The sequence below is a fragment of the Spirosoma pomorum genome, from assembly GCF_054776615.1.
On record NZ_BAAHBP010000001.1, the window covers coordinates 1,095,165 to 1,152,835 of the forward strand.

Below are 57,671 nucleotides of genomic sequence, written 5' to 3' on the forward strand. Positions count from 1 at the left end.
AAAAAGCCAACCAACAGAGCGATTGTTACCGAATAAGTTTTTACTTCGATTTTATGGTATCAACTGCGCGTATATCTAGCTATTTTGATTGGCTATAATCAAATCAACAGCAGAGATTGGACACATAGCTATGCATCTCAAAAGTCTGTCAAACTCAATCCAATGCTTTAGACTGGTGTCTTATTGTAAGCGAATACGCACCTGCTGCCACTGAGGAGATAATTGCTTTATTTATGAAGCGGCACCAAAATCAAACCCCGTACTACCACAAATAATAAAGCCTGACTACACATTACTGTGACCAGGCTTTACGGCGTACGATTACGCCAACTACGTACAAAAATTATTGAGCTACTCTAACGACGACTCTTAAATACTGCTCGAATGGCTAGAATTACAGCAATAAAACAAGCCACGTAACCTAGAAGCTTTCCAACGACAACCAACCAATACAGAACGTAATTCATCCCTATAAGAGTTAGGCCAATTAGTACTTAACTTATCGCAGAAGCTCGGCCTCAGGTTACGTACACTTGCTCCAATTTCAACCTACGTAAGCTCGGTCCAAACGCACTAGATAATCAGTAATGAATACGTTATTTAACTCGTTTCCACACTTCGTTGTAAGGTCCCTCCAAGGTCATTGTGTCTCCGTCAACTTTGACTTTGTAGTCAAACGTTTGCCCCAGGTAACCTCCTGTGCTTGAATTAGCATATTCTATGGTTTCCGCGTAGTTGTTCCCGTTTAGCGAATAACTGCCACCATGATGAAAGATAACGAGCTTACTGGCGGGATCCGTCTGGGAAAACATCCAGTGTTTATTCGAAATAATCTTGATTTTCTGATCCGACGAGATAGGGCTCCCCGTATTACGCACGAACGACCAGACACCGGTAATATCATTGGAGTTTTGTGCTGTCGAACTGGTAGAAGTCGTCTTACTTATGCTTGGTTCATTTGTATTCGAAGAAACTTTGGAACTTGAGCAAGCAGATAGGGCCAACAAGGCACATCCGAGGAGTGTAGGTAGTTTTTTCATGGAAATGATGTGACTTTGACCGCTTTTTGGCTCATTCAAGCCGGCGTAGGCTCAAAAGCGATTTCTTGACATACCTTACTGATGTCCCTTTCTTAAAAAATTCGGTTACTTTTCTTCTTATTCGGTGTAGGTGCTTATACCACCGAAAATAGTCATCTGTAAGGATGAGGCTTAATCAGCTTTGACCGCGAAAGCGGGGTAATCTTCTGTCCTTTTTGCCACCCAACCGACTTTTCTGTAATTATTTAACAAATAATTATAACTTATTTATATTTAGCCGATAACCTTTCTGATGAGGTATTATGCTGCTCAAAAAAATTGGATCGAGTGTACTTGGGGGACTCATACTGCTGTCAACGTCTTGGTCTACCAACGCACAATGTCGTATCGAAAAAGACAGCTACGGGCAAACCGTAACCACGTGCGAAGTATACACTCCGCAAATGGCTAATTCAGAGCCAGTCTCTTCACACAACGTAGCCCGCTACCTAGGGAGCGAGTTTTTCTCCTATCCTATCTGGCAGGAAGGTACTATCCAGCTTGATCGCTCGGGACAAGAAATTCAATGCAAGCTGGCTTATAATGTATTGAACCAGAGCGTACTTTGCCAACTAGACAATGATGCTACTGTCACCGAAGTAAAACCCTTCACATTCACCCTAAATGGAATTAAGTTTGGTCAGCAACTCGCAAAGAAAACTTCTATAGGTAGCCAGCCATACACCACAATACTTCATGATGGATCAATCAGGTTATTAAAAAGCGTAACCCATAAATTGGTAACCAAGTATATTGCGAATAGCTACGAGAAAAACCAGCCGTTTATAGGGTACTACAAAGTAGATGAACGCTTCTACATTCAGAAGGGAGATGCTTATCCTGAGCAGACGAACCTGTCTCGCCAATCCCTACTGACCATCCTCTATGAGCAAACAAGCCAGTTAGCGCCCCAACTAAGCAAGAAACAGCTTACTGTTGATGAAGTCAGTAAGTTACTAGCCCGGTATGACTCGCTAACCGTTCTTGCTAATGGCAACAAACCTTTGCTCAGTCAGGATGTCTTATTCAGTACGTTTCTGCACCATCATATCAAATACCCAAACCAGGCCTGGAATAACAGAGTATACAGCCGGGTCTACGCAGGCTTCGAGGTCAGCGAAACAGGGGAGCTCATTAACATTAGTCCACTCAGTCCAGCTAATACCAGCTTTGGATTCGATCAAAGCGTCCAGCAGGCGCTGCGCAAGCTTACCCAGGTGAAACCAGCGTACAAGGGCAAATACGTATTACCAGTGAGTTTCACCTATACAAACAGACTGGAAACTTCAGGAACCCACGTGCCAATCAATACTCTTGCTAGTAAAGCTTTTGAGGGGCGTACATTGCTTGATGAGTTAGTTGTACCAGTGACCGTCACCAAGCCAGTCGACATGGTCCGAGAAGTGTGGGGCAATAATTAATTGGTTTTCTTTTTATTGATAGGCGGATAACTGCGGTAAGAATCTCTTATCAGGATCTAATGTTACTCAAGCGAGTTGCCTCTTTATCCGTACTCATGCTCTTTTCTTTTGAAACTTCTGAGCTACTGTGAGCTTTATTTCAGGACTAAATTTGCGTTTACTCTTACCTCTCATAAACGAAATAATCAAACACGTTACGTCTAAAAACACTAGCGATTGGTAATTATACCGTTTGCGCAAATCCATCTGCAGACATACCTGTACCTACCCATACAAAACACCAAGCCCCGTCACTGGCATGGCCAGGACGGGGCTTGGTGTTTTGTATGCTAGCAGACTTGAGTTAGTGAGCTTTGAGCACCTTAACGGTTTGGCGCTGCGTGGGCGTACTTACCCGCAGCAGATACATCCCGCTGGCACCACTCACCCGCAGCACCACCCGTTCCAGGGACTGAGCCACAGACACGTCAACGGAGTTGGCCGCCGGATAACCCCGCTCGTCAACCACGTCCAGACTCAGACGCTGACCAGCCGCACCGCTGACTTCCACCGCTAACTCATCCCCCTCGATGGGATTACCCAGCACTTTTACTTGTAACGTCGACTCAGTCAGCACACCAATCCGGCCCTGACTCGCCCCGCAGGCCGAGAGCCAGTTATAGTTGAACGTGCTGCTCATCCCGCCCTGCTGGGCTACCAGGCTGATGACTGGGTTGTCGCTGTACAAACGCAGCGTGTAAGGACCTGCCGCCGTGGTCGGGGACAGTTCGTTGGCCACCGAGAAGGTAACAGGCTGGCCGGTCAGACCCGTGTACTGGGGTAAAAAGGTCACCTGCCGCTGGCCACCCACCACCACGCATGAAACCGTCGTCACTCCGCTGATGGCAAACCCCGCCGGTGGAGTCACCGTACTACCCGTGACCGTCAGTTGGAAGCTGGTGCTGGCTGATAAGCCACCTGGATCGGTAGCCGTTACCTGCACCGTGCTTACACCCGTCACCGTGGCTACCCCACTGATGGTGGCTGGCGCGGTAAAGATCAAGCCCGCGGGCAAACCAGCCACACTTAACACCAACTGAGTCGGCGTCTGGGCATCAGAGAAAGTGCCCGCTGGAATGACATAGCTGAAAGGTTGACCCACCGTGGCCGCCTGAGCAGGGATTACTGCCACCACCGTTGGGGAGGTGTTGCGTGGTGGCTCTACCGAACCCGAGCAAGCTGAGAGCCAGTTATAGTTGAACGTGCTGCTCATCCCGCCCTGCTGGGCCACCAGGATAATCGTTGGGTTGTCGCTGTACAAACGTAAGGTGTAGGGACCTGCCGCCGTAGTCGGGGCCAGCTCGTTGGCCACCGAGAAGGTGACAGGCTGGCCAGTCAGATCCGTGTACTGGGGCACAAACGTCACCTGCCGCTGGCCACCCACCACCACGCATGAAACCGTCGTCACTCCGCTGATGGCAAACCCCGCCGGTGGAGTTACTGTGCCGCCCGTGACCGTCAGTTGGAAGCTGGTACTGGCCGACAGACCGCCTGGATCACTCGCGATCACCTGCACCGTACTGATTCCGCTTACCGAAGGTGTACCACTGATGGTGGCCGGTGCCGTAAAGCTCAAGCCCGCGGGCAGACCCGCCACATTCAGCACTAGCTGGGTGGGCGTCTGGGCATCAGAGAAGGTACCTGCCGGAATGACATAGCTAAAAGGTTGACCTACCGTGGCCGTCTGAGCCGGGATCACGCCCACCACCGTAGGCGGAGTATTAGCAGGTGGTTCCACCGAACCTCCACAGGCCGCCAGCCAGTTATAGCTGAATCTATTACTCACACCGCCCTGCTGGGCTATCAGCGTGATCACCGGATTGTCGCTGTATAGACGTAAGGTATAGGGGCCTACCGCCGTGGTTGGAGCCAGTTCATTGGCCACCGAGAAGATGACGGGCTGACCAGTGAGTCCCGTGTACTGGGGCACAAACGTGATCTGCCGTTGACCCTGGGCCGCATCTACTACTACACAAGACACCGTCGTCACCCCGCTGATGGCGAAGTTGCAGGCAGCAGCCGTGACAGTGGTACTGGCCACGGCGAAGCAGCCATTGGGGGCCGTAGCGGTCACTGAGTAAACACCGGCCGTGCTGACGGTAGCGGTGTTACCACTATTAACTTGGTTCGCTCCTGCACTGAAACGGTAGCTAGCGCCTGGTGTGTTACTAGTTGCAGTGAGCGTGGCGGTGCCTGCGTTGCAGGCCAGCGGGCCACTGCTAGCCAGGTTAACCGTGGGCAGACTCTGATCACCCACCACTGTGGTACTAGCCACGCTGGTGCAGCCATTGCTACCCACCACCGTTACCGAATACACCCCTGCCGTAGTTACGCTGGCGGTAGTACCGCCATTGATAGAGGTAGCGCCAGCGCTGAAACGATATGTCCCAGCCCCCGAGGCCGTAAGTGTTACGCTGGTCTTGGTGCAGGATAGGGGGCCATCGTTGGTCAAGCCTGCCACTGGCACACTCTGATCACCTACCACCGTAGTCGAAGCGATCGAGGAACAACCGTTGCTACCCGTCACAGTTACACTATATACGCCAGCGGTGGCAACCGTTGCGGTTGGCCCAGCACCCACTTGGGTAGCCCCCGCACTGAATTGATACGTGCCACTACCAGACGCCGTCAACAGAACGCTGGTCTTGGTGCAGGACAGAGGGCCGTCGTTGGTCAAGCCTGCCACCGGCAAGCTCTGATCACCCACCACTGTGGTACTGGCCACGCTGGTGCAGCCGTTAGCGCCCACCACTGTTACTGAGTACACACCTGTGCTGGTTACTGTCGCGGTTGGCCCAGCCCCCACTTGGATAGCACCTGCGCTGAACTGATACGTTCCCGAGCCCGAGGCCGTCAAGGTCACACTGGTCTTGGTGCAGGACAAGGGGCCATCGTTGATCAGGCCCGCTACTGGCGCGCTCTGATTACCAGCCACCTGGGTACTGGCGGTCGCTAAACAGCCGTTAGCACCGATTACCGTTACCGAGTATATCCCGGCGGTGATAACACTAGCTGTTGAACTACCACCGATCTGGGTGGCTCCCGTACTAAACCGGTATGTACCACCTCCCGAGGCTGTTAATAGAACGCTAGTCTTAGTGCAGGAGAGCGGGCCATCATTGGTCAAGTCAGCTACTGGCGCAGCCTGATCACTAATTACCGTCGTACTCGCTACGCTGCTGCAACCATTATTGTCCGTTACCGTCACACTATACACGCCTGCTGTCTGCACCGTAGCCAATGACCTTGTGCTTAGCTGCGTTGCCCCTGCACTGAACCGGAAGGTAACCCCTCCCCTGTCCTCACCAGCAGCCAAAGCAACCGTTGCGTTGGTACAGCTCAGTGGTCCGCTATTGACAAGCGTAGCCACCGGCAGCGGGTCAACACTTACCGAGCTGGTAGCCGTAGCTGTGCAACCACCCGCACCAACGTACTGATAGACGACGTTGTGAGAGCCAGCCGACAAAGCGCCCGGAACTAGTTGAGTAGCCGGATTACCGTCAATAGTGAACGTACCTCCAGCTGGACTACCGACCAAAGTAATTGGGGTGGCACATTGCCCGACCCGGCCGGGTAAGCCCACAATCGACACAGTGACAGCCGGGCGTATCGTAACGGCAATCGTTGCTCTTGGACCTTCGCAGCCATTAATTGACTGGCTAACGAAATAGTAGCGGGTCGGCGGCTCGCTTTCCGCGGTTGAGGGCGTCGGAGCAACTGAGGAAGCTACACCACCAATCGCCTGAGTATACCAATTAAGCGTCCCGTTCGGAACCGTCGCCGTTGCCGTCAGCGGGCTGGCTGTCGCGCCCTGGCAGTAAATCACGGGTGTTGAACTGACCAGCGGGGCAGCTGGTGTCGGACTAACCGTCACGGTCAGTATGGCACGTTCACTTTCACAGCCTTCGGCACTCGTTTGACTAACATAATAAGTAAACGTACCGGGTGCCGACGTTGACACTGTTGGGGGGGTTGGACTGCCTGTGCCCCCTGTTGGATTCGTGTACCAACGTAGTGTGTTTGTCGAAACGGCCGTGGCGGTAAGGGAGCTGGCAACAACATTTTGACAGTACGTAATCGGCGAGATAACCGCCGGTGCCGCGGGGCGAGGGCCGACCGTAACCGTTACGCTTTCACGACTGCTTTCACAGCCGTCGGCATTGGTCTGGCTCACGTAGTACGTTACGTTACCGGCCGTCGTAGTGGACGGCGTTAGTGTCGTCGTAGGCGTACCGCCCGTAGCACTGGTGTACCATCTCAGGTTCTGGCCCGTCGCTGTCAGTGGCGTCGCAGTAGCCCCTTGGCAGTAGAATACGGTACGAACTGTGGGTACCGGAGCCGCTGGCAGCGGATTAACCGTAAACGTAATTGCTGATCGGTCACTTTCGCAGCCGCTCCCGTTTGTCTGACTAACGTAATACGTAGTTGATCCGATTGTCGAAGTCGGGGGGACTGGGGCAACCGTTGAGCCGGTACCACCGGTTGCAGCCGTGTACCATTTGAGTGTACCGCTAGCCGTTACCGACTGGGCCAGTGAAACTGGCGCACTGTTGAGACAGGCGGTGGCTGGGGTTACGGTCGGTGCATTGGGTTTGGGGCTGACAACAACACTAATAGCGGCCCGCTCACTCTCGCAACCGATGGGATCTTCCTGACTAACGTAGTAGGTGAAGGTACCGCCCGCCGTCGTCGGCGGGGTTGGGGCAACCGTCGATGCCGTTCCACCTGTCTGGTTGGTACCGTACCAATTGAGTGTGTTGTTTGTGGTCGGAGTAGCGCTTAGGGGAGTAGCAACAGTAAACTGGCAATACGTAACCGGCGTAGTAACGGCCGGTCTGGCCGGTAGTGCGTTAATAACTACATTGATGACGGACCGCTGTTGACTTTCACAGCCATTAAGCGTCTGGCTAACGTAATAGCTGTTACTGGCAGTAGTCGAGGGAGTCAGCGATTGATAAGGCGTGCCACCCGAGGCAACGGTGTAATAAGTCAGGGTTGCCCCTGCTGCGGGAGTAGCCGTCAGGGGTACGGCTGTCGAATTCTGACAGTAGACTACCGGGCTCGCACTCACCGCAGGAGCCGCCGGCCTGGCATTCACGGTATAGGTAACAGCCGCCCGGCTACTCTCGCAGCCATTAGCGTTGGTCTGGCTCACATAAAACACCTGCGAACCGGTCGTATTGGTCGCGACCTGCGGGGCTGCGGCCAGGCTTGCCGACGTTGGTGAGGTGTACCACTTCAGTGTACCGGTGGCCGTTACGCTGTTGACCAGCGATATTGTAGCTCCCCCCTGACAGGCGTTTGCCGGACTGGTGACAGGCGCTGGAGGAGTCGCGTTAATAGTCACCGTAATCTGTATGCGGGGGCTTTCGCATCCATTAACGGTTTGACTTACCTGGTAAAACGTCGTACCCGGATTGGTCGTCGATGGCGTTGGGGCCGTACTGCCCAGCGCATTGTTGGAAGGGCTAAACCAGTTCAGAGTGCCACCCGAGACGGGCGTTGCCGATAATGGGGTAGCCGTTATTCCTTGGCAGTAGGTAACGGGTGTGATGACAGTAGGCGCCGATGGGCTGGCTCTAATAGTGACGGTAACAACCGCCCGGTCACTCTCGCAGCCATTGGTATTGATCTGGCTAACGTAATAGGACGTTGAGCCAATGCTGGTGGTGGCGGGCGAGGGTGCCACCGTCGAGCCCGTTCCGCCGGTAGCCGAGGTGTACCAACGCAGGTTACTGCCCGAGGTGACAGCTGCGGCCAGCGAGGAAGCCGTTGCATTCTGACAATACGAGATTGAGGAAATCACCGTTGGTATAGCCGGCAGCGGGTTAACCGTTACCGTCAGCGTAGCCCGGGGCCCTTCGCAACCGTTGATTGTCTGACTAACGTAATAGGTTGTCTGGCCCACGGTACTGGTGGAGGGCGTTATCGCTGTAAAAGCCGTGCCGCCAGTAGAACCCGTATACCACTTCAGGTTTTGTCCCGTCGCCGTCAAGGGGGGCACACCCGTCGTGCCCTGGCAGTAGGCCACATTAGTTACCCCCGGTGCAGCCGGTACTGCATTGACCGTAAATCCAGCACTTCGAGGACTATTATATGTTGAATTAGTGGCAGATACTCTTGTAATACCGACCGTATAAGTCCCTGTAGGCAGACCGGCAGGAATGCTTAAATTATCGGAATAGGACCCTGGCACCCAATTGAGGGTTGTCGGCCCCTTTGCCGATACCGGCGAACCAGTAGCGTTATATAAGTATAACGTGTAGGTCCCTGTTCCAGTGAACGTATGTACGTAAGAAACTGTAACTGCCGCACCAGCACAGACAGGATTGGGATTAACGGCAGTGATAGTAATCGTTTGAGATTGTGCAATACCGCCGTACAGCAATAGTAGCGTGGTAATCAACCGTATAGTGTGTTTCATAAGCCTAGTATGTAATTTATTTATATAGCATAAGTACAATTAATTATCACATATACTATACATATGTTGTGAACAGTATACTTATAGTTGTCAGTAACGAAAATTAGGCTGTAAACAAACTGAATACCTTGCCCGATCGGTAGACGAATCCAGTCTTTACCGCTAAGTATTGCTCTGGAAAAGACGAGGTTGATAACGAAATCAGCTCATAGGTATAACAGGCAATCTTTTTTCTACTCGGTCAGGATTCAATCAACTTATAGGTGAGTAGGCAGAGGCAAAATAAAGATGACTGGCCAGGTATGAATGTCTATACCTCTGTTGGTCAGAACAGTACCAGTGCGTATAAGCTGGCCGGAAGGATACTCCTATGACAAGCGATTAGGCGAATTGGTACGGATAATTAATCGCTGGATAAAACATCAGCTTGAAATCCAAACCGTCCACCATTAAAAACAAAACCCACTAACCGATTAAAAGTCAGTGGGTAAAATTCTGAAAAGGTGGTCTCGACGGGAATCGAACCCATATCAAACGTTTAGGAAACGTCTATTCTATCCGTTGAACTACGAGACCAAAAAACGAGCGGCCTCGTCAGCCGCTCGCTACCAAGTGCAAAATACTGGAAAATCGATTAACCTGCCAAACCATCGCCGAATTCGGCAGTTTCGGCTAGCGGCACGTTCACCCAGTTGGGGTAAATGTAATAGTGCTTCTCCTTGACCAGGTCATAAAGAAGCTCACGCAGTTCGACGATGTTCTCACCGGTCTGCGCCGATATGAATACAACGTGGTCAGCTTTCTGCGCCAGATACGTCTTTTTCAGATGCTCCAGCGCTGTTTTACGCTGTACATCGGCCGGAATAGCGACAACTTCGTGGTTGTCGTCGCCAAAATAATCAGCTCCCGCTCCATCCGATTGCTCCTGCCATTCTTTGCGCGGGTTGAACTGATCCATTTTGTTAAAGACCAGCACCATTGGCTTATCGGCCGCTTTGATGTCGGCCAGCGTAGCGTTAACTACCTCGATCTGCTCTTCGAATAGCGGATGCGATACGTCCACAACGTGCACCAGAATGTCGGCTTCGCGTACCTCGTCCAGCGTCGACTTAAAGGCTTCGATCAGCGTGGTAGGCAGCTTCCGGATAAATCCAACGGTATCCGTGAGCAGGAACGGAATGTTACCCAGCGTTACTTTACGTACGGTTGAGTCGACCGTAGCGAACAGTTTATTTTCGGCGAATACGTCGGCTTTTGCCATCGTCCGCATCAGCGTCGATTTACCAACGTTCGTGTAACCTACCAGGGCAACCCGCACTAACCGATCACGTTCTTTCCGGCGCGTAACGCTTTGCTTGTCAATCTTCGCTAGCTTTTCTTTCAGGAACGCAATTCGGTCTTTTACAATACGACGGTCCGTTTCCAGCTCTTTCTCCCCAGGCCCACGCATCCCGGCACCACCCTTTTGGCGGCTTAAGTGCGTCCACATTCGGGTTAGTCGAGGATAGAGGTACTGGTATTGCGCCAGTTCGACCTGCACCCTCGCCTGGGCTGTCTGGGCTCGCATGGAAAAAATATTCAGGATCAACAGACTCCGGTCGAGCACCTTGATCTCCTTAAACTCGGCTTCCAGGTTACGTACCTGCGCCGGAGTCAGGTCGTCATCAAAAATGATCGTATCAACGGGATTGTCGAGAATGAACGTTTGAATTTCTTCCAGTTTCCCTTTCCCGACGAACGTGCGGGTATCGGGACGGTCCATTTTCTGCGTAAACGATTTAACGGTTTTCACCCCGGATGTCTCGGCCAGAAAGGCGAGCTCATCGAGGTATTCTTTGGTCTGGTCGGCGGTTTGCTTCTGCGTAATCAACGCCACCAGCACGGCAGTTTCGGGCTGTTTGTGAGTATCAATCATATAAAAAAGGCTGGATGAAATAAAAAAAGCGCTCCCAAGAGAATTTGTTCAATAAGGAGCAAAAACCTGGTAGCGACGAGTGAGCACTCGTAAGAACACAGCCAGATTAAGTGGTGGGGCGGTAACTACTTCATAATCAAAAAAACGAGTCTATTTAAGGAAAAGTTTCGGACCGAAATGGCTCATTTTACGTTGCCTGGCTATACCTGGATTGTTTTCCACCGGCCCCGGCGAAATACCCAGATAGCAATAGCGGCCAACAACGTCTCACTAATGGCCACTGACCAGAACACACCCGGCGGTCCCCAGTTCAGCAACTCCGCCAATACGTAGGCCAGTGGTATCTCGACCAGCCAGAAGCAAACCAGATTAATCAACGTTGGCGTCCGGGTATCCCCCGCACCGTTTATCGCCTGCGTGAGTACCATACCATAGGCCATAAATACGTAGCCCAGACAAAATACTCGCAGACAGTCCACAGCTACACCGACAATACGGGGTTCCTGATTAAATAGCTGGACAACTTCCGTCGCCCCAACGTAAAAACCAATACCAACGCTAACCAGGAATAGCATATTACAGAAGGCCGCCCGCCAGGCCGATGTCTCTGCCCGTTCTGGCTGATGAGCGCCCATATTCTGTCCAACCAGCGTAGCAGCGGCATTCGCCAGCCCCCACGACGGTAAGATCGTGAAGACAATGATCCGGATAGCTATGGTATAACCAGCCACAATATCACTACCAAAGGTCGATAGCAGACGCGTCAGGAACACCCAGCTCGCTGACCCGATCAGGAATTGTCCCGTTCCACCCGCAGCCAGTTTGAGCAGGTTTCGTATGATCGACGTATTGGGTCGTACATCCTGCCAGCTAAACCGAACCGGATTATCCTGCCGACTTAGGGCATAAAGCTGATAGAGCACTCCCATACTCCGACCGGCCGTGGTCGCCACCGCCGAGCCCAGTATCCCAAGCGCCGGAAATGGACCCAGCCCAAAAATCAATACTGGACAGAGTATAATGTTTACGCCGTTAGCCAGCCATAGTGATCGCATTGCCGTCGACGCTTCGCCCGAGCCACGCAAACAGGCACTCAACGTATAGAGTAGAATGATAGCTGGCGCACTGGCGAAAATCATCCGAACAAAGCCAATCCCATTATTGACCAAGCTACTATCGGCTCCCATCAATCGCAGAATCGTATCTGCAAACAGGAAGCCGGGAAGGCCCAAAAGAATAGACAGGCATACCGAAACGAACACAACCTGCCCAATGGCTGCGCTAGCATCCCGGTGGTTGTTTTCACCAACCCGACGCGCGACTAATGCCGTAGCCGCCGTGCTCAAACCAACCGCCATGGCATAAACGAGGGTCAATACTGATTCTGTCAACCCGACCGTAGCGATTGCTTCGGTACCAATTTTAGCCACGAAAAAAATATCGACCACTGCAAACAGCGACTCCATGATCATTTCCAGGATCATGGGTACGGATAACAGAAAGATAGCTCGGTTGATGCTGCCTGATGTGAAATTGGTTTCTGTACCGCGCAGTGCGGCCAGGAACAACCGAAAGAATTTGGTCATTGATGACAAAGCAAAACGCCCCGCAGCCCATACGAACCGTGACGCACATGAATACTACGTAAAGGAAGAGATGGGCCACCGGGCTGATGCAGCCTACTGGAAGAAACTATGACCCGAAAAAGAAAACCGACGTATCGGTTTTAAGCGAGGAAAATCATTGGCGTTGTTGAGCTGCCCGTGCAAGCTCGTCTGCGGCTGCAAACCTACGAAAAATAGTACGAACTTACTACAATCAGTTGAGTAAACGGTCCTTAAGGCAAAACCTGACTTTCTTTCGTATAAAGCTACAGCCTCATCAGTAACGTTGGGCTGACGACCGAATACGTAATTGGTTTTGTCAGCGTAGGGAAACTGATCACCGCTGAAGGCTATCATGGTTTTGTACGTCTCATTACCCATCAACGTAGTATCCACCGACTCATAAAGGGCAGCGTAGCCGTAATCAAGCTGGTTAGGGTTGGGAACGGCCTTCCGCCAATCGAAACGACCATCCGATCGGGCCATGAATCCATCTATTGACGTAGCGATATACAGGATCAAACTATGCATTGCAAACTAAAGACAGGTCTCACGGTTAGACAACTATGAGCTCTAAACCTGTTTTCCTCAACGATATCGCTCACTTTTTACACCAGGAATTTGGGGTGGATCGTTATCCTGCCAATGAATTAGGTGGTGTGTTTCGCCCTACGGAGCAGCCAATCAAACGAGTAGGTCTTGCGCTGGAACCGTGGCCCGGCCTGGAGAGCTGGGTGACAACCAACAAGCTGGATGCGATCTGGCTGCATCGCCCCTGGCAGCTCGACCCTCAGTTGCTCCCCAACCTTGGTATTTTAACCAATCATCTGCCCTTCGATGAAACGCTAACCATGGGGTATAACCCGGCTTTAGCTCAGGTAATAGGTGCAACCAGTCAACTGGAACCCTTAGGTTTCAAACAGGCTGTCACCGATTCGGGTGATACACTCCCCGAACGGGCAATTGGGATGCTATTTGACACTGACGCGTATGAGTTCGACGTGTGGCTGAAACAGATCAGTCACCAGTTTCGTGGCTACGATCGGACCGAAGCGGGCCGGCAAACCATGATTAACCGTATAGCTGTCGTTGGCGCGATGACAGATAAACTAATTCTGGAGGCCGCCGACCGGGGAGCGCAACTCTACGTAACGGGTCAGTATCGAAAGCCAGCTCAGGAGGCTGTTAACCAAACAGGCCTGGCCGTCATCGCCGTTGGGCATCGACGCAGCGAAGAATGGGGCCTGCACGCTCTGGTCAATCGTTTACAGGAGCAATGGCCTGCCTTAAGTCTGGAAATCAGCCCGTTTAGTTAAGTCACTGTACATACCACTTAATACTTTTTTAATTTTATTTTAATTCACTGAAAACCAAACACCCACTTAGCTCGTAAGGCATACAGAGTTGATTCAATCTATTTACCAAATAGTCCAAACTAATTCATGCGTATGCTTTACGGTAAAGGAGTTCGTTTCGCGGCCGGCGTTTTTTCCCTGGCGGCCTTATTGTCACTCGAAGCCTGTCGGGACGTTCAGGCTCCGCTAGCCCCAGAAACTGGCACAGCAGCCAACGCCCGGCTGTCAGCTAATTTCATGTTCTACGTGTTGACCGACAATAATCAGATTCTGAAGTTGAACACGCAGAATCCGTCGGTACCGATGGAAACCATAACCCTGACCGGCATTCCAAATGGCGAACGACTAGCGGGCATCGACTTCCGTCCAGCAACGGGGCAACTCTACGGCGTCAGCAAAGCTAGCCGCATTTACATGATCAACCTGACGAACGGCGTAGCTACTCCGCTGGGAACGGGTCCATTCACGCCTGCTGTGAGCGGAGATATGATTGGTTTCGACTTCAATCCTACCGTTGACCGGATCAGATTGATCACGAGCGGGGGGCAGAACCTTCGCCTGAATCCAGAAACGGGTGGAACGGCCGCTGTTGACGGCGCTATTAACGGTGTGCCGATGACCGCTCTCTCTGGAGCAGCCTATACGAATAACCGCTCGGGTGCAACTACCACTACGCTGTATGACATTGATCCAATCACCGACAAATTGTACCGGCAGGATCCGCCTAACAACGGTACGCTGGTGGAAGTTGGCTCGTTGGGCGTCAACATTGCTGGCACCGGTAGCTTTGATATCGGCCCAGACGGTACTGCCATCGCGACCCTGATTGCTGGGGTAACGCAGGGACTTTATCAGATCAACCTAAGCACAGGACAAGCCGAGCGAATCGGTGATCTGCCCGTGAATAGCATCGTTGGTCTGGCTATCCCGACAGAAGCAGTGGCTTACACAGCTGATGGATCAAACGTACTGCACATTTTCAACCCACAAACGGGTACCATTACAGCATCTAAGCAAATCACCGGTTTACAGTCAGGTGAAACGCTTTACGGTCTTGACTTCCGCCCTGCCAACGGACAATTGTACGCAATTGGCAGCACCAGCCGGATCTACACGATCAACACATCGAACGGTGCTGCGGCAGCAGTTGGCTCAGGTCCATTCAGCCCATTGCTGGAAGGTACAGACGTCGGTTTTGACTTCAACCCCACCGTCGACCGTATTCGGGTTGTAACGAATACTGGACAGAACTTGCGTTTGAATCCGGACAACGGCGTTGTGGCTGCTGTTGATGGTCGTCTGAACCCAGGTTCTCCAAGCGTAACGTCAGTAGCCTACACGAACAACTTCGCTGGCGCAACGACAACCACGCTGTTTGACATTGACACCCGTTCGACGAGCCCGGTTCTGTTCCGTCAGAATCCGCCTAACAACGGCGGCCTTGAACTGGTCGGCAACATCGGTATGCCACTGGAAGGTGGTAACGGCTTCGACATTGGTGGTGCAACTGGTATGGGCTACGGCTTATTCCGCTGGGCTGGCGCAACCAAAGTTTACTCGGTTAATCTGACAACCGGAGCAGCTTCGGGTGGTGTTACGCTCACTGGCAACCCATCAATCCGCGGCATTGCAGTTGGTTTAGGTTTCTAAAATTGGAACTAATACAAACAAAATGGCCCCCTTGCTAAGCAAGGGGGCCATTTTGTTTGTATTAGTTCCAAAAGGAAAAACTTTCCTTATGGTATGTTCCGAATAGTCAATAAACACCAATTGATCTCTACCAACAAGTATTTTGAACGAATCTTTTTGAAAAAAGAAGTACAAATGTCCCAAATACGAACGTAGCTGTCCTAAACAGAAACGTCTCTTTTGTCTAGTACAGCTACATTTGACCTCTCCACAGATGACTACTTATCAATATGACATAGTTCCCCTTCCCAACTCTACTTTCCCAATACTTGATGAAGCACACCTACTTTTTTCTTCTCGTTCTTATGCTACTTCAACTCGGTTGCAGTAAAAAAGCAATCGTTCGTTTTACGCAGAAACCACCCGAGTTATCTTCAGCTGATAGGCTGACCGAGATCATGCTGGTTAATAAATCACCCCGCATTGTCCTCCGCGTACCCAATACCCGTAAAGGCGTGACGAATACGCAGGGAACGACGAATGGTCAGTCAGATGCTGTAAATCCAGTTAAGGTCAGCCGGACACGTAATATTTTTTCACTCGCAAATACAGAGTATGTCGAATCCATGTACGATGAAACAGCGCTGTATAATGCTATTGAAAAGCAGCTTTTCAAAGAAGGCTTTGCCGTTCGGGATCGAGGATTATTCAATCAGGTACTGGATGCCAACCAAAGCGTCGCCTACTCGAAGATCAGTTCGCTCACTGATACGGATCTGATTCTGGAGCTTGTCCGGCTGGATAATATTGTCGGTTACAACACCAATGTCTGTTACACAGAACCAGACAACCAGGAGCGCCTGATTAATGAATACCGTAATACAGGAGGTGCTTCGGTTGAGTTTAAGCTGGTACATGTCAAGAGCAACGAGATTGTTGGCTCTTACAAAGTGCATTATACGCCCTGCCTGGATGGCTGCCGGGGTATGTATAAAAAGGCTGGTTCAAAAGGCGTATTCACCAGTACCTACTGGCTCAAACCCGGCGAACAAAAGCAACGTAATCGCGCCTATCAGAAACTCGACCAGGATGCGCTCGAAGCGTTCATCACTGATGCTACCCACCAGCTTGTCAAATCCATGCGCTAGGCGCTAACCAAATTACTATGAAGCAACAACTACTCGCTTTTTTTTTCCTGATTGGCTTATCACCGGTACTGTATGGACAGGACGCCATCTATACGGCGAACGGCAATAAGCTCGAAAATGCACGGCTTACAGATGTTGCCGACGATCGCATTACGTTCACCGTACAGCAAAGCGATAAACTCAGCACGTACAGTTTCCAGCGGCAGAATATATTGGTCGCGTTCCGAAAAGGTAATTTCCTGGTTATCAGTAACCTAAGTACCGATCCGGTACAGGCAAAAAAAGAACTGGAAACCTTCCTGACTACGACTGTCTGGCAGGACAAGGATTACTTACTCCGAGCTGTTCCCTTTGAAGTCATTCCAGCTAAAATCTCGTACGAAAACGATGCCGTCGTTAATTACCTGACGAACGATGGTAAATCTGCCTCTATTTCCAAAGGCGAACTTCTCGCTATCCTTTACAGTGATGGACGACATAATCTAATCCGGGAAGCTACTGAAGTAGCTCCAATACTGGCCACGGTTAAAAAGCCTGTAGGAGTTAACTTCCAAGCAAATTCGTCAACGGTGTCGTCTAATTCTGTAACGTCATCCGCAGAAAAAAGCCAGACACTACCCCATCCAGATCAAAGACCAAAACAAGAAAATTCAACTGACAATCAATCTACACTTTCTAGACAGGAAGCTTCTATTCCTCAAACCAATAAATTGGTTCTCAGTCAAGCTGACTATCAACTCTATCGTAAGAAGGCCCTGGAAAAGGTAGATGAGTTTGCCTCTTACTTAAAAGTCATCGCCAACAAATCCCGTTCTGATTACGATCGGAATCAGGCTATTGATCAGGCTGTAAAATTATTCATGCCTGGTTCAACGATGGAGGTTACTTCTAAAAATCAGCCTGGTTCTCGCCGGTATCCAATACGTACTTATTTGACTAATTTAAAACGGCTTAACTACAAAGCTGTTGATATTCAATGGTCTGAAATACAATTCCTCAAAGAGTTGTCTCAGGCTATAGACGGTAACTACTACGGCGTCATAACCGGTCAGCAAACCTTCATAGGATATGGAGCTAATACCATCTATACGGATGTAACTCAAAAAAATGTACGGGTTAAGTTGGATCGCTATGTCGAAACAGTAGATGGGGAGACTAATGTAAAGTGGGCTCTACTTCTGGGATCTATCGGCGTATCGGCTACGGACTAATGAGTCACAAAAAATTGGCTAAGCTTTTACTTCTATGGCTGTGTGCTATTCCGCTGCTGGTGCGGGGACAGCAGATGGATTCCTTGTGCCTTCGCTTACAGGGAACGCTGCTTGACTATGCCACTCACCAGCGATTGAACGCAGCTCGTTTACTGGCAAAAACCGCCACCGGACGGCAGCGAGTAGGCATGAGTAGCGACTCAGGTACGTTTTCGGTAGCTCTACCCTGCGGAACAACGGCCCTGTCTATCGAGCGAACTGGTTACCGATCCCAAACGATTCCAATCCGGCTTTCGACAAATCAGCGCAATCAGCCAGTTACGGTTATGATTCCGCTCATACCGGTGGACAAACAAAACCAGGATACGCCTTACCTGCAGACGGAACAGACCAGTTATGTCCAGTCGGACAGTATCGTCAATGACAGCAATGCTGTTCAGCACAATACGTTTCTAGTTACCGACGCCATTCTGGGTAAACCACTCTCGTCCAGTGTCTGCTTTTTCTACACGAAAACGGGCGAGAAACGCTGCCTGGGAACGAATACCCTGGGTAAGTTGGAACGTGATTTTGATCAGAAAGACATTATCGCGCTGGAGGTTCGGGCCACTGGTTACCAGCCTTACGACGGCAATCTGATCGTTGAGCAGTTGACCGGCCAGTCGTTATTGCATGAAATACGATTGCAACGCGAACTAACGCTGTTTTCTGTCAATGCGCCCAATGCAACGTATTGCGAGCTCCGCACACCAACAAAAACGATTCCTCTACTCACTGTGTCAGGCTACGCGCATCAGTATGTAGCCTATGACCTGGTACCGGGTTCATACGAGTTACTGGTACGTTACGGCGATAAAGTAACCCGTCGGCCGGTTCGTCTGACTACGGGCTTAAATGCCATTGCGGTCAACCAGCCTGCTCAGAATACAGCTCCGGTCCGTGTTGTTATGGCTCCTCTTCAGGCCATAACAGCTGGCCCGACATTGGCCCTCCCCGATTCGATCCCGATGATTTACTTCGAACAGGGCAGTTACCAACTCCGGTCCGATTCGCAGGCTGTCCTGAAACAGATAGCCCAATATATGAAAGCGCACAAGTCTCATACCCTCCAGATCACAGGGCATACCGATAATGTGGGCGATCCGAAGGTCAATCGAACCTTATCTCTCTACCGGGCAATGGCAACGGCTCGATTCTTAACGAATCTGGGGATTGCCGATAACCAGCTCACGAAAGACGGTATTGGTAGCCGTCAACCCATTGCCCCCAATGATACCGAAACGAATAAAGCGCTTAACCGGCGGGTTTCGCTAAAACTAATTACCGCTCAATGAGAAAACTCTACTCACTACGTTGTCCTTCCTGGTTCTTTCTTCTGGTGGCAGTCATTGGCTGCCACCAGGAACCTACTATACCAGCTTCCGGCATTCCGGGAACCTGCCAGATTTTCCGTATTGCCAATGTTAACAAATTGGTCCGCGATACAACGACTTACGCTTATAACTCTTTTGGCCACGTTGAGGAGATCACGTATCGCCAGTGGAGAAATGATACATTGACGAACAACACCCGTCAGAATTTCACCTATTCGGCCGACCACTTTCTGGTTTCACGGCTTGATCAGACTACGCTTTATACAGGTGGCAGTCAGACTCGCGACAACAAAGGTTACATCTATACCTATCAGGATGGGCTCATTCAGCAAGTAGTTATTAATAATGCTCTGTCAGGACAAACGATAGGTTACAACAGATACACGTACGAGGGCGGCAAGGTAAAGACATACGTTGAAGCCAATGCTCAACAGCAGCCGGTACGTAGCTATACCTTCGACAGTAGCGGTAAACTGACGCAGGTTACCGAAGTAGGCACAACCACGACGGTAGGAACAAACGGAAAAGTAGCAACTCGTACACTCGCCGATGGGACCAAAGTTGGTTATGAATTCGATGTTCAGGGTCAGTTGACAAAAGACTCTACCATAGCAGGCTCTCCGCAAGTAACACGTAGATACGAGTACGATACCAACCCGTACTGGAACAAAACTCAGCTACTGTTCCGGGGAATTCCATCGCTCGATCTAGGCGGTCACTCCTACGTCCACAATTTGACTAAGACTATAGTTAAACAGACACTGAACGGCCGTACTACTCCAGAAACATTAGCCTACAGACATACCTACACCAAAGCAGGCTATTCACTGGGCTATGCCAGAGGTGATGGCTTCCAACAGCGTATCGTTTACACCAATTGCTTATGAAAAAGACCTTTACCTTCCTTTTACTGGGCCTGGTGCTAATGGGAACACCGGTACTGGCGCAGAAAGGCGTCAAAAAGATTTACGTGGCTCACGTCAACAATAGTGATACAACCATCACAAAACGGGACCGGGATGAAATTACGTTTCAGGCTAAGAGCACCATCAAAAACCTGGAAGAATTACTGACCCTGGTAACATCCACGATTCCGACCGAGAACCAGCTGGATAAAAGCATCAAGGAAAGCTACCTGATCAGCACACCACCTAATCCAGCACAGATTTTTTACAACGACGGCGTTGTCGTAGAGGATGATATCGATCCGAGACACACGTCGTCGCAAACTACAGCCGACTTACCCGTTGATCGGTACCTGAAAAATCTGGCTCTGTTCTACTCAAAATCGGACGAAGAAACGATCAAATTCTCAAGAGTCATTACGTCTACGCTGATCGAGGGGAAGGCTTTTCCTTACGTCAAGGTCTTTTTCACCTCAACGTTTACCGGAAAATACACAGATCCGAACAACCAGACCGATGTTGCTTACCAGCCGCTCCAACGCGTTGCTGAGTTGCGGGTAGAAAAGGTAGACGGAAAATGGCGTACGCTCATCGTTCGCCTGGGTTTTCCTAAGCCGGGAGAAGGGTTAACTATCAGCGAGACGAAGCCAGTTATTTCGCCAGGTAGAGTATCAGCGAAACCCGTTACTGGCAAGGTCTTTCTTTATCGGGGTATTGATAACGCTTCAGATTCTGTGTCGGCGAAATGGGACAAAAACTGGCTTACCGTTGTCCGTTCCACTACCGATAAAGTCCCGCTAGGCTTTTATCAATATCGCAAAATCGACAATACCAGTCAGGCTTTTGTCAGCATTACGCTGACGAACAATGATAAACTGCTTTCCTTCCGGCAAACCAATGGTTCTTCACTTGCTTTTGGTCAGGTAGTTCCGTCAAGACGCTTAATTGCCTGGCTCCAAATCGTCGTTGGAACGGCAGCTTTGGGGGCCAGTTATGTTGGTTACAGTTCGCTACAACGTAGCTACAACGACTACACTAGTAAACTTACCTCGCTTAACGCCGAGTACACCGTCTGGCAAACTCTTTCCCAGCAACCGGGTGATTCTCCAGCTAAACCCATGTCGTTTACCAGCTACGCCCAGCCAGGAATATATGGCGTCTATGGTGGCGGCCTGGTCGGCAGCGGACTGATTGTCAACGGCATTCGCCAATTACTAAAATCAGGAAGATAGGGGCTAACAATAAACCTGAACGGGCTCTGGCCCTTACCAAAAGCTTATCTTAAAATGACTATTCACAGAAATCGATATTGGTTGATCGGCTTACTCATTCTAGTGAGTTTTGCCACGGCTCAGGCTCAGGTAACGCTGAACCTTTATTACGGTGATCCTACCGCCAGCCCTGATGCAGCCTTTGATGGTAACGTTTTTCAGGCCGGTACCCAGTTCGGCGATGCTCCTCTTTATGTCAAGTTCAGTGGTACGGGCACTAAGTCCTTTGACATCGATTCGCCTGGGGAAAACACAACCAAAAAAGTTACTACTGACGGTTTCGTCACGATTCGCCCGGTTTCTAGCCTGGTGATTGACCAGTCAAAAATCAAGAACTTCACCGGAACGGTCGTTGGCTCTGTAGCCATTACAGTAAAACCGCTTAGTATCACGACAATCAGCCCGAACGTAACGGAGGCCCCGCCCGGCACTGAACTTACGGTGTCTTACCGCACAGGAGCTGGTACGTTTCCAGTAGAGCTAGCCGAGAGTAAATTTAAGATCCAGCTGTTAAGCGCCGATGGCCTTGCGGTGCTGGGCGATCTGTTGAATTCGACGGATCAGTACAGTGGCCGGGAGCAGAAAGGCGCCAGTTACGGCGGTACCCGTTCCATCAAAGCTACTGTTCCCAGTAGTACCTCTGCCGGGATATACCGGGTTCGAGTTGTCACCCAAGGGCTAATCGCTAACGTTTTAGGGAGTGCCAGTAGTCAGTTCACTATCAGGTCTAATGTTCAGGCTACAACAGCGATTTCGACCACAGCTTTGTCTGGCAATTATTGCGCAGGTTCCGTTGTGTCGTTTCCTTTTTCGACCACGGGTACATTCGCTACTGGAAATACATTCAAGGTTCAGTTAGTCAATACCGATGGCAGTCTGCTACAGGATTTAACTGGTATAGGTACTACGTCCCCCATCAGCGCAACACTGCCAGCCTCAATCACCGCTGGTACGTATCGGTTTCGTGTGTCTGCCACGGCAACTAATGTAGTAAGTAATACTGCTTCTGTCAGCGTTGTCGCTCAGCCTACACTTACCGTTTCGGGAAGCTCGACTATAACGGCCGGCTCTACAGCATCAGTACAATTAACATTCACGGGCACGGCTCCATGGTCATTCACGTATGTCGATAATGGTACGCTTCGTTCATCAACGTCGTCGGCTAGTTCGGCAACGATAGCCCCTACCTTTTCAGTTGCGACGACCTTTGACAAGTCGTCCATACGAGGTTTCAGAGATAGCGGCTGTGGTGTTAGCGATAACATCAGTGGATCAGCGCAGATTTCAATCAGACAGAATCAGATCACGACCTTAACAACGGGCCCGTTGTCCGGCACCTATTGTCCTGGCTTACCGCTTTCCGTTCCGTTTACCGCGAGTCCGACGCTTCCGGCGGGACTGACGTATCAGGCGCAACTATCTGATGCAACCGGTAGTTTTAGCAACGCTATAACGATTGGTACAGGTAGCGCAAGCCCCATCACGGCAGCACTGCCAACATCGATTAGTGCCGGAACAGGCTATCGGATTCAAATCGTGGTTCAAAAACCAACCACAACCGGTGCTACTGACTATAGTACACTAACCAGCCCGGTCTCTACATCCATCACCACCAGCCGACCCGATGCACCCAGAGTGGCGGACGTATCATTTTGCTCGACCACCGTTACCAGCCCACTCAGTGCAACCGGCATAAACCTGAAATGGTACGAAACGGCAACTACATCCTTGTCGCTTACTAATGCTCCTACGCCGTCATCTACCCAGGCCAGAACCTACTACGTTAGTCAGACGGTAAACGGTTGCGAGAGTCCGCGGGCGGCTATCAATGTAACGCCGAATACCGGACCGGCCGCCCCTACAGTCAGTAGTGTTTCGGTCTGTCAGGGTACGCAGAGACAATTTTCAACAACAGTTCCCAATGCGGTCTGGTACACAACGGCTACTGGAGGAACCGGTTCGAATGATCCACCCATAATAAACAGTCAGACGGCGGGTGAGCAAATTGTGTACGTATCTCAGATAGTAAGCGGTTGTGAGAGTCCACGCACTCCCGTAAAAGCGATGATTTACTCAATTCCCAATGCTCCAACCGTACCGGCACAAACGACACTTTGCCAGAATTCAACGGTTACGTCATTGACGGCTACGGGATCATCTGCGGGATCATTACTCAGTTGGTATAATCAGGCAGGTACAAAATCAAACATAGCCCCCACGCCGAGCACGTCAACGACGGGTGTGCAATCATTCTCTGTCACCCAGACGGTTAATACATGCGAGAGTCCAAAGGCTATTGTCAGCGTCGTTGTCAGAGCAGCCCCAGCGCGCCCAGTAGCGGCTTCAGTACGATATTGTGTTGGTGAAACTCCTAGTTCTCTTACCGCAACCGGAACAAACATAAAGTGGTATATCCAGGAAGTAGGCGGAACGCCCTTTTCTATTATTCAGTCTATAGCAACCCAATTTCCTGGTGTTACATTTTATTACGCTACGCAAACTGATGCCAATAATTGTGAGAGTCCCCGGCAGCCTGTGTCCGTATCCGTTGTATCAGCCCCGGTGGCACCAAGTGTAAAAGCCAACCAAGTTTTTTGCCAGAATTCTACAGCAGATACACTAACTGCGAGTCCCAATCTTGGCCTGATTTGGTCGGGACCTGGCATTACCGGCACCAGCGAAATAGCCCCTATTCCATCGACGAGAACACCAACTACGTTTACGTATCTGGTTTCGCAGAAGGCAGGTAATTGCATTAGCCCTCAGGCACAGATCATCGTGCGAATTGCACCCCAGCCCCTACCACCCACAGTTGGTTCTACTGTAAAGTATTGTATTGGTGCAACTAGCATACCTCTCTCAGCTACTGCTACCACAGGTAATACTTTAACTTGGTACATTACTGCAGACAGAAGCGGGCAATCGGCTACTCAGATTCGACCCAACACCGCTCAAATTGGCAATACCGTTTATTACGTAACGCAGAGAAACGAGACAGATAAATGCGAAAGTCAACCTAGTAGTATTGAAGTACGGGTTTCTAATCAGGCTACCGCTACGCTTTCCGGTGACGGCTCAATCTATCCCGGCGATAGCACCGCCATTCGTGTCAGATTAACGGGTGATGGGCCATGGACATTCAATTTTAACGGCACTCCGCTTGTGGCTACGGACTCTTTAAAAGTGATTTGGGTCCGGCCAACTGCATCGCAGACATATACTGTTACAAACCTAGCGACTGAATGTGGTACGAGTGCGGCAAGAGCCTCTTACGTGCTACGTGTTCTTTCCCCCTTGGCAATACAGCCGGCTGTTGAACCAATTTCCGTTAAGGCTTACCCCAACCCAACCGCTGGCGATATATCGGTTGACTGGAGTTCGCCAACACGGCAGGCCGTTACGTTCCAGGTTCTTAATGCCGCTGGTACTATCATCCGACAGGTCACGCGTCAGGCAACTACCACGCCCCAGACCGAACATTTCCAGTTAGGCACTCAACCCGCCGGTACATACTTCCTGAAAGTACAAACCGAGTCAAACGGTGTGCAAGGTAAGTCAATTATTAAACAGTAACTTTTTAACCGTAACTAATGTCTGCGATCACTGAACTACTCAAATTACTTGCTAGTGGTGTCTTACTACTCGCCACTAACCGCTCGGCCATGACAATTACCGTGTTAGCGGCCTTTGTTATGGCTGGTTTATCGTGGTACCTGTGCAATAACTACGTAAAACTCTGGAATCGTCGTTTTCGGTTAACGGCTACTCACCAGTTCCTCACTGTAATCGCAAGCGTATTAACCTTCTTTTTTGTCTTGGCTTTTGGTGGGTTAAAATACATGCAGAGTGTCACGTCAGCTATTGTTAGCCTTTGGGAAGCGTACGAAATCAAAGCAGACGATCAATGGAGTCATGCGACGTTCAAGAATGCTTATTACAAAGTAAAAGATCTAAATATTGAAAATTTCTCTGATCATCCTACTCCTGAAAGTGGAGGTCAGATTATCCCAGCAACCAAAAAAGCGTCTCAGGAGGCAGCAGCAAAAGTATATGCAATAGCTGCCTGTAATCATTTTGACCAAGAACATCCCTTTCTTAGTAAAATCATTTGGTCTAATCCTTCGCAATCATCGGAGAATATTTCCAACGATGTTGTGCATCACTTTAGCCAAAGACCTGGCACTACGTACTCTACAGAACAGGCAATTAGTATTGCGGCAGATACTATCAAAACACAGTTGAGCGCACAAACTCCACGCACTGTGACATTATCGCGTATTGCTCTTGTGATATTGTATCTACTAGTAATGGCGATTCCGTTGGGAGCCATTGGATATGCAGCCTACAAAGACATTCGTATTCAGAAGTAAGACCGTTTCATTACTTAAAACCTAAAGACATACACATGGCTAATCACTTACTTATAGGGCTTGGTGGTACAGGTGGTAAGGTTATACGAGCATTTCGTAAAACCATTTACCAGGAATTCCGCAAAACAAAACCCGATAACGCTCACCTAGGATATCTATATGTTGACTCTAGCGATGAGTTGATGGGATTAGAAGATCCAACGTGGAAGATTCTTGGTAAAAGCGTACAGCTAGGAGAAAATAGTAAGGTCCGGATAAAGGGTCAAAACCTTAGACCTGTTCTCAATTCCGTTGACCAATACCCAGGTATTCAGCCTTGGATTGGTGATCGAGCAGTTTGGAATGATGTACTAGGAAGTATTGTCGGTGATGCAGCAGGTGGCCAAAAAAGACGGCTTGGCCGTTTTCTTCTATCCACCAATGTATCAGCAGTCAATAACGCTCTAAACGCCCAAGTTCAGGAGCTAGTTAAGAACTCTCAAGATCCCAACGTAACGTTCCATGTATGTTGTGGGTTAGCAGGTGGTACAGGTAGTGGTACGGTTGTCGATATTGTAACTCAAATCCGAAGCAATTATCGTCCGTCTTATCCGGGAGAGTACCGTATTGTTATTTACGCTTTTTTGCCTGACGAGAAGCCAAAGCCTAACCGGGACATGACTGGCTTTTATCACGCTAACGGATATGCCGCTTTACGAGAATTGAACGCGCTAAGTATCGGCCAATTTAAACCTGTTGATTTGTCTGCTAAAAATCCAAATCAACTTCAATTGGATTTACAAGATCCTTTCAATGGGTGCTACTTATTTTCCAATAAGAACGAGAATGGGTACCTAGTTGATGTTGATAAGCGCTTACCTGATGTTATTGCGGATTTTCTCTATCAGAAGATAATTGCACTTGAAACTGTACAAGTCGTTGGTGGTCAAGATGAACACCCACAAGCAACACTAAGCCGTCAGGAAAATGCAGAGAATGGTGATAGTAGCCCAGAAACGTCTCCTAATGACCCCAACATCATGGAGCGTAGCAAGCGCTTTCTAACGTTCGGTTTAAAACGAATTGCTATTCCAGAGGAAGAAATTCGGGAGTACACCACGTTAACGCTGGCGAATCAAGCAACACAGCATTTACTCTACAATAACTGGAACGATGATATAGGCTGGGACAACAAGCCTAAAAACATCGACTATACCTCTTACGTACAAGATAAAGCAAACCTTGAAGCTTGGTCACTAACAAATGAGCATTTAACCTATTCAAAAGGAATACTCGAAGGTGATAGAAATAACAAAAACTGGAAGCTAATCAGTGAATATTGGCAAGTAGTAGCTGCTCCCATGATGGAGACAGCTATGCAGCAGGATTGGTCGCAGTGGCTACGGGAGATTGAACGTCTATTCGCCGAAAAATTTGACAATGAGTACCGTGGAAATGGTGTAAAAAACTTTTACGCGAATAAAGAATCCGCCAAAAGCGCCATTGCTCAGGAAATGAAGCAACGCTTAGAGGCAAAGCTTATTGATTTGTGGCGCAATGGGGAGTTCTCAATGCACAACATTCAGCAAATTACTGAAGCATTGGGCGTATGGGTTCTGAACAAGATTACTGAAGCCAATGGGAAAATAACCAAAATTCGTGAAGAAATTCCCGCTGAAGAAGCCAAGATTAGTGCCAATAACAAAGAATACAGTAACATAGGAGTGTTGGCGAGAACAATGGGTAAGCATAAAAATATGCTGATCGCTCATACTGAGGTATTAACTCAGCTTTATAGATTACGTACCAATTTAGCAGGATGGGAGTTTGCCAAATCATTGTTAGGATCGTATAATCTTCAACTGGCCAATCTACAGAAAGACATTGCCAAAACTGTCCAAACGCTTGCCGTATCTATAGAAAGCTTTGACAACGGCCTCAAGGAGCGTTTACAGGATAAAGGATTAGAGTTGAATGAGCATGTTATTCGTTTTTACGACCGGGATAAAGTCATACAAGCTTTACCTGCGTTCGTCCTAAACAAAAATTTACAGCATACCACTGCCGGTAACGTTCGTAATCGACTCTTGGGCATTCTCGGCAACACACAGACCTTTAGCAACTTCAATGGTAAAATAAGTGATGTCGTTTTCCAGGACACATTATCTGACGCATCAGAAGAAAATGCTGCGGTCTGGCACGATGCGTTGCCTAAGCAGCAGCAGTTCATGGGACAGAGTATCGTTCAGAAGCTACGCGAAGAATATGCAGGAAATGATCAGGCCCTCGTAGTTTTTGTCCGGGATATTGTCAAGCAGTCTGGTAGTTACCTACAATTTAACACAGACGAGATCAATAAAAAGGGAGATGGTATTCCTAACAAACCGAGCAAAGTAGTAACCTACACGGTCATTATCCCTCATGCTCCGGAAGAGCAGGATTTTGTAAGCAAGTTAGAGGACGCGTTTCGGCAAAATATATCAACGACGGGCAATGTAAGTGTATCGATCGTGCCCCAAAACGACCCCCGTCGTCAGCATGAGATTGTACTAATAACCGTCACAAATTTATTTCCACTACGGTTCGTAGGGCAACTTAGCTATCTGAAAGAGGGCTACGATCGGCAGGTCATCTACCATCCAAACGCTGGAGAAAAAGCAAAGAGCCGGATGATACTACATCTCGAAGGAGATGGCAGTCAACATCCTGACTTGTACGTCAAAACAATTACGCGAGACGAGTATACACCATATATGATACTTGCTCTTGCTATGGGGTTATTTACAGAATTAGAAGATGAGCGCGGAGTCAAGCAACTAGCCTTAGTACGTAAGGATGAAGATGGTTTTGACGAGGCTCCAATTTTCCTCGGTGCAGATTTACACCAGGCTAAGGAGAATATGCCTATCAAAGACCTAGCATCTCTCAAGAAAGAAGTAGAAATCAAACTACAGAGTGAATTTCTACAAGCGGCAAAGCGTGACGAGCTCAAAGCCAAAGTGTTGTCGATCGTTGAGAAGTTCAAAGAGTCAAGAGGAGGTAGTATAACCGATCCAGTTTATGCCGCTTTCAGAGACAATGGTAAGCTGGCTATGACAATCCTAAAACAATAAAGCCCCACCAATTATGAAAAATTACATTTGTTTAAACCACGGTGAATGTAGCTGGGCTGATGAGAGACCGCCCAGAGTATTCTCTTTACCCGAAGGAGAGGAAAACGTCTGCCCTAACTGTGAAAGTACTAACATTAAAGAGGCTATCCCTCCCAAGCCGCCTGGGGGAAGAATCGCTATAATTGCGGGGACTCTAGTACTACTAGCAGCTATTGCATGGTTAGTTTGGCCTGAGCCCCCGCCACTAGAATTAAAAGCGGAGATGAATTGCAAAACTGGTCTAATAACTCTGGTCTCAACTGGTGGGAACAAGGAACCCATCATGTTCAGAGCCGATGGAATAGTATCTACTGATGAAGATAATATTTTTATGGTTCCCAAGAACCGTCGCTCAGGAACCACTTACACTTTTCATGCTGAACAAAGTGGGGAGATAGCTACCACTAATTATACAACAAACTGTCAATCAGGAGGGACAAGTTCGCTAGGAGATCCGCCCCCTCATCAACCGCCAGTGCGGCCTACCATTACATGGAGTAAAATTAACGGCAGTGATTTTTGTGTTGATGATTGTGTGGTAGAATACACAGAACAGGATAATCTCGGCCATACCAGAGTACGTAAAATTAGTAACTACGCTAAGTGTTGCCCGGCAGAGAACTAATACCCACACAATGCAAAAGGGACGCTGTCAAACAGCGTCCCTTTTGCGTTAATGAAATCTAATAGCCTTAATCGTTCAGCTTAGAACGGACGTAGTCATGTTCAGGCAAAAGCGGCATCGTGTACAACACCGTTTTGTTACGTTCGAACGTTGGCTTATCCAGATCGGCCGTGGTGTGATAGTTCTTTACGAACATCTCTACTGTCCGACGAATCAAGTCGGTATCACTAGGCCGTTCATCCTCAACTAGAATGTCGATTGGGTCCAGCATTGGCGGCTCTATCGGTAGAACTCGCTGCGGTTGCAATACGTTGGTTGACTCCGGCCGCACAGTCATGGGCTCCATAATCGTATGCCCATTGTATCCCGTGTCTGTCGACTTCTCGTCTGCTTTCAGCGTAACCCCGGCGGTAGAATCAGCCGTTTCTAACTCGGCAGTTTCTAATTCAGGTTCGGGTTCCTGCGCAACTAACGCTTCGTCAGTTACTTCAGGCGCTTTCTCCTCTGGCGTTGGGTCGTTTTTTGAATCAGTGGTGTTCTTCAGCTGCTCCATCAACGCCGTTGTCCCATCAAAGCCAGCGGCAATAATGGTAACGCGCAGTTTGTCGCCGAGTTCCTTATCGGTGATAGCTCCGAATTTGAACATCCGGGCTTCCGTATGAATTTTCTTGGCTACGTGCTCCGAAATGGCCATCTGCTCTTTCAGCAACATGGCGTGTTCTTTACTCGACGCAATCGTCAACAGAATACGTTTTGCTCCCCGAATGTCGTGGTCGTTCAGCAACGGTGAATTCAGCGCAGCTTCGATAGCACGTAGCGCCCGATCCTCACCGCCTATTTCGGCCGATCCCATCACGGACTGACCAGCCTGTTCAAGTACTTTCTTTACGTCGGCAAAGTCAGCATTGATGTCGCCCTGCGTCGTGATAATCTCGGCAATACTTTTTACAGCATTGGCCAGTACGTCATCCGCGTGAGCATACGCTTCTGTCCAGGTTAGCTCGCTGTAAAGCTCGGCCAGTTTATCGTTCAGCACAACAAGAACGGTATCGCAGCTTTTCTTTAGCTTCTCGATCCCTTCCCGTGCCTGCTCTTTCTTATCAATACCTTCGTACCAATACGGAGCCGTTACGACCGCTACGGTCAACATCCCCATTTCACGAGCCACTTCGGCGACAACAGGGGCTGCTCCGGTACCAGTACCGCCCCCCATCCCCGCCGTGATGAACACCATTTTGGTGGGGGGAGCCAGTAAGTTTCTTATTTCTTCAATGCTGGCGCGGGCTGCATCTTCACCCGCTTTGGCTTCCGTTCCCGCTCCCAGACCATCGCCTAGCTGCAGCTTGATCGGGACAGGGTTACTCATCAACGCCTGCCGATCGGTATTACAAATGGCAAAGTTGACGTCCTTCATGCCCATGTCATGCATGTGCTTAACGGCATTGCCACCCATACCGCCAACCCCAACAACTTTAATAATTGCTTTGTTGTCTTCGGTCTGCTCGAATCTAAAGCCTTGACTAAGTATCATTTCGACCTCTGGTGTCTTTTCGTTTTACAAATACTATGTAGTACTAACAAGCTCCAAAATGGAGTCCCCACGTATGGGTCTTAATACGTATCGGTCTCGCTGCCACGCGTCGGTTGCAGCGCTTCTTTCAGCCAGCTTAACCAGCCACCGGATTTCTTTTCTTTTTCGGGCTCACGCTCCGGCGCAACGGGCTTCTCACGACTACTCGCTGACGATGAGCTATATACGGGCCGGGGTGATGGACTTTCCGTATGGTTAGTCCGATTGGGGTCACTTATGAACGAGATCCGATTATCAATGGTTTTGTAACCAGCCCAAACTAAACCGACAGCGGTTGCGTAGGCAGGGTCTCCAACCAGGTCAGCCCGGCCATTTGGCTCCAGATGCTCCGGATAACCAACATGGACCTCTTCCATACCTGTCACACGCGCAAACACCTGCTCTACCCCCGGAATAAGCGCCGAACCACCGGTCAGAACAACACCTGCCAGCAGTTTCCCTTCGTAGCCCGAACGAATGATTTCGGCTTGTACTAAGGCCGCAATTTCACGCAGTCGATCCTCAATAATGAGCGCTACGTTTTTCAGCAGTACGTCCTTGGGTTTCCGATTGCTCAGGCCAGGAACGGCAACCACTTCGTTGAGATTATACTCCGCCGGATCGGCGTTACCAAAGCGCTTTTTCAGTTGCTCTGCCTGTTCAGGCATAATTTTGCAACCCGCCTGAATATCCGAGGTCAAACTGTTACCAGCCCAGGGGAACACCGCTACGTGCCGTAGTACGCCCCGGTAGTAAATAGCCAGTTCAGTAGTACCTCCACCGATATCCACCAGGGCTACTCCCGCGTTCTTCTCTTCGTCCGTCAGTACCGCCAGTCCCGACGCCAGTGCCGACAACATCATGGTGTCCTGCATCAGGTTGTTACGGGCAATACATTTTCGGACGTTACGTGCCGCGTTGGCCTGTGCCGTAATCAGCTGAAAGTCAGCCCCTAGCTTAACGCCATTCCGGCCAACGGGTTGTTTAACGTTCGTTTCCCCATCAACAGTAAAGTCCATGGGTAATACGTGAATAATCTCTTTGTCAGCCGGGATCGACGTGCGGTACATATCGAACAGCAGATGGTCGATATCTTCCATCTGAATCTCATCGCCCGACGAAGATCGCGTAATGTTACCGTTTGATTTAACGGACGTTACGTGCGATCCGCTGAAGCTTACGTTTACCAGCTGAATATTCAAATTCGACTGATTCGACGCTTCAGCGACAGCACGTTTGATGGCATCGACCGTGTTGTTGACGTTCACCACAGAGCCTTTTGTTACTCCGTCGGTCAACGCAGTTTCCCCAACGCCCAACACTTCGAGCGTTTCCTGCTCTTTGTTGTTGCGTATTACCCGACCCGCAACGGCACACACTTTCGTGCTGCCAATGTCCAGTCCTACTACAATCTTATCGTCCATACCTATATCTGTCATTCACACACGATCTGATTACGGTACTGAACGCTTACCCGCTTATACCGATCCCAGCCTTTGGCAGGCAACACATCCGTGTAAACTAATTTCAGTTTCTTAAATTTTACGTCCAGATCCGTCGGTAAACCCAACTCGATCTGGTGACTGCCGATTTGTGGCCACATGGTAACACTTCCCTGTTCATCCACCGACAGTTCGGTAATCTGCGCCCGCCAGAACGGATCCTGCTGAATTTTATTCAGCAAGTTCAGCAGTGGCTGGTTTTTCTCGGCCGATAACGACCGATTCTGGCGGAAATAAGCTCCCGTCAGAATTGGTACCCGGGCTGCGTAGTTCATCGATAACGGAAAAAATCGTCCCTCTTCACTGACGTACTGGCCCGACATGGCTCTAATCTCTTCTCCAGATGCCATTAATCGAGCAACCGGCCGGGGTTGTTCAATTGTAACGAGCAGGTTTCCCCTCAAGTCACGCGACACCTGGCACTTTTTTACCAGTCCATGCTGCAACAATCGTTGCTCCAGCTGCCGAAAATCAACCTCGTTATATGGCTTTCCGATAACCGGGTCAGCGCCTTCATTGGTCAAATAGCCCCGGACGTCTCGGTTCGTCAAAAACCGGTGTCCATCGACTTCGTCCAGATGAATAACAACCGCCTGAACGTGCTTCTGACCCTGTTGAATTTCGGTGAAAGCGATCAGACCGAACAGACAGCAAATGCCGCCGATGGTCAGTGCCCACTTTCTGGTCGAATTAAAGGTAGAGAACATCCGTAAATATGCTAAGTTGTCAAACAAATATTTTTATCTATTGGTCTCTAATTCTGCTTTTAACACTGGTAACAACTGATCGATGTCACCAGCACCGATTGTAACCAGTAATGATGGTTTGAGTGATTGAACTAATGAAGGTAGTTCACTTTTTGTACTTTTTTCTTTTTTCTTCGTCTGAATTTTCTCAAAAATCAAATCCGACGTAACGCCCTCAATCGGCAATTCACGCGCCGGATAGATGTCCAGCAGGATAACGTGATCAGCCAGCGATAAACTTTCGGCAAATGCATCAGCGAAATCACGGGTCCGCGTGAACAAATGAGGTTGAAAAACGGCCGTTACGTCCCGATCCGGATATAGTGCTTTTATCGATGACAGGAACGCTTTGACTTCGGCCGGGTGGTGTGCGTAATCGTCAATTAGAATGGCGCTATCGGTTTTGAGAATGTAATCAAACCGCCGTTTCACCCCACGATAGCTGGCTAAGGCCACTTTGATCGCTTCGGGTGTTACGCCCAGCTCAAGCGCGACGGCACCAGCCGCAATGGCGTTCTCAACATTGTGAAAGCCAGGTACCGTCAAACAGATGTCGCCAATAACTCCGCCCGGATAAACCAGATCAAACCGGAACGTAGCATTATCCACATGCAGATTCTGGCTATGATAATCGCCACTGTCGAGCGAATAAGGTCGAACCTGCGCCGTTGTTTTGTCGGCCAGCGATAGGCCGTCTTTCATGAACAACACACCATCCGACTCGATCTGGCTCACGTACTTGCTGAACGACTCCAGCACGGCCTCGTGAGCGCCATAAATGTCCAGATGGTCGGCATCCGTTGATGTAACGACGGCCAGGTGCGGAAATAAGGTCAGAAAGGAGCGATCAAATTCGTCAGCCTCCACTACACACACCACTGAGCGTAGGTCTTCAGCGGGTTCATTGAGCAGGAAGTTTGTACCGTAGTTAGCCGTGATACCACCCAGGAATGCCGCGCAGTTTACACCCGAATCCCGCAGGATATGAGCTACCATTGACGAAGTTGTGGTTTTGCCATGCGTACCAGCAATACCAACCGTTTTCATCTGGCCAGCAATGAGTCCTAAGACCTGCGATCGCTTTTGTAGCGTAAAGCCATTTTCGGTCAGATAGATGTATTCAGCGTGCGTTTTCGGAACGGCGGGCGTATAGATAACCAACGTATCAGCCGGATTCTCACGAAACGAAGCTGGAATCTGGTCAACATCTTCAGTGAAATGAATAGTCATCCCTTCGGCCTCCAACGCATCGGTCAGTGGCGTTGGGGTCTTGTCATAACCAGCCACGGCATAGCCGTTGATGCGAAACCAGCGGGCCAGGGCACTCATGCCGATACCACCAATCCCCAAAAAATAAGCGTTCTTAATTGTATCTAATGTCATAACTTAGTTGACAATCCGTAGGAACAATTTTCATTCCGTTTCTTACAGCCGAGCCAGCTTCTTATTTCGCCAGTTTTCGTACTTCTTCTGCAATTTCCCGAGCGGCATTCGGGCGAGCCAGCGTTTTAATCTGCTGACTTAGTTGTTGCCGTTCGCGTTCGTTGTTCAACAGCGCCAGAGCCGCTGGTACCAATTCCTGCCGAGCGTTTCGATCATTAATCAGTAAAGCGGCTTGCCGATCGACCAGGCTCATGGCATTTTTAGTCTGGTGATCCTCAGCCGCCGTAGGCAACGGGACCAGGATCGCCGGGCGGCCCACCAGGCATAATTCGGATACGGACAACGCGCCCGCCCGCGACACAACAGCGTCGGCTACGGCATAGGCTTTATCCATATCGTAGATAAAGTCATAGGCTTTGACCAATGGAGAACCCAGCGTAGCAACAGCCGCTCGGGCGCGCTCAATGAAGGCAGTCCCAGTCTGCCAGACTACCTGCACGCCCGCATCAACAAATTGCGCCAGACCGGCTTCCATGCTTTCGTTGAGTGTTCGGGCTCCCTGGCTTCCACCAATAACCAGCAGGGTGAGTCGTCCTTCTTCCAATCCAAACAGCTGTCGCCCGGCTGCTACCTGTTGATCAGCGTACTGAATATCACTACGCACTGGATTACCGGTCATTTTTAACTTGTCGGCAGGAAAGAACGCTTCCATACCCGGATACGCCACGCAGATGCGTCGTGCCCAGCGCGCCAGCGCCTTGTTTGTGATACCCGCGTAGGAGTTCTGCTCCTGGATCAGTGTGGGTATTCCTTTCAGCGAAGCCGCCAGTAGTAGCGGTCCACTCGCGTACCCACCGACACCCACCGCTACATCCGGCTTGAAATCCCGCACGATTTGCTGCGCCCGCAGAAAGCTCCGCCCCAGTTTGATCGGAAAGGCCAGATTGGCCAGCGTCAATTCACGCTTGATCCCCACTACGGGTAGACCCAGAATCCGATAGCCTGCCCGTGGCACTTTTTCCATTTCCATCTTCCCCTCCGCGCCAACAAACAGAATCTCGGTCGTTGGGTCCAATGCCTTCAGTTCATTCGCGATGGCGATAGCCGGGTAGATATGGCCACCGGTACCGCCCCCGCTGATTATTACTTTCATAGGTTTTTCTGAATAACTACCATCCTGCCATGCGGCTGGCCTTATCGACTATCAGCAATGGCCCGTTCATCAGCTTCCCCCCGGCTAACGCTTAAGACGATTCCGATCGATAGCCCGGTAAAAATGAGTGACGTCCCACCCATACTAAGCATCGGCATTGGCTGCCCCGTCACGGGAGCCAGGCCAATCGCCACGCACATACTGGCAAATGCCTGAAAAACAATACTGAACGTTAATCCTACTGATAGCAGTCCACCAAACGGTCGACTTGTTACGCGGATGGCTCGAATGCCTCTCCACAAAAACCATAAATACGCCAGCAACACCGGAATGGCGCCGAACAGCAATCCGTACTCTTCGACAATGATGGCGTATATGAAGTCAGAAAATGGATTCGGCAACGTATTGCGCTGGTGGCTGTTGCCAGGCCCCTGCCCCATCAGCCCCCCATTAGCCAGTGCGATGTAAGACTGTTCAACCTGATATACGATCGTATCGGAGTCCATAAAGCTCTTCATCCGGTTAGTTGCCGTACCAAAACGCTGCCCCAGCATCAGGCCCAGGCCCCCCAGTACGACACACACAACGACCATGTAGGTCAGGTATTTGGTTGGTACCCGGCCGATATACATCAGTAGAAAACAGGTAGCCGCCAGCAGAAGCGCTGTCGACGTGTTCGACAGGATGATCAGCGAACAGATAACGCCAATCCACAGAATCAGGCTAAACAATACCTCCGGATTGTTCATGATTTTCTGCCGCTTGGCCAGCATAGCCGCCAGGTTGGAAATTAGCGCCAGTTTAGCCAAATCCGATGGCTGAAAGGTTTGGCCAATAATCGGAATGGTTACCCAGCGCGATGCGTCGTTCAGGTTCGTTCCCTTGAAAAAGGCCCATAGCAGCAGCGGAATGGACAACCATAGCCCAAACTTCGACAGCTTGGCGTACACAACGTAATTGAACCGGTGGGCAAAATAGGTGCACGCTACACCAACTAACAGCAGAAAGCCGTGCTTGAACAGAAAGGCTTCGGTATTGCCGTCCAGTTCGCGAAACGCCTTGGTTCCGGTTGCGCTATACACAACCAGGATACTCATGATGGACAGATATAGAACGATCCACCAGATTTGGCGATCACCTTTCAGGTGCGTACGGAGCCAGTCGCGGAGAGCCATAGTAATAGAAATGGTAAGGCGTTGCTAAGAAAATATTACGCTCGTTTTGACTAGGCGTGTTTGGCCATCGACTGAACAACAGCTTTGAACTGATTGCCCCGGTCTTCGTAGTTTTTGAACAGATCGAAGCTGGCACAGGCTGGCGATAACAGCACCGCGTCGCCGGGCTCACTCAGCGACTGAGCCTGCACGAGGGCGTCTTTCATCGATCGGCTTTCCCCAATCACGGGAATTTTATCGGCGAAATAGGTCAGCAGTTTCTGGTTGTCGATCCCCAGGCAAACAAGCGCTTTGACATGTTGCTGCACAACGTCGTCCAACTGCTGGTAATCATTCCCTTTATCTTGACCGCCCGCAATCCAGACCGTAGGCGCTTCCATGCTGGAAAGGGCATAAAACACCGAATCGACGTTTGTTGCTTTGGAATCGTTGATGTATTGGACTCCGTCGATCGTACCCGCCGGTTCGAGTCGGTGCGCTGCGTTCGTGAAGGTTTTTAACCCAGCAACAATGGCCTCGTTCGAAATGCCCAGGGACTGCGCGACGAGAATAGCCGCCAACGAGTTGATCGCATTGTGCGTCCCCCGTAATGTTGTTTCGGTTTGCGGCAAGGTTAGTTGTTGTCTACCAACCGTAGCGACCAATTGTCCGTCGGCCAGATAGCCGCCTTCCGAAACGTTCGTTTCCAGTGAAATAGGCAACTGACGTACGGCTGGCTGGCGTTTGGCTAACTCCGCTATGATCGGCTCACTTTCCTGAAAATAGATAAACGTATCGTCGGGTTGGGCGTTTCGCAGAATCCGAAACTTCGAGTCGACGTAATTTTGAAAGTTGTAGCCGTAACGATCCAGGTGATCGGGCGTAATATTTAACAGCACCATCGTATCCAGGTGTGTTTCATACATATCATCTAACTGGAAGCTACTCAGCTCCAGCACGTAATAATCAGCCTTAGTCGCCAACACTTGTCCGGCGAAGCTATCTCCCACATTTCCCCCAAGCCCAACATTTAGTCCTGCTGATTTGAGCAGGTGATATGTCAGCAGTGTTGTCGTGGTCTTCCCGTTGCTACCCGTGATGGCAATGAGTTTAGCATCGGTATAACGAGCCGCGAATTCGATTTCGGAAATGACGGGGGTATCTTGTGCGAGTAGTTGTTGGATCAGCGGAGTTGTGGAAGGAATACCGGGACTTTTGACTACTTCAACCGCATCCAGAATCCGGGCTTCGGTATGTTGTCCTTCTTCGAATGGGATACCAGCGTCAATAAGTTGAAGCCGATAGTTTTCCTTGAGCGGGCTCCGATCCGATAAAAAAACGTCAAATCCTTTGGCCTGCGCCAGCAATGCCGCGCCGACACCACTTTCGCCACCTCCTAAAATCGCTAATTTTGCTGCTGCCATAATCACCTGATACGAACAGCAAAATAACGCATAAATAAAGAAGCCCCGGTTACGTACCGGGGCTTTTCGCTGAACTTTCTAGCTTTCGTTTACTCCTTCGTCAGTGAGTTGGTGACCCGCAGTCGATTGGCCAACTTAACAATCAGGAAGACAACCCAGGCAATGATCAGGAATTGCAGGACGGTATTGACAAAGTTACCGTAGCGAATAGCGACCTCTGGTGTTGTGCCTACTGCCTCTTTTAACACCCATTTCAACTGGCTAAAGTCGATACCACCGATGATCAATCCCAGAATTGGATTGATGACATCTTCCACCAGTGAAGTGGTGATTTTACCGAAAGCTGCGCCAATAATGACACCGACGGCTAAATCCAGTACATTTCCTTTGGCAATAAATTCACGGAATTCATTCAGCATACGATACGTCAGGTTTGGAGTGAATGCTCGGTTTTGTTTATCAGACGGTTAAGCTATCGGTTAAGAATTAAAAATCAAAGTAGCGTCACTTGGCTGCTGTTGTCTTTTTCTTATCGCGGAAGGTACTCACATTATACAGCAGCCCAATCGCCAGCGTCTGCTGAAGCTGTAGGGCCGAGCTATAATCTTTATCGAGTAAAGCAATTAGGCCAAACGTTGTACTGATATAGCGGGTAATCTTGGCCGTTACAGTCAGATCGATCCGATGGTCAATCGCGTTCAGCGTTTGATAGTTGGCGTACATCAGGTATTTGGCGTTGATGTTGATGTTATCCGCTACGTTTTTATCTAACGTTGCCTGCAACTGGAGCGCCAGCCACTCCGTGCGAACTCGCCTACCCGGACGCACGCCATACACCGTAGCCGTTGGATCTCGAACGTACAGGCTATCGCCCTGATATCGATAGCGAACGCTGTTATCCAGCAGAAACGTAAACCGGGGGGAGAACGGGCTAAGCCGCACCGACAGCCAGGTTTGCGGTTTATAGGCTAGCCCCCAAGCCAGACTAAGCTGGCCGGGACTCAAGAAGTTGGATATTTTAAGCTGGGTTTGCTCCGGCGGTAAGCTCGTGTATTGGTAACCCGGAGCAAAATATGATGAGAACGTACTGGAGAAGAAGTAATCCAACACGGGCGATGCTTTTAGGCCCACCACGGATGTTACCAGCATTTGATCCGAGGATTTCCGCCGGATTCCTTCCTGCTGGACAAAGCCTAACTGAAAGTCACCAGTATTATCCCAGGACCACTGGCCTTTCGTGTACAAGGCTCTGGCAGCTATAGAACTTCCTATCGCAATCGAGTTGATACCGCCCCCCGACCAATTGCTGAACGAAGCCTGGTTTAGGTTAATACCCCCACTGAACGAGCGCTGCCAATATGTTGTATCGTATTTTATTTTGACGACCAGTGTATCCTTGAAATTCTTTACTACGGTCGTATCCTGAGCCATCGCATTGTAGCTAACAAGCCAGGTCAGCAGAAAGCGTAACGTTACCTTCATCATTGCTATTACCAGAAAAGCCCGGCTAGGTAACCGGGCTTTCTTTTTATTATGTTCTACAAACAGAGTTTTTGACGAACTGGGGCTATTTGCCAAGGAGAATCCAGCGATCGAATTACGTTTCAATTTCTGGTTTTAGAAAATCTCTACTTTTTTCGTCTGTAAGGTTTGTAGCGGAAAAACCGTCGTTGTGCCCTCAGTCTGTAAAGTTATTGACGTCGAGTCAATCTTGATGATTTCCCCTTTTACGTCATCGATCTGGATAATTTGTCCCTCCCGGTATTTATTCTTTGAGTAGAACGAGGAGATGATATTCGCCATCACATCGCGGGAGGCAATGCCATACCCAATCGCAAACGCAAAGATGACTCCCCCAATGATCAGATTAAAGCTCGACTCCAGCAGTTCCGTATTAATCCCAGCCTGCCCCAGGGCGTTGATGAGCGTAATAGTCAGGAAAAAGGCGAAGACAATGGTACCCAGCATTCGTCCCGCGCTGATGTTGAATGAGTCGCAGAGATTGATAATAAATTTTTTCAGCCCCTCAGAAATAAACAGGCCAACTACCAGCATCAGACCAGCGACAATCAGTTTTGGAATCAGATTCGTTATGCCGAGCACCAGGTCGGTTAAGGCCGCAACGCCCAGCATTTCGGCCGCAGCCGTAGCAAAAATCAGGACGATAAAGAAGTAGAGGACCTGGGCCAGTATCGTGCTAACCTTGATATCGGTATTGAGCTTTTTTACCAGGTCGATTTCGTTGAGCTGATCGCCAACTTTATCAACGCCGACTTTACTGAGTATGGTTTTGACTACTGTGCGAACGAGCTTGGCAACGAGCAGTCCTAACACCAGAATGACAATAGCGCTGATCAGGCGGGGGATAAAATTGACCAGTTGGTTGATCAAACCAACAACAATGTTGATCAGGATTTCCTGAAGATTAGGTACGTTATTCATAAATGTTACGGTTGGTTGTCCTGTTCGGGGATCAATCCACTCAGGAAGGTGGTAAAGGCAGGAAAGATGTCGTACGCGTACACTTCGACAACCTGTAAAGCATTGCGAATCAGATCAATCTCAGCAACAATCTCCTTTTTCAGGTTAGGCGGACAGCTTACGTCCGGTTCAATCGTTTTGAATGGGTTAGTCTCCATATGACTTATCGGAAAGGCCAGCGAAAGGTAAAAGAAGCTTTGATAGCGAGTAACAACCAGAAAATTGCCCCTTCCAGGTAGTACCGGCGAAGCTTTTCGCGTAGACGCTTCAGGCGCATTTTCACGGCACTTTCTGTCAGGCCATTCAATTCAGCGATCTCCTTAATGCTAACGTCATCCTGATACTTCATTAGCAGCAGGGCTTGTTCGTCGGGTGTCAGCTGATCCATAGCGACGCGAAGTCGCTGGGCTTCCAGTTCAGCAATCTCGGCCAGCTCATCCGGTTCATCTTCGAAGCGATCCCAGCCTTCGTCCATGTACACCTCCCGGCGGGACTGGGGCGCCCGTAGCTGATCGGTGCAATAGTTGTAGGTAACGGAATACAACCAGGTTGAAAACTTAGCCTGCTCGCGAAAGCCTCCCAGTTTAATGATCAGTTTGAGGAAAATGTCGTGCGTGAAGTCTTCGGCCCGAACCGGGTCTTTCGTAAATGAAAGGCATTTGCGGTACACCTTGTCACAATAACGTTCGTATAAACGCTCGAAATAAGTGTTCCGCTGGGTGTCGATGTACAAACGGACTAACTCCTCGTCCGATAAATTTTTCATTGTGTGTTACGGTGGGCATTGTGACGAGATCAAAAAGTAAAAGTAACGCAGACGTACGGCTTTCCTTTACGTGTTTTTAAACGCTTATACAAAAAAAGCCCAGCCATTGTCTGGCTGGGCTTTTCGGGAAAGTACTTGGTATGATTAACCGATAGCAACCCGTTTGAAGTCCGATACGGTCAGGCCTTTGCTGGTTTTGTCCAGCAGTTGCGCAATCGTCAGCGAACTATCTTTTACGAACTCCTGGTTCAGCAGGGTATTTTCTTTGTAGAACTTATTCAGTTTACCCATCGCGATTTTTTCCAGCATCGCTTCTGGTTTGCCTTCCTGACGAGCCTGCTCTTTACCGATCTCGATTTCACGCTCAACGATCGTAGCGTCAACGCCATCTTTATCCAGAGCAACTGGCTTCATAGCGGCAATCTGCATTGCGACATCTTTACCAACTTCCGTTACGTCGGTTCCGTTGGTGTTCGACAGAGCAACCAGTACGCCCAGTTTACCGTTCGAGTGGATGTACGATACAACTTTATCGGCGGTTACGGTTTCGAACGAAGCAACGTCGATCTTTTCACCGATTTTGCCCATCAGGTCCGTGATGTGATCCTGCAATGCCCGGCCATCCGCTTGTGGGGTAGCCAACAATGCAGCTTTGTCGGTTGCATTTGAGCTAACAGCAGCATCCATAACGGCTTTCGCTAGGTTTTGGAAATCGGCAACTTTAGATACTGGCTCCGTTTCGCAGGCCAATGCAATCACTTTACCTGACTTGCCATCTTCGCTTACGCTCGCCAATACAATACCTTCGGCAGTTGCATTGTCAGCCCGTTTGTCTGCTATTTTCTGGCCCTGCTTACGCAGAACTTCTTTTGCTTTTTCAAAATCGCCGTTGGCTTCGGTCAGGGCTTTTTTACAGTCCATCATCCCGGCTCCGGTCTCTTGCCGAAGTTTGTTTACGTCAGCAGCAGTAATTGCCATAATAATCGTTGGTTGTTGATTAATTTTTCAGAATATTTCTGGTAATCAGTCAATTGCAATGTAAAAATGCAATAGCCCATAGCGGCTGGCTACGGGCTATTGCGTTGACGTTACGTACTTGCAAAGGGAGAAAATTGATTCGAGTTCTTCACAGTTCCGTAACCGCAACGGCGAACCGTCATGTATGAATTAAGCTTGCTGCTCATCTTCAGCCACGGCCGCTGGCGAACCAGTTGCTTCGGGCTTAGGATCCAGTTTGCTTTCGTCTTCAGCACGAGCCTGAACGATGTCTTCGTTCCGCTTCGCTTCTTCTTCTTCCTGAACGCGCTGATCGTCTTTATCCTGCTTGCGCTCCATCAGACCTTCTTCGATCGCCTTACCGATAGCAAGGGTAATCAACGAGATCGATTTGTAAGCGTCATCGTTAGCTGGGATAGCGAAGTCAACTTCATCCGGGTTCGAGTTCGTATCGCACATGGCGAATACAGGGATACCCAGACGGTGAGCTTCCGCAACGGCGATGTGCTCGCGTTTTACGTCAACAATGAACAGAGCTGCTGGCAGACGGGTCAGGTCGGCAATACCGCCTAATACGCGCTCCAGTTTCTCTTTATCACGGGTCCGGGTCAAACGCTCCCGCTTAGCGATACTTTTGACGGTCTCCTCGTCTTTTAGCATCTTGTCAAGCGTTTGCATTTTCTTCAGCGACTTGCGAATGGTAGCGAAGTTCGTCAACATACCGCCCTGCCAGCGATCGGTTACGTACGGCATTTTCAAGCGTTTTGCTTCTTCCGAAACAATTTCCTGAGCCTGTTTCTTTGTTGCCACGAACAGCACTTTCCGGCCAGACCGAACGATACCTTTGATGGCGTTCGATGCTTCTTCGAGAGAAGCCAGCGTTTTGTTCAGGTCAATAATATGGATCCCGTTTTTCTCCATGAAAATGTATGGAGCCATCCGCGGATCCCATTTGCGCGTAAGGTGGCCAAAATGCACCCCGGCGTCTAATAGGTCTTTATATTCGATTTGTGCCATTTTCGTAATGAAAAATGAATGTGTTTATTGATACGCAGCACCACCCGTCGGCATCATCTAAGGGCAGTCTGGACAAATGAGGCAAAGGGGTTGGGGCATAGGGCGAAGGGTAAACAACCCCCAATCCAACGCGCACAGCCCTGTGCCAATTAGCGTTTCGAGAACTGGAACCGGCGACGGGCTTTTTTCCGACCTGGTTTTTTCCGTTCAACCATCCGCGAATCCCGGGTCAGAAAGCCTTCTTTTTTGAGGGCTGGCCGGTTTTCGGCGTTCAATTCAACAAGAGCCCGGGCGATAGCCATCCGGGTAGCTTCAGCCTGACCGGCCACACCACCACCACGAACGTTGACTTTTACGTCGTAGCCACCCACACCGTTAACGGTTGCGAACGGTTGATTCAAGATAATTTGCAGAACCTCGGTTGGGAAATACTCTTTGTAGTCTTTTCCGTTTACCGAGATGGCCCCGCTGCCCGCCGACATATAGATGCGGGAGATAGCAGTTTTACGGCGGCCAATGGTGTTAATACGATCCATTCGTCTGTGCCTTAAAATTTAACGACTTTAGGTTGCTGCGCTTCGTGTGGGTGGCTGTCGCCGGTGTACACGTGCAGGTTGGTAAACAATTTGCGACCCAGCCGATTTTTAGGCAGCATGCCTTTCACGGCGTGTTCGATCACACGCTCGGGGTGCTTTTCCAGCAACAACCGGGGCGTAGCGAACCGTTGACCGCCGGGATAACCCGTGTGGCGGACGTAAATTTTGTCAGTCATCTTCGAGCCCGTCAGGCGAACCTTGTCGGCATTGATGACAATTACGTTGTCCCCGCAATCAACGTGGGGCGTGAAGTTGGTTTTGTGTTTGCCGCGGATCAGGCTTGCGATCTGGCTGGCCAGCCGACCAAGCACTTCGCCCTGAGCGTCAACCACAACCCACTCCTTCTGCGCCGTTTCTTTGTTGGCAGAGATGGTTTTGTAACTGAGCGTATTCACTGTTATGGAGACTAATTAATTGATTTCTACTGCTTTACTTACGCCAAAGCGCACCCGTCTCTCAAACGGGAGTGCAAATATAGACGTTATGTGGCTGAAAAACAAAGGAATGCCTGATATTTCGTCTCTACCGAAGTTTCAACGTGACGAGGGTCAGAACCGCCAGCATAATACCCACGATCCAGAAGCGGGTAACGATCTTGGCTTCGTGGTATCCTTTCTTCTGAAAATGGTGGTGCAGGGGCGACATCAGGAAAATCCGGCGGCCTTCGCCGTACTTCTGTTTGGTGTATTTGAAGTAGCTGACTTGGAGAATAACGGATAGGTTCTCAACCAGGAAAATACCACACATGGACGGAATCAGAAGTTCTTTCCTAATAGCTAGGGCTAAGACGGCAATGACGCCCCCCAACATCAGACTACCCGTATCGCCCATAAAAACCTGAGCCGGGTAAGAATTATACCAGAGAAATCCGACGCAGGCTCCTACGAAGGCGGCACAGAAAATTACCAGTTCTCCTGCGTTGGGAATGTACATGATGTTGAGGTACTGTGAGAACACTTTGTTACCCGACAGGTAAGCCAATACACCAATGGTCAGTCCAATAATGACCGATGTACCAGCCGCCAGACCATCGATTCCATCGGTAATATTGGCTCCGTTCGAGACGGCGGTAATGATGAAGATGCAAACGATAACGTAAATGATCCAGGTATAGCTATCCGGGAGCACACCAAAGAGCAAATCGCTGTAGTCGAACTCATTGTTCTTCACGAAGGGCACCGTCGTGAGTGTCGACTTAACGTCAGTGTAGACATCTGGTACGTTCGAGGTGTTTAACAGCCGGGGCGCATACAACCGGATCTTGACGTAATCGTTGAAGTAGAGCGTAAGACCCACAATTAACCCTAGTCCAATTTGACCAACAACTTTAAAGCGGCCCTCTAAGCCCTCTTTGTTCTTTTTGAATACTTTGATGTAATCATCCAGAAAGCCAATTAGTCCCGTCCAGACAGTCGACACCAGAGCCAAGATCACGTAAACGTTAGATAGTTTGGCAAACAGCAGGGCCGGTATCAGCAGCGACGCCAAGATAATAAAACCACCCATAGTTGGTGTACCCCGTTTCTGCAACTGACCTTCCAGGCCCAAGTCGCGGATGGACTCCCCAATCTGGAGATTACGCAACGTATCAATGATCCGTCGTCCGAAAATAGCCGCAATCAGCAATGAGCTGATAACGGCTCCTAACGCACGGAACGAAATATACTGGAAAACACCGGCGCCCGGAAAATCGTAGCGTTCGTCCAGGAACTGAAAAAGATAATAGAGCATATATAGCGAAAGAGTGAGAGAGCGAAAGAGTGATTACGGGCAGCAGGTGATTTTGCAAAAATATTCACTCTTTCGCTCTCTCACTCTTTCGCTCTTTAAAAAATGCGTCTCGTAGCACGGCACGGTCATCAAAGTCGTATTTAACGCCGTTAATCTCCTGATATGTCTCGTGTCCTTTGCCCGCTACCAGAATAATGTCATGTGGACGAGCTAGCGAAACGGCCTTCTGAATGGCTTCGTGCCGGTCTTCAATCGTCATCGTTTTCTTGAAATCAACGGGTGGTACCCCAGCCTGCATCTGCTCCAGAATAGCCATTGGGTCTTCCCGACGGGGATTGTCTGACGTTAAGATGATTTGGTCGCTGAAGCGGCACGCGATTTCGGCCATAATCGGGCGTTTTGCCGCATCCCGATTACCACCGCACCCCACTACCGTAATGATTTTGGGTTGGTATTCCTGCTCGTCGGTCTGTCGCAGTTCGCTGATGGTTTCGAGTACGTTCTGTAAAGCGTCTGGCGTGTGCGCATAATCAACAATCCCGACGATTTTATTATCAGAAACGACCTGTTCAAACCGGCCGGGCGGAGGAGTGATTCCTGATAGCGTAGTCAAAACTTCCGTTGTTTCCTCCCCCAGCAACGTAGCGGCTCCGTACACGGCCAGCAGGTTATACGCATTGAACCGACCAATGAGCTTGAACCACACTTCCTGATCATCGACCAGCATGTTCAAGCCGAACAGACTGTCAGCTAATACCTTGCCTTTGAACGTAGCGAGTGTTTGTAAAGAATATGTTTCTTTTCGGGCATCCGTATTTTGCAACATCACTAGCCCCCGCTTGTCGTCCACGTTGGTCAGTGCGAAGGCTGAAGCAGGAAGCTGATCGAAAAATCCTTTTTTCGCCCGGATGTAATTATCGAACGTACCGTGAAAATCGAGGTGGTCGTGCGTGATGTTGGTAAATATTCCTCCGGCAAATGTCAATCCGGCGATACGTTCCTGAACAACGGCGTGCGAGCTGACCTCCATAAATACGTGTGAACAGCCGTGTTCCACCATCTGCGTCAATAACTGATTGGTAGTAATCGCATCGGGGGTTGTGTGCGTGGCCGGAATAACAGTATCGTCAATTTGATTCTGCACCGTCGACAACAAGCCACAACGATACCCGAGCGCCCGAAACAGTCGAAACAGCAACGTAGCCACCGACGTTTTTCCGTTCGTTCCGGTTACGCCAACCAGTTTCATTTTCCGGGAAGGCTGCCCGTAAAAATTTGCCGCGATCAGGCCTAGGGTGCGAGCCGAATCCTGCACCCGTACGTAGGCGACTCCATTTTCTGCCGTGTCCGGTAAAGTCTCGCACACAATTGCCGCTGCCCCTTGTTGAATTGCAGTAGCGATGAACGAATGCCCGTCTGAGACAGTACCGCGTACCGCAATAAACAAGCTTCCCGGTCCCACCTTGCGGGAATCCATCGTAAGGTTTGTGATGTCAGTGGCCATGTCGCCCGACGTGGCCAGCAACGGAATTTTATAAATTAAGTCTTTTAGCTGCATCAGTCTAAACCAGATAACCTGCTACGTTAGCGCCACAAAAAAACAGGTTGATTACGGTTCAACCTAATTTCCCAGCTGTTCTACCAGCAGGCTCGTTGTACTTATTCAACGCAAACCGGTACAACGAGCCCCAATTCTCTCATAATTAGCTATCAATGAAAACGCCCGGCTCAGGAGTCGGGCGTTGTTGATATGACGTCTATCACAGTTGTTGGACAACCAGTTTCCGCCAACGGACTTTGATACCACCGCCGTCGTGAATCTGTAGAGCAATCGAGCCGTCGGCCTGGCCAATCTTTTCGTCGTGCATATCGACCATTGGCTTACCATTAAGAAACGTCTGCACATGATCGCCTTCCACCCGAATACGCATGGTGTTCCACTCACCCGGTTTCAGGATTGATTCTTTTTCATCCGGAATTTTTTCCAGCCAGCCCCGACCGTACGATTCGTAAATTCCTCCCGTATCGTGATTCGGTGGTGCTACTTCAACCTGCCAGCCGTTGACCTTAGTGCCTTCGATACTGGAGCGAAAAAACACACCGCTGTTTCCATTAGCTTCCTGCTTGAATTGAAGCGACAAATCGAAGTTTTTGTACGGCTGCTCAGTAGCCAGGTAGCCATACTGTTTGTCCGGTCCGCTCTCGCAGACAAGATCGCCGTTGTCAACGTACCACTTCTCAGTACCGTACACCTTCCAGCCGGTCAGATCTTTACCATTGAACAGCGTGACTTTAACTTTTTTCGTTTGAGCAGCCGTCAGTAACAGAATCAGCGCAGCAGCTACAATCAGTAAACGATTCATGCAGGGGTTGTTTTTAGTGTTAACGATTCTTCATCACGATACAAACGGGCGCTGGTACGGCAACTGTCTGCCCCGAGTAAGTCAGCTTACCCGTTTTTACGTTCCGACGAAACAGGACAATATTATCAGAATTCTGGTTAGCCGCAAACAGAAACTCGCCTTTGGGATCGATCATGAAATTTCGGGGGTCTTTTCCCATTGTCGGCTGATTACCAACTTTAGTCAGCATACCTGCCTGATCAATGGCAAATATAGCCAGTGCATTTTCGCCCCGGTTCGATTGATAAAGAAACCGACCCGTCGGATCAACGTGGATATCGGCGCTGGTATTTTGGCCGTCAAACCCGTCAGATAACGTCTTGATACCATCCTGTAACAGACTCAGTTCATCGGTAGCGGTATTTCGACGGAACACCGCTACCGTCGAAGTCAGCTCCTCCGCTACGTAGGCGAATTGTCCGTTTGGATGAAAGGTAAGGTGGCGAGGTCCTGAACCAGGCTTGACCGCCACAAAAGGCAACTTGGCGGGCTTGACAGTAGCCGTCAGGGCATTAACCCGCAACTGGTTGATCTGATCCGTACCCAGATCTGAAACGTAAACTGTTTTGTTGCTGGGTGAAAGAATGGCGGAGTGAACGTGTGGTTTTTCCTGACGCTGTTTATTTGGCCCGCTGCCAGCGCTGATTACGCTATCGCTGGCAGCAGCGAGTTTACCGTCGTTCATGATGGGCAGTACGGTTAGGCTCCCTCCGCCGTAGTTAGAAACAAAGGCTGTTTTTCCGGTTCTGTCAACGCTGATATGACAAGGCCCTCCCCGTAATGAAGACTGTGTATTCAGAAACGTTAGCTTACCCGTTCCAGCATCGACCGCGTAGGCACTCACGGCACCCGCTTTATTCGGACCACTTTCATTGGCTTCGTTTACCGAATACAGATACTTGCCGGAAGGGTGTAGTGCCAGGAACGACGGGCTTTTCGAATTGCCCACCGTCTGTATCTGCTGCATTGAACCTGTCTTCCGATTGAACTCGTACACGTAAATTCCTTCGCTACCGCGAACGGAGTAAGTTCCAACGTAAATAATTTCTTTCTGTGCCAGTGCACTTAGGCAGCTCGTTATGCTTAGCAGGCAAAGCAGCAAAAATCGGTTCATAGGACAAGAGTGTTATAAAAATAAACCCGACTCCGGTAAAGGTAGTCGGGTTTGTAGTTGGTTTACTAGATGTAATCGACAAAACGATTACATGTTGATGGCCCGGTTATCAGTAGCTGCCAGGCAGGCTTCTTTGAACGCTTCTGTATAGGTCGGGTGCGCGTGCGACATACGCGATACGTCCTCTGCCGATGCCCGGAATTCCATAGCAACAACAGCCTCGGCAATCATGTCAGCCGCCCGGGGGCCAATGATGTGAACGCCTAAAATCTCATCCGTTTCTTTGTGGGCAAGGACTTTCACCAAGCCATCGATATCCATACTAGCCCGGGCACGGCCTAAAGCTTTGAATGGGAACGAACCTGTTTTGTAGGGGATTCCCTGCTGTTTTACTTCTTCTTCGGTATAACCAACCGCTGATACTTCAGGCCAGGTATAAACGACGTTCGGGATCAAACGGTAGTGAATATGTGGTTTCTGACCGACAATAGTTTCGGCGATGAACGTGCCTTCCTCTTCGGCTTTGTGAGCCAGCATCGCTCCACGAATAACGTCGCCAAGCGCGTAGATGTGTGGTACGCTGGTACGCAGGTTGTCATCCACTTCTAGTTTACCCCGGCTATCGGCGGTCAAACCAGCAGCCTCCAGATTCAATCCATCGGTGTAAGGACGACGACCAACCGATACCAGGCAGTAATCACCCGTTAGAGTAATCTGTTTGCCATCGGGAGTATCGATGCTTACCTCTACCTCTTCTCCTTTGTTTTCTACTTTGGTAACCTTGTGGTTGAAATAGAAATCCGCGCCCAGTTTTTTGACGGCTTTCTGAAGTTCTTTGCCCATCGTTTTATCCATCGTTGGAATCATCGAATCTGCAAACTCTACAAACGACACTTTACCACCCAATCGAGCGTATACCGAACCTAATTCCGCACCAATTACACCCGCGCCAATGATGATCAGGTGTTTAGGTACTTCGCTTAACGCCAGTGCTTCCGTAGAGGTAATGATTCGTTTCTTATCAATCGGCATCGATGGGAACGACAGTGGTTTCGAACCCGTAGCAATTACGATGTTCTTTCCCTTGATTGTCTGCTCTGAGCCGTCTTCTTTAGTGATCTTAATCGTGTGTGGATCGACGAACGAGCCAACGCCGTGCAGTTCGTCAATCTTATTTTTCTTCATCAGGAAAGCAATCCCTTTGGTCGTCTGATCAACAACGGTCTGTTTCCGGGCGATCATCTTGCCAAGATCAACCTGCAGGTCGTTCAAGCTGATACCGTGATCAGCAAACGTGTGAGCTGCGTTATAATAATGCTCTGAGGAGTCTAGTAGCGCCTTCGACGGTATACAGCCAACGTTCAGACACGTACCACCCAGAGCTGGATATTTCTCAATAATGGCGGTTTTTAGACCAAGCTGCGCACAACGTACGGCTCCGGTATAGCCGCCAGGTCCTGAACCAATGATAATTACGTCGTATTCCATAAAGATGATTAATAGCTATAATAGAAAGCAATGTGGCTGCAAATTTGGTTCAGAATTTCATTACCCAAACCGATTTCCCAAAAATCGTGTTGCAGAACATAAGAGCCCTTCGTCCAGGGTCTATTTCGCGGTTCTTTGTTATGCGTTTTTTGTATCGTTTCTGCTTTTTACTTTTCCCTGTCATTGCTGGTTGCGACAATCCCGTTCAGCAGAACCTACCCAATGTTTATTATGATGTAGCAGGTTTTGTACAAAATCAAACGAAAGCATTAACCGCAGCTAAACCACTGGTGAATAAGTCCGTGCAAATCAACGACAACAAAAGTCAACACCAGACTCGTAATATTAACTGGTCGCGCGAACTAGAGTTGTTTATGCAGGCTGATATCAACAAACCCGCTCTACGCAATAGCTACCAGATTACTCGCCCGGACTCTACCACATATAAATACACGCTCAAGCCAACCGAAGAGCGGTTGACCGTCCGTTCGTTGCTGGTGCGTTTGGATGCTCAGACCCGACAACCCAAACAGATCGAAGCAGTATTGGCAACGAGCAATCCATTATACACGTCGGAGCGACGGATCATGCTGGAAGGGAAACCTGCAAATAGTACCACTTGGTCAATTCATCATTACAAACTGACTGGTTTTCAGCAGTTGCCCTTTTTTGACAAAAGTACCTTCTTCGTCGAAGGCAACCTGTAAAACCAGATTTGCCTTTACTACGTACTTATTAAGTAACCAGCCTGCATCATTCGCTAAGAATTGTCCCGCTCGTTAAAAAAGCAGGCAGCTTGGTACAAACGTATCAGTATGAGGTCTATTTCCTGCCTATTATTGTCGCAACATCAATAATAGGATTATCTAATGTTAGGGCTATTTTTAAACCTTATGCAGTGAGGCAGACTCTATAACGTACGTTTCTTTACTCAATCCTATTTTTTCTACTAATAAGCTTTTTTTATTGCACAAATCAGCTTATTATTGTCTAACGGATAATTAGGCTTAGTTTTTGCGGCACAAGTCAACAAATAGTAAATTATTTACGCTAACCTGTTGCAGTTTAGCGAATAATCTTTTTATTTTATGATTCGCAATACGGTCTACCAACAAAAACACTTTAAATAATACACTATCGAAACACTGCTCTACGTTACCTAATTGTCTTACTGAAAATGGAAAAAGCCCAGGTAAACGACAGTGAGTTGATTTCCCTGTATATCCGTGGTAATGAGAAAGCCTTTGCTAAACTAGTGCATCGGCACAAATCGAAGATTTACACAACCATTTACCTGATCGTCAAGGATCAATATGTGGCAGAAGATTTAATGCAGGACACGTTCATCAAGGCCGTGGACACCATTAAATCAGGTAGATACAACGAGGAAGGCAAATTCTTACCCTGGATTATCCGAATTGCTCACAACTTGGCCATTGACTATTTCCGAAAAGATAAACGCTATCCCAATGTAGTGTTTGAGGACGGAAGCAGTGTGTTTAATACGCTTGAGTTCGCCGAAGATTCGATAGAATCGCAGCAAATTCGCCAGGAAACACACGAGCATTTGCGCGAGTTGATTCAGCGATTGCCAGAGCAACAGCGGCAAGTGCTTATTATGCGGCATTACGAGGAAATGAGTTTCCAAGAAATTGCCGATGCGACCGGTGTTAGTATCAACACAGCCTTGGGACGTATGCGTTATGCGTTGATTAATCTGCGCAAACAACTGAGCAAACGTTCGCCAAGTTATGATAAAAACATTTACCCAAAATGATGTAATCCGGTACGTCTACGAAGAGACCTCTTCCGAGGAAAATCTGCTCATCGAAGACGCAATGATGACTGAGCCGGATCTGATGACTTTCTTCCTGGAAGCGCTTGAAATGAAAGCGCTGATGGATAAGATTGAACGGCAGCCCCGTCAGAATACGGTTCAGACAATTCTGAACTACTCCAAACACCATCCGGCTAACCCACCTATTCGGCTTCGTCAATCGTAGTCTGACCGGTGGGTTTTGTCATGTAAGCGCAGGTCAATGATCTGCGCTGTAGCTTTGCTATGCAGAAAAAAGAACGCTTTCGGCTGTTCATCGAGTATTTTACCCAGAATTTTCCCGAACCTCAGACTGAGCTCAATTTTGGTAACCCATACGAGTTGCTGGTTGCGGTTATTTTGTCAGCTCAGTGTACGGATAAGCGAATCAATCAGGTTACACCGGCGCTTTTTACCCGATTCCCAGAACCGGAATCGCTGGCTGCGGCATCGGTTGATGAAGTGTTCTCTTACATTCGTAGCGTGTCGTACCCGAACAACAAGGCGAAGCACCTGGTTGGGATGGCTAAGATGTTACTGGAGAGATTTGGAGGAGAGGTGCCAGCTACGGTCGAAGAATTACAACTCATGCCGGGTGTTGGCCGGAAGACAGCCAACGTAATTTTATCGGTAGTCTACAACCAGCCTACTATGGCGGTGGATACACACGTTTTCCGGGTATCACACCGACTAGGCCTGGCTCCGTTGACTACCACCACGCCCCTGGCCGTCGAAAAAGCCCTGATGGCTCACATACCAAAGGTGTATGTACCAAAAGCTCATCACTGGCTAATTCTGCATGGGCGTTACGTTTGTCTGGCACGTAACCCCAAGTGTAATGAATGTGATTTACGAAGCTTCTGTAAATATTACGAAAAGCTTACCGCTCAAGTAGCCTAATAAGAATAGTATAAGCCCGGCCTTTAAGTCCGGGCTTATGTGCCTTAGTACTGCTCAGTGGTTGCGAAGAAGAAATTACTCTCAATTTCAGCGTTCTCATCGGAATCCGATCCATGAATCGCATTAGCTTCCATCGATTTGGCGTACAATTTCCGGATTGTTCCTTCTTCAGCCTGTGCTGGGTTGGTTGCTCCTATGAGTTTCCGAAAGTCAGCAACGGCATTCTCCTTTTCCAGAATCATCGGTACGATTGGGCCTGAAGCCATGTACGTACGCAGGTCATTGTAGAAAGGCCGTTCCCGGTGCACGGCATAAAACTGGCCGGACCGTTCGGTGGTTAACTGCGTCTTTTTGATAGCGACGATCCGGAAACCGGCTTCTTCAATCTGTTTGATAATAGCTCCTGTATGTCCAGCCTCGACAGCGTCGGGCTTAATCATAGTGAATGTTCGATTCGTTGCCATCTTGAGTTAGCGTACTGTCTTTATTCGTTTAATAGTTTGGTTGATTAGCGCAATTATGCTTGGCCCGGCGCTAGACGGTCTTAGTCAAACCTGCTGACTCCTGCTTACTTGGTTGTTGTACTAGTCAGGTCGCGTCAAATATACTCATTCAGTACGAAAAGCTACAGGTACGATCTGGCCCGCAAATACGCAAATTATTCGTACTTTTGATCTTTGATTTTGGCTTCGGCCGTATTAGTATGCAAGACATTGACGCGATTGGCGCGCTAATTGGCCAACCGCCGGGTAGCTCCGCGCAAACCGTCCTGATTACCACGCACCAGAATCCAGACGCTGATGCTATGGGGTCTTCCCTGGGTCTGGCGGGTTATCTTCGAAAAAAAGGTCATCGGGTAACGGTCGTTACGCCCACTGACTATCCTCAGAATCTTTACTGGATGTCGGGTAACAGTGAGGTCGTTGTGTTTGAGGAGAAAATACGGGCGTCCGTTAATCAATTGATGGACGAAACAGACCTTATCTTCTGTCTCGACTTTTCAGCCCTGGATCGGATTAAAGAGCTTGGCGCGATGGTCCGTCAGTCCCGCGCCCGTAAAGTCCTTATCGATCATCATCTCGAACCAGAATCGTTTGCTGACGCAGCCTTGTGGGATCCGACGGCAGCTTCGACAACCGAGCTCATTTTTCGGTTGATCGTCGAGTTGGGCGACAAAGAGTTAATCGACGTTCCAATCGCGGAATGTCTGTACGCCGGTCTAATGACCGATACGGGCTCTTTTCGGCACTCCAATACGACCGGTAACGTACACCGTATGGCCGCCGAACTGGTCGATCTGAAAATTGATGTTAGCAGTATCCATCGCCGGATTTTTGACAATGTCTCAATCGATAAGTTTCGGCTGTTAGGCTACGTATTGAACAACAAACTCAAAGTACTACCAGAGTATAAGTTTGCTTACATCACCCTGACTGATGCCGAATTAAAACAGTACCGGTCCAAAACCGGCGACACGGAAGGAATGGTCAATTACGCGCTAGCCGTTGATGGCGTCGTTATGGCGGCTATTCTCATCGACCGGATGGAAGAAATTCGCATCTCATTTCGTTCTATTGGTGACTTCTCCGTTCGGGATTTATCCAGTAAGCATTTCAATGGTGGTGGTCACCGCAATGCGGCTGGTGGACGCTCCAGCTTGTCGTTGGAAGAAACGGAGCAAAAGCTACTGTCCATTTTACCCCAATATCAGCAACAGTTACTCGCTACGGTATAATCTGTTTGCTGCTTTTACCGGCTTATACCAAATAACGAGTTGGCCATCGTTTAATTCTAACTTAGTATCTAACCACTAATCTCTCATGTCTTTCAAACATCTCGGGCAAGCCGTTCTGATTATCGCTATAGCAGCGGCCTGCGGCAAGAACCGCGTTCAGGTAACGGAAAATGGCCTGAAGTACCAAATTCACGAACAAAGCGACAACGAACGTAAGGGTAAAGTTGGTGACATCCTGACGATGCACCTGACGTTACTGAACAACAAAGATTCGGTTTTACGTGATACGCACAAAGAAGGTGCTCCCTTCCAGATGCTGTTGCAGGTACCCCCTTTCAAAGGTTCTTACGAAGAAGGACTGACCATGCTGAGTAAAGGCGATAGCGCTACGTTTTACGTTAGTGCTGATTCGCTATTTACCCGGGCTATGCAACCATTACCTCCAGGAGTTGAAAAAGGCTCGGACATTGGTATTGCCGTTAAGGTGATGAACATTCAAACCGAAGACGAATACAAAAAAGCCCAGGCTGCTGACTTTGAGAAACAAAAGACAGTTGACGCCAAGATCATCGATGATTACGTGGCAAAAAATGGTCTGACTGGTAAAGGTCAGAAAAGTCCGTCGGGTCTGTATTTCATTACGACACAACCCGGTAGCGGACCAACACCGAAAGCGGGAGATGGCGTATTGGTTCATTATACGGGTAAATTACTGAACGGTAAAGTATTTGATAGCTCACTGACCAATCCTCAATCAGGGGGCAAACCTGTTCAGCTGCAAATTGGCGTTGGCATGGTTATTCCTGGCTGGGACGAAGGTGTCATGAAAATGCACAAAGGCGAAAAAGCAACGTTGATCATTCCATCAACGATGGCTTACGGTCCCCGTGGTAACCAGGGTATCGCCCCAAACTCAGTATTGACTTTTGATATTGAGCTGGTTGACATTCAGAAAGGCCAGCAGGGTCAGGGCCAGATGGGTATGCCGCAGCCACAACCAGGGCGTTAAGCCAATCCTGGTTCCGGAAAAATTTCTCAGTCACAAGAGCCGTTTTGGAGTTTATACTCTGAAACGGCTTTTTTGTGCGTATGGAACTATGCTTTGCTACTAATAATCAACACAAACTCGACGAAGTAGCTGCCCAACTGGGAGATGCCTTCACATTAAAAACGTTACGTGACATCGGCTGTACGGATGAGTTACCCGAAACCTCGGGTACCATTCCCGGAAACTCGCGTCAGAAAGCCGAATACGTTTGGACCCATTTTGGTGAGTCCTGTTTTGCCGATGATTCAGGTCTGGAAGTTGAAGCGCTCAACGGCGAGCCGGGCGTTGACAGTGCATTCTACTCAGGAAGCCGCGATGCTGCGCTAAATATTCAGAAACTTCTCAGCAATCTGGCGGATAAGCCCAGCCGTAAAGCTCGATTTATTACGGTATTTACGCTACTTCTCCACGGCGTTGAACACCAGTTTGAAGGCATTGTCGAAGGAGAAATTATAGATGCTCCACAAGGAACGGGCGGCTTCGGCTATGACCCGGTTTTCCGGCCAGAGGGGTACGACAAAACCTTTGCGCAGATGAGCAGTGACGAGAAGAATGCTATCAGCCACCGGGCTAAGGCCCTGAAAAAAATGATAGTCTACTTGCAGGAGCAAGTAAATTAAAGAAAAAAGCCCCCGCTGTGCAGCGGGGGCTTTTTTCTTTGAACGTGACTCGGTCTTAATAGAATTTAGCCCGGCGATCTTCCACTTTCGCGTTCTCTTTGATAGCTTCGTTGATGTAGAAGCTGGTGCGTGAAGCACCGTTCTGCTGAAGCTGCGTTTTGTATACTGAGTAATCAGCAATGCCCGGCGCTGGTGTAATGCTGGTCGTTTCCATAACCAAGACACCGCTTTCACCTACAAATGGTTTCGAGCGTTTACCTGCTTTCTGACCAAAAGCTCTACCCAGAGCATTTGGGTCGACGCCCGCGCTACGCAGGAAGCCAGTTGCCAGGTTTACGTCTTCAACCGTTTCTACCAGAGCCCCTGCACCATATTTTTGGGCAATTGCTTCCAGCGATCCACTAGTGTTACCCAGTTTACTGATGATCTGCTCGCCTTTCAATTTGTTACGAACTTTGGCGGTCAGCTCAGAGCGGTAGTCGTCAACTTTTACGTCGTCTTCGTCCGTTTTGTTGGTCAGCACAGCAAT

At 49.3% G+C, this 57,671-nt stretch carries 46 protein-coding genes and 1 tRNA gene (1 of these 47 only partly in view); 19 read left to right on the forward strand and 28 right to left on the reverse strand.

The genetic code is table 11. The annotated features are described in order from the left end of the window. Positions 1 to 1,483 precede the first annotated feature (1,483 nt). A complete protein-coding gene (locus ACYVAD_RS04545; RefSeq protein WP_461138269.1) occupies positions 1,484 to 2,500 on the forward strand; it encodes a hypothetical protein in 1,017 nt (338 codons plus the stop codon). Between the two features lie 343 nt (positions 2,501 to 2,843). Here ACYVAD_RS04545 and ACYVAD_RS04550 read toward each other — a convergent pair whose 3' ends face one another. The 5 genes from ACYVAD_RS04550 to ACYVAD_RS04570 form a co-directional block, all read right to left on the reverse strand. Further along, entirely contained in the window at positions 2,844 to 8,963 is a 6,120-nt protein-coding gene (locus ACYVAD_RS04550; RefSeq protein ID WP_461138270.1) for an Ig-like domain-containing protein, read from the reverse strand. 504 nt (positions 8,964 to 9,467) lie between these two features. Then, positions 9,468 to 9,539, reverse strand: a tRNA-Arg gene (locus tag ACYVAD_RS04555). 58 nt (positions 9,540 to 9,597) lie between these two features. Next, positions 9,598 to 10,878, reverse strand: a complete 1,281-nt coding sequence (hflX, locus tag ACYVAD_RS04560) for a GTPase HflX (protein ID WP_461138271.1) — start codon at positions 10,876 to 10,878, stop codon at positions 9,598 to 9,600. A gap of 200 nt (positions 10,879 to 11,078) precedes the next feature. Next, the gene (locus ACYVAD_RS04565) at positions 11,079 to 12,464 is read right to left on the reverse strand and encodes an MATE family efflux transporter (protein ID WP_461138272.1); all 1,386 of its coding nucleotides are present in this window, start codon (positions 12,462 to 12,464) and stop codon (positions 11,079 to 11,081) included. A 93-nt stretch (positions 12,465 to 12,557) separates the two neighbouring features. After that, entirely contained in the window at positions 12,558 to 13,013 is a 456-nt protein-coding gene (locus ACYVAD_RS04570; protein WP_461138273.1) for a dihydrofolate reductase family protein, read from the reverse strand. Between the two features lie 35 nt (positions 13,014 to 13,048). Here ACYVAD_RS04570 and ACYVAD_RS04575 point away from each other — a divergent pair, with 35 nt between their 5' ends. From ACYVAD_RS04575 to ACYVAD_RS04625, 11 genes are all read left to right on the forward strand, one after another. Beyond that, the gene (locus ACYVAD_RS04575) at positions 13,049 to 13,798 is read left to right on the forward strand and encodes a Nif3-like dinuclear metal center hexameric protein (protein ID WP_461138274.1); all 750 of its coding nucleotides are present in this window, start codon (positions 13,049 to 13,051) and stop codon (positions 13,796 to 13,798) included. 132 nt (positions 13,799 to 13,930) lie between these two features. Beyond that, entirely contained in the window at positions 13,931 to 15,487 is a 1,557-nt protein-coding gene (locus ACYVAD_RS04580; RefSeq protein ID WP_461138275.1) for a DUF4394 domain-containing protein, read from the forward strand. 344 nt (positions 15,488 to 15,831) lie between these two features. Then, positions 15,832 to 16,614 carry a hypothetical protein gene (locus ACYVAD_RS04585; protein ID WP_461138276.1) on the forward strand — a complete coding sequence of 261 codons (783 nt, stop codon included), beginning with the start codon at positions 15,832 to 15,834 and terminating at the stop codon, positions 16,612 to 16,614. A 17-nt stretch (positions 16,615 to 16,631) separates the two neighbouring features. After that, positions 16,632 to 17,825 (forward strand): hypothetical protein, encoded by a 1,194-nt coding sequence (locus ACYVAD_RS04590; RefSeq protein WP_461138277.1) that lies wholly within the window; start codon positions 16,632 to 16,634, stop codon positions 17,823 to 17,825. Then, on the forward strand, positions 17,825 to 19,159 hold the full coding sequence (locus tag ACYVAD_RS04595) for an OmpA family protein (RefSeq protein WP_461138278.1): 1,335 nt from the start codon (positions 17,825 to 17,827) through the stop codon (positions 19,157 to 19,159). The genes ACYVAD_RS04590 and ACYVAD_RS04595 overlap by 1 nt, the downstream gene beginning before the upstream one ends. After that, entirely contained in the window at positions 19,156 to 20,085 is a 930-nt protein-coding gene (locus tag ACYVAD_RS04600) for a hypothetical protein (protein WP_461138279.1), read from the forward strand. Before ACYVAD_RS04595 ends, ACYVAD_RS04600 begins: the two co-directional genes overlap by 4 nt. Continuing rightward, positions 20,082 to 21,335 (forward strand): hypothetical protein, encoded by a 1,254-nt coding sequence (locus ACYVAD_RS04605; RefSeq protein WP_461138280.1) that lies wholly within the window; start codon positions 20,082 to 20,084, stop codon positions 21,333 to 21,335. The genes ACYVAD_RS04600 and ACYVAD_RS04605 overlap by 4 nt, the downstream gene beginning before the upstream one ends. Positions 21,336 to 21,389: 54 nt before the next feature. Then, on the forward strand, positions 21,390 to 24,947 hold the full coding sequence (locus tag ACYVAD_RS04610; protein WP_461138281.1) for an Ig-like domain-containing protein: 3,558 nt from the start codon (positions 21,390 to 21,392) through the stop codon (positions 24,945 to 24,947). Positions 24,948 to 24,964: 17 nt separating this feature from the next. Beyond that, complete coding sequence (locus ACYVAD_RS04615) at positions 24,965 to 25,744, forward strand: hypothetical protein (RefSeq protein WP_461138282.1); 780 nt, start codon at positions 24,965 to 24,967, stop codon at positions 25,742 to 25,744. A gap of 35 nt (positions 25,745 to 25,779) precedes the next feature. Further along, a complete protein-coding gene (locus ACYVAD_RS04620; protein ID WP_461138283.1) occupies positions 25,780 to 28,836 on the forward strand; it encodes a tubulin-like doman-containing protein in 3,057 nt (1,018 codons plus the stop codon). A 13-nt stretch (positions 28,837 to 28,849) separates the two neighbouring features. Beyond that, a complete protein-coding gene (locus ACYVAD_RS04625) occupies positions 28,850 to 29,500 on the forward strand; it encodes a hypothetical protein (RefSeq protein WP_461138284.1) in 651 nt (216 codons plus the stop codon). A 67-nt stretch (positions 29,501 to 29,567) separates the two neighbouring features. Here ACYVAD_RS04625 and ftsZ read toward each other — a convergent pair whose 3' ends face one another. From ftsZ to lpdA, 21 genes are all read right to left on the reverse strand, one after another. Continuing rightward, positions 29,568 to 31,031: a cell division protein FtsZ gene (gene ftsZ / locus ACYVAD_RS04630; protein WP_461138285.1), complete on the reverse strand. Its 1,464-nt coding sequence runs from the start codon at positions 31,029 to 31,031 to the stop codon at positions 29,568 to 29,570. Between the two features lie 80 nt (positions 31,032 to 31,111). Next, positions 31,112 to 32,494, reverse strand: a complete 1,383-nt coding sequence (gene ftsA, locus ACYVAD_RS04635; protein ID WP_461138286.1) for a cell division protein FtsA — start codon at positions 32,492 to 32,494, stop codon at positions 31,112 to 31,114. An 11-nt stretch (positions 32,495 to 32,505) separates the two neighbouring features. Continuing rightward, positions 32,506 to 33,279, reverse strand: a complete 774-nt coding sequence (locus ACYVAD_RS04640) for a cell division protein FtsQ/DivIB (RefSeq protein ID WP_461138287.1) — start codon at positions 33,277 to 33,279, stop codon at positions 32,506 to 32,508. Between the two features lie 33 nt (positions 33,280 to 33,312). Further along, entirely contained in the window at positions 33,313 to 34,701 is a 1,389-nt protein-coding gene (murC, locus tag ACYVAD_RS04645) for a UDP-N-acetylmuramate--L-alanine ligase (RefSeq protein WP_461138288.1), read from the reverse strand. 61 nt (positions 34,702 to 34,762) lie between these two features. Continuing rightward, positions 34,763 to 35,854, reverse strand: a complete 1,092-nt coding sequence (gene murG / locus ACYVAD_RS04650; RefSeq protein ID WP_461138289.1) for an undecaprenyldiphospho-muramoylpentapeptide beta-N-acetylglucosaminyltransferase — start codon at positions 35,852 to 35,854, stop codon at positions 34,763 to 34,765. A 41-nt stretch (positions 35,855 to 35,895) separates the two neighbouring features. Continuing rightward, positions 35,896 to 37,029, reverse strand: coding sequence for an FtsW/RodA/SpoVE family cell cycle protein (locus ACYVAD_RS04655; RefSeq protein WP_461138290.1), 1,134 nt, complete (start codon positions 37,027 to 37,029; stop codon positions 35,896 to 35,898). Between the two features lie 50 nt (positions 37,030 to 37,079). After that, positions 37,080 to 38,432: a UDP-N-acetylmuramoyl-L-alanine--D-glutamate ligase gene (gene murD, locus ACYVAD_RS04660; protein WP_461138291.1), complete on the reverse strand. Its 1,353-nt coding sequence runs from the start codon at positions 38,430 to 38,432 to the stop codon at positions 37,080 to 37,082. A gap of 89 nt (positions 38,433 to 38,521) precedes the next feature. Next, the gene (gene mscL / locus ACYVAD_RS04665; protein WP_461138292.1) at positions 38,522 to 38,851 is read right to left on the reverse strand and encodes a large-conductance mechanosensitive channel protein MscL; all 330 of its coding nucleotides are present in this window, start codon (positions 38,849 to 38,851) and stop codon (positions 38,522 to 38,524) included. A gap of 85 nt (positions 38,852 to 38,936) precedes the next feature. Then, positions 38,937 to 39,917, reverse strand: coding sequence for a DUF3078 domain-containing protein (locus ACYVAD_RS04670; protein WP_461138293.1), 981 nt, complete (start codon positions 39,915 to 39,917; stop codon positions 38,937 to 38,939). A gap of 132 nt (positions 39,918 to 40,049) precedes the next feature. Beyond that, on the reverse strand, positions 40,050 to 40,874 hold the full coding sequence (locus ACYVAD_RS04675; protein ID WP_461138294.1) for a mechanosensitive ion channel family protein: 825 nt from the start codon (positions 40,872 to 40,874) through the stop codon (positions 40,050 to 40,052). Positions 40,875 to 40,879: 5 nt separating this feature from the next. Next, the gene (locus tag ACYVAD_RS04680) at positions 40,880 to 41,071 is read right to left on the reverse strand and encodes a hypothetical protein (RefSeq protein ID WP_461138295.1); all 192 of its coding nucleotides are present in this window, start codon (positions 41,069 to 41,071) and stop codon (positions 40,880 to 40,882) included. 5 nt (positions 41,072 to 41,076) lie between these two features. Beyond that, positions 41,077 to 41,679, reverse strand: a complete 603-nt coding sequence (locus ACYVAD_RS04685) for an RNA polymerase sigma factor (RefSeq protein ID WP_461138296.1) — start codon at positions 41,677 to 41,679, stop codon at positions 41,077 to 41,079. A gap of 144 nt (positions 41,680 to 41,823) precedes the next feature. Then, positions 41,824 to 42,657: a translation elongation factor Ts gene (gene tsf / locus ACYVAD_RS04690; RefSeq protein ID WP_461138297.1), complete on the reverse strand. Its 834-nt coding sequence runs from the start codon at positions 42,655 to 42,657 to the stop codon at positions 41,824 to 41,826. 189 nt (positions 42,658 to 42,846) lie between these two features. Then, complete coding sequence (rpsB, locus tag ACYVAD_RS04695; protein ID WP_461138298.1) at positions 42,847 to 43,692, reverse strand: 30S ribosomal protein S2; 846 nt, start codon at positions 43,690 to 43,692, stop codon at positions 42,847 to 42,849. Positions 43,693 to 43,841: 149 nt separating this feature from the next. Beyond that, positions 43,842 to 44,228: a 30S ribosomal protein S9 gene (rpsI, locus tag ACYVAD_RS04700; RefSeq protein ID WP_461138299.1), complete on the reverse strand. Its 387-nt coding sequence runs from the start codon at positions 44,226 to 44,228 to the stop codon at positions 43,842 to 43,844. An 11-nt stretch (positions 44,229 to 44,239) separates the two neighbouring features. Further along, positions 44,240 to 44,683 (reverse strand): 50S ribosomal protein L13, encoded by a 444-nt coding sequence (rplM, locus tag ACYVAD_RS04705; RefSeq protein ID WP_461138300.1) that lies wholly within the window; start codon positions 44,681 to 44,683, stop codon positions 44,240 to 44,242. Between the two features lie 127 nt (positions 44,684 to 44,810). Next, a complete protein-coding gene (mraY, locus tag ACYVAD_RS04710) occupies positions 44,811 to 46,019 on the reverse strand; it encodes a phospho-N-acetylmuramoyl-pentapeptide-transferase (protein WP_461138301.1) in 1,209 nt (402 codons plus the stop codon). A gap of 64 nt (positions 46,020 to 46,083) precedes the next feature. Continuing rightward, positions 46,084 to 47,577 (reverse strand): UDP-N-acetylmuramoyl-L-alanyl-D-glutamate--2,6-diaminopimelate ligase, encoded by a 1,494-nt coding sequence (locus tag ACYVAD_RS04715; RefSeq protein WP_461138302.1) that lies wholly within the window; start codon positions 47,575 to 47,577, stop codon positions 46,084 to 46,086. Positions 47,578 to 47,779: 202 nt separating this feature from the next. After that, positions 47,780 to 48,382 (reverse strand): 3-keto-disaccharide hydrolase, encoded by a 603-nt coding sequence (locus ACYVAD_RS04720; protein ID WP_461138303.1) that lies wholly within the window; start codon positions 48,380 to 48,382, stop codon positions 47,780 to 47,782. A 19-nt stretch (positions 48,383 to 48,401) separates the two neighbouring features. Then, the gene (locus tag ACYVAD_RS04725) at positions 48,402 to 49,535 is read right to left on the reverse strand and encodes a lactonase family protein (RefSeq protein ID WP_461138304.1); all 1,134 of its coding nucleotides are present in this window, start codon (positions 49,533 to 49,535) and stop codon (positions 48,402 to 48,404) included. Positions 49,536 to 49,622: 87 nt separating this feature from the next. Further along, entirely contained in the window at positions 49,623 to 51,023 is a 1,401-nt protein-coding gene (gene lpdA, locus ACYVAD_RS04730) for a dihydrolipoyl dehydrogenase (RefSeq protein ID WP_461138305.1), read from the reverse strand. Between the two features lie 140 nt (positions 51,024 to 51,163). Between lpdA and ACYVAD_RS04735 the strand changes: the two genes are divergently transcribed. The 4 genes from ACYVAD_RS04735 (at position 51,164) to nth (ending at position 53,739) form a co-directional block, all read left to right on the forward strand. Continuing rightward, on the forward strand, positions 51,164 to 51,730 hold the full coding sequence (locus tag ACYVAD_RS04735) for a hypothetical protein (protein ID WP_461138306.1): 567 nt from the start codon (positions 51,164 to 51,166) through the stop codon (positions 51,728 to 51,730). Positions 51,731 to 52,200: 470 nt separating this feature from the next. After that, positions 52,201 to 52,800: an RNA polymerase sigma factor gene (locus ACYVAD_RS04740; RefSeq protein WP_461138307.1), complete on the forward strand. Its 600-nt coding sequence runs from the start codon at positions 52,201 to 52,203 to the stop codon at positions 52,798 to 52,800. Continuing rightward, complete coding sequence (locus ACYVAD_RS04745; RefSeq protein ID WP_461138308.1) at positions 52,775 to 53,026, forward strand: hypothetical protein; 252 nt, start codon at positions 52,775 to 52,777, stop codon at positions 53,024 to 53,026. The genes ACYVAD_RS04740 and ACYVAD_RS04745 overlap by 26 nt, the downstream gene beginning before the upstream one ends. Positions 53,027 to 53,085: 59 nt before the next feature. Next, complete coding sequence (gene nth, locus ACYVAD_RS04750; protein WP_461138309.1) at positions 53,086 to 53,739, forward strand: endonuclease III; 654 nt, start codon at positions 53,086 to 53,088, stop codon at positions 53,737 to 53,739. Positions 53,740 to 53,783: 44 nt separating this feature from the next. On the opposite strand, the gene ACYVAD_RS04755 is transcribed toward nth, so the two are convergent. Further along, entirely contained in the window at positions 53,784 to 54,203 is a 420-nt protein-coding gene (locus ACYVAD_RS04755) for a nucleoside-diphosphate kinase (protein WP_461138310.1), read from the reverse strand. 239 nt (positions 54,204 to 54,442) lie between these two features. On the opposite strand from ACYVAD_RS04755, the gene ACYVAD_RS04760 reads away from it, so the two are divergent. The 3 genes from ACYVAD_RS04760 (at position 54,443) to rdgB (ending at position 57,142) form a co-directional block, all read left to right on the forward strand. Next, positions 54,443 to 55,474 carry a DHH family phosphoesterase gene (locus ACYVAD_RS04760; protein ID WP_461138311.1) on the forward strand — a complete coding sequence of 344 codons (1,032 nt, stop codon included), beginning with the start codon at positions 54,443 to 54,445 and terminating at the stop codon, positions 55,472 to 55,474. Between the two features lie 85 nt (positions 55,475 to 55,559). After that, positions 55,560 to 56,483, forward strand: coding sequence for an FKBP-type peptidyl-prolyl cis-trans isomerase (locus ACYVAD_RS04765; RefSeq protein ID WP_461138312.1), 924 nt, complete (start codon positions 55,560 to 55,562; stop codon positions 56,481 to 56,483). An 80-nt stretch (positions 56,484 to 56,563) separates the two neighbouring features. Then, entirely contained in the window at positions 56,564 to 57,142 is a 579-nt protein-coding gene (gene rdgB, locus ACYVAD_RS04770; RefSeq protein WP_461138313.1) for an RdgB/HAM1 family non-canonical purine NTP pyrophosphatase, read from the forward strand. Positions 57,143 to 57,197: 55 nt separating this feature from the next. Here rdgB and ACYVAD_RS04775 read toward each other — a convergent pair whose 3' ends face one another. Beyond that, on the reverse strand, positions 57,198 to 57,671 hold the 3' end of the coding sequence (locus tag ACYVAD_RS04775) for a peptidylprolyl isomerase (RefSeq protein WP_461138314.1). Its footprint extends 1,644 nt past the window's final position; only the last 474 of its 2,118 coding nucleotides appear in the window; its start codon lies off the right edge, out of view; its stop codon occupies positions 57,198 to 57,200.

Bases quoted from the DNA above. Each gene is read 5' to 3' on its own strand.
- ACYVAD_RS04545 (WP_461138269.1), top strand. From the start codon at position 1,484: ATGGCTAATTCAGAGCCAGTCTCTTCACACAACGTAGCCCGCTACCTA.
- ACYVAD_RS04550 (WP_461138270.1), bottom strand. From the start codon at position 8,963: ATGAAACACACTATACGGTTGATTACCACGCTACTATTGCTGTACGGC.
- hflX (WP_461138271.1), bottom strand. From the start codon at position 10,878: ATGATTGATACTCACAAACAGCCCGAAACTGCCGTGCTGGTGGCGTTG.
- ACYVAD_RS04565 (WP_461138272.1), bottom strand. From the start codon at position 12,464: ATGACCAAATTCTTTCGGTTGTTCCTGGCCGCACTGCGCGGTACAGAA.
- ACYVAD_RS04570 (WP_461138273.1), bottom strand. From the start codon at position 13,013: ATGCATAGTTTGATCCTGTATATCGCTACGTCAATAGATGGATTCATG.
- ACYVAD_RS04575 (WP_461138274.1), top strand. From the start codon at position 13,049: ATGAGCTCTAAACCTGTTTTCCTCAACGATATCGCTCACTTTTTACAC.
- ACYVAD_RS04580 (WP_461138275.1), top strand. From the start codon at position 13,931: ATGCTTTACGGTAAAGGAGTTCGTTTCGCGGCCGGCGTTTTTTCCCTG.
- ACYVAD_RS04585 (WP_461138276.1), top strand. From the start codon at position 15,832: ATGCTACTTCAACTCGGTTGCAGTAAAAAAGCAATCGTTCGTTTTACG.
- ACYVAD_RS04590 (WP_461138277.1), top strand. From the start codon at position 16,632: ATGAAGCAACAACTACTCGCTTTTTTTTTCCTGATTGGCTTATCACCG.
- ACYVAD_RS04595 (WP_461138278.1), top strand. From the start codon at position 17,825: ATGAGTCACAAAAAATTGGCTAAGCTTTTACTTCTATGGCTGTGTGCT.
- ACYVAD_RS04600 (WP_461138279.1), top strand. From the start codon at position 19,156: ATGAGAAAACTCTACTCACTACGTTGTCCTTCCTGGTTCTTTCTTCTG.
- ACYVAD_RS04605 (WP_461138280.1), top strand. From the start codon at position 20,082: ATGAAAAAGACCTTTACCTTCCTTTTACTGGGCCTGGTGCTAATGGGA.
- ACYVAD_RS04610 (WP_461138281.1), top strand. From the start codon at position 21,390: ATGACTATTCACAGAAATCGATATTGGTTGATCGGCTTACTCATTCTA.
- ACYVAD_RS04615 (WP_461138282.1), top strand. From the start codon at position 24,965: ATGTCTGCGATCACTGAACTACTCAAATTACTTGCTAGTGGTGTCTTA.
- ACYVAD_RS04620 (WP_461138283.1), top strand. From the start codon at position 25,780: ATGGCTAATCACTTACTTATAGGGCTTGGTGGTACAGGTGGTAAGGTT.
- ACYVAD_RS04625 (WP_461138284.1), top strand. From the start codon at position 28,850: ATGAAAAATTACATTTGTTTAAACCACGGTGAATGTAGCTGGGCTGAT.
- ftsZ (WP_461138285.1), bottom strand. From the start codon at position 31,031: ATGATACTTAGTCAAGGCTTTAGATTCGAGCAGACCGAAGACAACAAA.
- ftsA (WP_461138286.1), bottom strand. From the start codon at position 32,494: ATGGACGATAAGATTGTAGTAGGACTGGACATTGGCAGCACGAAAGTG.
- ACYVAD_RS04640 (WP_461138287.1), bottom strand. From the start codon at position 33,279: ATGTTCTCTACCTTTAATTCGACCAGAAAGTGGGCACTGACCATCGGC.
- murC (WP_461138288.1), bottom strand. From the start codon at position 34,701: ATGACATTAGATACAATTAAGAACGCTTATTTTTTGGGGATTGGTGGT.
- murG (WP_461138289.1), bottom strand. From the start codon at position 35,854: ATGAAAGTAATAATCAGCGGGGGCGGTACCGGTGGCCATATCTACCCG.
- ACYVAD_RS04655 (WP_461138290.1), bottom strand. From the start codon at position 37,029: ATGGCTCTCCGCGACTGGCTCCGTACGCACCTGAAAGGTGATCGCCAA.
- murD (WP_461138291.1), bottom strand. From the start codon at position 38,432: ATGGCAGCAGCAAAATTAGCGATTTTAGGAGGTGGCGAAAGTGGTGTC.
- mscL (WP_461138292.1), bottom strand. From the start codon at position 38,851: ATGCTGAATGAATTCCGTGAATTTATTGCCAAAGGAAATGTACTGGAT.
- ACYVAD_RS04670 (WP_461138293.1), bottom strand. From the start codon at position 39,917: ATGATGAAGGTAACGTTACGCTTTCTGCTGACCTGGCTTGTTAGCTAC.
- ACYVAD_RS04675 (WP_461138294.1), bottom strand. From the start codon at position 40,874: ATGAATAACGTACCTAATCTTCAGGAAATCCTGATCAACATTGTTGTT.
- ACYVAD_RS04680 (WP_461138295.1), bottom strand. From the start codon at position 41,071: ATGGAGACTAACCCATTCAAAACGATTGAACCGGACGTAAGCTGTCCG.
- ACYVAD_RS04685 (WP_461138296.1), bottom strand. From the start codon at position 41,679: ATGAAAAATTTATCGGACGAGGAGTTAGTCCGTTTGTACATCGACACC.
- tsf (WP_461138297.1), bottom strand. From the start codon at position 42,657: ATGGCAATTACTGCTGCTGACGTAAACAAACTTCGGCAAGAGACCGGA.
- rpsB (WP_461138298.1), bottom strand. From the start codon at position 43,692: ATGGCACAAATCGAATATAAAGACCTATTAGACGCCGGGGTGCATTTT.
- rpsI (WP_461138299.1), bottom strand. From the start codon at position 44,228: ATGGATCGTATTAACACCATTGGCCGCCGTAAAACTGCTATCTCCCGC.
- mraY (WP_461138301.1), bottom strand. From the start codon at position 46,019: ATGCTCTATTATCTTTTTCAGTTCCTGGACGAACGCTACGATTTTCCG.
- ACYVAD_RS04715 (WP_461138302.1), bottom strand. From the start codon at position 47,577: ATGCAGCTAAAAGACTTAATTTATAAAATTCCGTTGCTGGCCACGTCG.
- ACYVAD_RS04720 (WP_461138303.1), bottom strand. From the start codon at position 48,382: ATGAATCGTTTACTGATTGTAGCTGCTGCGCTGATTCTGTTACTGACG.
- ACYVAD_RS04725 (WP_461138304.1), bottom strand. From the start codon at position 49,535: ATGAACCGATTTTTGCTGCTTTGCCTGCTAAGCATAACGAGCTGCCTA.
- lpdA (WP_461138305.1), bottom strand. From the start codon at position 51,023: ATGGAATACGACGTAATTATCATTGGTTCAGGACCTGGCGGCTATACC.
- ACYVAD_RS04735 (WP_461138306.1), top strand. From the start codon at position 51,164: ATGCGTTTTTTGTATCGTTTCTGCTTTTTACTTTTCCCTGTCATTGCT.
- ACYVAD_RS04740 (WP_461138307.1), top strand. From the start codon at position 52,201: ATGGAAAAAGCCCAGGTAAACGACAGTGAGTTGATTTCCCTGTATATC.
- ACYVAD_RS04745 (WP_461138308.1), top strand. From the start codon at position 52,775: ATGATAAAAACATTTACCCAAAATGATGTAATCCGGTACGTCTACGAA.
- nth (WP_461138309.1), top strand. From the start codon at position 53,086: ATGCAGAAAAAAGAACGCTTTCGGCTGTTCATCGAGTATTTTACCCAG.
- ACYVAD_RS04755 (WP_461138310.1), bottom strand. From the start codon at position 54,203: ATGGCAACGAATCGAACATTCACTATGATTAAGCCCGACGCTGTCGAG.
- ACYVAD_RS04760 (WP_461138311.1), top strand. From the start codon at position 54,443: ATGCAAGACATTGACGCGATTGGCGCGCTAATTGGCCAACCGCCGGGT.
- ACYVAD_RS04765 (WP_461138312.1), top strand. From the start codon at position 55,560: ATGTCTTTCAAACATCTCGGGCAAGCCGTTCTGATTATCGCTATAGCA.
- rdgB (WP_461138313.1), top strand. From the start codon at position 56,564: ATGGAACTATGCTTTGCTACTAATAATCAACACAAACTCGACGAAGTA.